Source organism: Psychrobacter sp. Sarcosine-3u-12 (genome assembly GCF_002836005.1).
Taxonomy (GTDB): domain Bacteria; phylum Pseudomonadota; class Gammaproteobacteria; order Pseudomonadales; family Moraxellaceae; genus Psychrobacter; species Psychrobacter okhotskensis.
The window spans coordinates 1-57671 of record NZ_PJBY01000104.1; the positions used below are offsets into that span (position 1 = coordinate 1).

Below are 57671 nucleotides of genomic sequence, written 5' to 3' on the forward strand. Positions count from 1 at the left end.
CAAACGCGTTCAGAGATTACTCAACAGGCATGGTCATCGCTTGTTATTTCTACCGCCTTATAGTCCCGATTTAAACCCTATTGAGAAAAAATGGGCACAGGCGAAGTTTTTGCGACAAGGGTGGATGGAGAATAATTTACCTAAGCTGTTTCATGATATGGGTTGTACCAATTTTATTCTGGATTGACTATATCAACAATCACTGGACGACCCTGATGATTTAGGACAGTGACATCGACGTTATATAAATCTTTCATCGTCTCTTTAGTAATAACATCAGCAGGGCGACCAACAGCGGTCACTTCTCCTGCTTTCATCGTAACCACTGTATCAGCAAACTGTGCTGCTTGGTTGATATCATGCAGGACTATTACCACGGTTTTTTGCTGGCTATGACTCAACTCGCGCAGCTCACGCATCAAGCGACCAGCGTGGTACATATCCAGATTATTCAGCGGCTCATCAAGCAAGAGATATGGCGTATCTTGGCAGACAATCATCGCAATCAGCACGCGTTGCCGTTGCCCACCAGACAATGTTGACAAGAAGCGCTCGGCTAATGGCTCCAGTTCAAAGCGTTCAAGGATTTCCTGTACTTTTTGCTGATCGTCAGCAGTTGGTTGTCCTTGATGATAGGGATAACGACCAAACATCAGTAGCTCATGTACGCGCAGGCGTCCTTGTACATGATTGTCTTGCCCAAGCATCGCGACAGTCTTTGCCAGTGTCCGTGCCTGACAGCTGACAATATCACGCTCTTCATTATCTACAGCGAAGCTCACCTGCCCAGATTGTAGCGGCTGCAAACGGGCCATGACAGAAAACAACGTAGACTTTCCAGCACCGTTAGGCCCAATCAAAGCAATTACCTGCGCCGTTGGTAGGGACAACGTAATGTCATGCAAGATTTGTTGTTTGCCAATATGGTGAGAGATATTATTTAGTTTAATCATAGTCAGTCTTATTTAAAAAAGTCTTAGGGTTTTCTCTATCAACAGCATCAGCTAAATAAACAATGTCGGCTAAGTAGTTATAACGAACGACGTTGAGACATAAATATCAATGCTAAGAACATCAATCCGCCTGCTAGCTCTATCACCACTGACAATACGCCTGCCATATCTAACACTTGCTCAAAGATAGTCTGACCCAGCACTAAGCAAATCATAGCAACCAAGCTGACCAATATCAGCCGCTCAGTGTGATACATATGTCGCGCGATACGATTGGTCAATGCGCAAACCAATAAACCAAAGAAAGTCACTGGACCGACCAGTGCAGTGGCCGTGGCAACCAATACAGCGATGACAGTTAATAGACCAAATGCCAGACGTTGATAGTTGATACCAAGGTTGACGGCCTGTGCTTGTCCGAGCATCAATACATCGCACTGATAACGCCAGCGCCACACAAATATCGCAGTGATGGCACAGATAAATAAGCTGATACCTAGTAGCTGAGGGTTGACCGTATTGAACTGCGCGTAGCTGGCAGACTGTACGACCACAAAATCATCAGGGTTAATCAACCGTGCAATGAGTGCTGATAAGCTGCGAAACAACACGCCAAAGATAACGCCCACCAATATTAGCCGTGTCAGATCCTGACTGCTTTTAGAAAATAATAACTTAAACAATAATAAAGATGCCCCAAACATCAGGACAATCTCTAACGTGAACTTGGCAATAGGATCGAGACTGGTAAAGCTAATCGCACCTAAAAAGAAAACCAGTAAGCTCTGCAACAGAACATAGAGTGAGTCAAACCCAAGTAGGGAGGGCGTTAGAATTGGATTGTGAGTCAACGTCTGAAACAGTAGCGTCGACACGCCAATCGCATAGCCAACCACCATTAGTGCCAACAGTTTTTTGCCGCGTAATGGTAGTGCAAAGTCCCAATAGCCATTGACATTGAGTGTCATAAACAAGGTCATCGAGATAAGTAGAATAATAGCTGCTATGGATTTTGGATGGGCAGCTATCCATGCCCAAAGCTTTGCCAAATGACCTTGTGCAGCGGCTGAATACTGACCATCTGCTGAAGATGAATTATTTACCGCTGTGCTGGTTCTGGTAGCATCAGTCTTGGTGGAAGTAAGCTTAGTTGATGAGAACATACAAAAATCCTATGGTGCCAAGCTTATCTAATAAGGCAAAAAATGAACGACGGTAAGCGAGTGTTGAAAATTAATACATAGTTAGTGAACATGGTGCTACTGCTCAGCTGGCGCACGTAATAACAGCCATAAAAACAGCACCGTACCAACCACACCAAAAATAGTGGCGACCGGTACTTCAAATGGATAGCGAATAGAGCGCCCGATAATATCGCATAGCAGTACGGCTGAAGCACCAAGTAGGGCCACTGCTGGCAAGCTGCGACGCAACTTATCTCCCATTAGACGGCTCACAATGTTTGGTACGACCAGCCCAATAAAAGGAATCATGCCCACAGTCACGACCACGACAGCGCTCATCATGGCTACCATACCCACGCCAATCCAAGTGACTTGACGCTTACTAATACCCAAGTTTAAGGCGATATTGTCACCCAAACCAACGATGGTCAGCTTGTCAGCAATAATATAAGCCAGCACACACAGTCCACCCGTGAGCCACAACAGCTCATAGCGCCCTGCCAATACGCCCGAAAAATCCCCAAACTGCCAAACACTCAGCATCTGTAGTGATTCGGTTTGATAGGCGATAAAGGTAGTGACGGCTTCAATAATGCCGCCAAAGACAATGCCAATCAGTGGAATCATCAAAAAATCAGTGGGCGGAATGCGGTGAATGAGCAGCATAAATAGCATCATGCCAAAAACGGCAGCGATGGTTGCCACGCCCATTTTTACAATGAGCGCACTGGCAGGGAACAGCAGACTGACCACTAGCAAACCAAGTGCAGCACTCTGAGTTGCACCAACCATAGATGGCTCTACAAAGCGGTTTTTTAGTACTACTTGGATAATCATCCCAGCCACTGCCATAGCAATACCAGTCAAGATAATGGCGATGGTACGCGGTATACGGCTAACCAATAACAATGAGCTATCGGAGTTGGCACTCTGAGTCAGCAGGCTCTGCAAGATACCTGACCACGAAAAGTCAGCCACACCAATAGATAAGCTCAATAACACCAAAAGCCCCATAAGAATGAGGCTTGCTGTATTGATGAACCACGGTGGTATGACAGTACGTCGATGTAACGCATTGCCAGTACCGCTTTGCCAGCTTGACGCTGATGGAGCAGTACTGGATTTGAGCCTAGCATGAGTACGGTGTGAAAATAACGACATAATCTCTACTGGCTTAAAAATGAGCAGGGTTAACGGTAATAATTACCTACTTGAGCAATAATATTTTTTATAAGCAACGACGTTATTTAGCGTTAGTAAAAGCATCTTTGATCGTCGTTAGATCCTGCATCCACTGGTAGTAACCGCCAAATGCTAAGTAAGAGTCTGGGCTCAAATAAACCACTTGCTGCTTACTCCATGCATTGCTCTGGGCAACCAGTGGATTGTCTAATACGGCCTTGGCACCAATACCGTCTTCACCAATTGCAGCACTACGGTCGATGACAAATAACCAATCAGGATTGGCTTTTTGGATGTATTCAAACGATATCGGCTGACCATGAGGCGCATCGGCAATTTTGTCATCTGCCATTGGTACACCTAACACAGTATGGATAAAACCATAGCGAGACTTGTCACCATAGGCTGACATTTTGTTGCCATTGACCATGACGACTAGGCCAGTGCCTTTATTTTCTTTTGTTAGATTCTTGGTCTCAGTGATGAGTCCATCGATGTTCTGTTGTAGCTTAGCGGCTTGATCGCTTTTACCGAACAGTGCACCTAGATCATGCAGGCGCTGCTTGCTTGATTCGTAAATGTTAGCTGTATCAATACTCATGTCCAATGTCGGCGCGATACTTGATAGCTCGTCGTATTTTTCTGCCATGCGTGAACCGACCAAAATAGCTTGCGGTTGCATTGCATTCAACGCTTCAAGATCCGGCTCAAACACAGTACCTACCGATTTTGGATCAGGCTGTGTTTCTGAATGTAGATTCTTTAGTAATAGGCCACCAGGCATACCATCGACCGCCACATCTAGCGCGGCCAAGTCTTGCATCAATGTCATGTCATAAACGACAAGTGGCGATGGGTTCATGGCTAGCTCAACATCACCTTTTACAGTATTGACCATGATTTTCTCAGCAGATACAGCGTCGTTATTAGCAACGTTCTGTGATTCATCAGCCGTTGGGTTTTCAGTTTTGGCGTCTGCTGGCTCAGAGTCATTAGATTCAGGCGAGCTACATCCTGCCACTACGGTAGCTAACAATGCTGTCATGGCAGCAGTCAGTAATGGACGTTTGAAAGAAGAGGCGGTAGATCTGCTAGATAATAAGGGTGTCGGCATAATGAACTCGGTCTATAAAAAAATGTTTAAGCAATTGTCTAAAATGATTGCAAATGAATAACGCTAAAAATATTAAGTCTGAAAGATGCTTGAGATAAAAAGCATAAAATAAATAGTCTACTTAGTACCACTCACTAATTTTTTGTACGAATAATTTTTATAAAAATAGTTTGGGTAGACAGTACAGCGGTTATAATAAAGTAGTTGAGACTCATTATCAATATAAATGATAATGGTTTTTATTAACAGCACTTGTTATATTAAACGCAACGTATCATTTGATGTAAAGATAAGATTCATAGTAGTGAGGTATAAAAGTAGGTAACGTTCATAGAAATAAGCGTTCTGATAAGTAAGGCTACTAAGCAATGTCACGTGTCAGAGATGTATTAAATAGCGAAAATATTGTAAATTATTATTGATAATAATTATCGTTTGCATTATTATCTACGCCATTCTACCTCGGTTAATGAATATTAGGGTGTTATGAGTTCAACGGATTTAGACGCGCCACCACTTAAATTGATACTCACGGCTATTATGATAGTTGTGGGTCTGCATGTGTTGACGGTAGTCGCCTTAGCGGCCATCAAAACGCCTGAGTTGAAAATCGATAAAAAAGAAACACCGCCTATCGAAATAGAGCTGGTTACGCCACCACCTGTTGAGGTTGAAGAGATAAAGGTGGAAGAGGAAAAACCTGAACCAGTTAGGAAGCTTGATACTAAGCCTAAAGCGAAGCCAGTTACTGCGCCTAGTACTGTAAAACAGACTAAAACTCCCAAAGATTCAAGTAACAAAAAATCACCAGCGCCATCACCTAGCAATAATAATCCAACTGATGAGCTTCCATCTGAAAGTATAAATAATAAACCTGCTGATAATGAGAAGCCAAATCTGGGAGGAGTGGTAGATAATAGTACGACTACTGTTATCAAAGTAAACAAGCCTACTGCTCAAAAACCTACAATTGATACTAGTACAAACAGTAACCAAGGTGTAAACAAGCCAAGTAGTGTTGGGGATGGCTCAAAGAATACTGGAGGCGGTAATGAAGGTGGTAATCAACAAGAAACACAATCACCTGTGGATACAGGTCCAGTAAGTTTCGGCGCTAGTGAAGCCAGCTGGCGAAGTGGGCCTCAACTTGGTTTCCTCGCGAATGAAAGAAGCCTTAAAAAGAAAGGAAGTATATCAGTAACAGCAGCAATCACAGTGGATGAAAAAGGTAATATTACGAAAGTATCTATCTCTCCAAGTACAGGTATCAGCAGCGTAGATAATAAAATTATAAGAGCTATAAAGAAAGCTAAACTGACCCCATTTATACGCAATGGGGTAGCGGTGAGAGGTAGGGTGTCTGTGCCTGTTAGTTACGTAATATCTTGAATATATTGATTATTTACATCTAACGTTATAAAAATAATGATCGATATCTTAAGCCATAATACAAAAGACGAAGGAGTCTGACATGGACTTTATGCAATACTGGCAAATCAGCGACATGGTGACAAAAACGTTGTTCTTTTTGTTGCTTGCGTTATCTATTCTCTCTTGGGTGACAGGTATCGTCCGCGTATTGCAAAGCCGTAAGCTGGCGACCAATGTAGCAGATGATTTGAGTCAGCAGATGCAAGATAAAGGCTCGGATCTAATAGACTCTGATGCAGCCACGCGCCGTTTGGTCACTGAGCAGACTTTGCTTAAGCACATCGGCCGTTATCGGTTTGCCAGTGAACGTGGGTTGCCTATCCTCGGTACGACAGCGGCAATCGCGCCATTTATCGGTTTATTTGGCACGGTATGGGGTATTTTTCATGCGCTACATAACATTGGCACCAGTGGACAGGCAGGCTTGGGAGAGGTGGCAGGACCAGTCGGCGAGGCACTTATCATGACAGGGCTTGGTATCGCGGTCGCCATTCCAGCTGTCGTTTTTTACAACCTTGCCGTACGTATCAATCGCCGCATAATGTATCAAGCCAACGATAGAGCGCATGATTTATTGGCGCAATCAACGGGTCTTGTGGATACTACCAAGGTAACCGCGAGCCATGCTGCTAGCGCCTCACAAGTGCACGCTGCACCAAGCAGTCGTTCAACGACGAGCGAGACTCAGCATACCAATAACTACAGTAATTCTGTGCCAAAGCAGCTATAGATAGTGTTGATCTTGCAAGCATTAAATCTGCCAGCGCTAGGTCTGTAAAGGCTCAAACGACAGGTCAAAAAACGGCTTGGCTGTGTGAAAATAACCAAAAGCATTGAGAGTAACTATGGCATTTCAATTGGGTGATGATGACGTACGAAGCATGGATGAGATGAACCTCATTCCGCTGATCGATATCATGCTGGTATTGATGATTATATTTTTATTGACAGCGACCGTGCTGAATCCGACGGTGCCTTTAGATTTGCCAGAGACTAGTGCCGCGCTAAATGAAACGCCGCCAGAAGCGATCCAAGTCAGCATTGATAAGGACGCGGGAATATTCTGGGATAGCGACCCAATCAGCATGGAAGAGTTAGAGACACGCTTGCAGCAACAAGGCGCGACTGGTAAGAATCCAGCAGTACAGTTACGTGCAGATAAAGAAGGCAAGTACGATACGGTTGCTCAAGTTTTGGCAGCGGCAAGTAACGCTGGACTGACCAAAATCGCATTTGTGAATGAGTAGCTTAGTAGCTAAATACTGAATAACTTAAGCATTGAATAGTTTAAGCACTGTGAGTTAGTACTAGTAGCTTTAACTTTATATGAGAAAACTGGCTAGATAAATCAATAGCCCAACCAGCAAGACAACCAACACCGCTATAATAAAAACAATTAAAATAATAAAATTTTCTCCAACCTCATTAACTACTTAAACCTCAAATTAAGTCGTTAGTGAGGTTTTCTTTTTTTACCAGCCGTAGCCAAATGGACGATAGCCGTAACCAAAACCTGCATGTCTGTAGCCAAATGGGTAAGGTGAGCGTAAGTAGTCGAGATCGCGTTGACGGATATAGTAGTAGCGCCCTTGAGAGTAAGCTTCTTCTAACTTCTCAATACCTTCTAACGGACAGACAGGTTGCCAGTCATAGCCTTCGCGACCGAGCTTATAAGCGTTAAGCTCGGTACAGTAGTTTTTGAGGCCTTGTTGACGGCCTTGCTCCCATTGGATACGGTTAGGGCTAGCACCGCCGACACTAGCGCAGCTATTGGTATAGTGACCGAAGTAGGCACCTGAACGTCCTTGCGAGCCATCAGCATAGCCGACTTCTTGCCAGTTACTGCTTTGACACTGCTGCGGCGTTAGGCTCTGAGTCGTGGCACAGCCCGATAATGTCAGTACGACCGCGCCAAGTAGGGATAGACTCATGCCTGTTTTGCTCGAGACTTTACTTGTCAGCTTGCGAGCGTGATAAGCGCCCGATGAGTTTGACTCAATAAGATAATTCATAATAAACCTGCGCGCGTTTAAAATTATGGTTTATCATAGCACTTTTTACCGTGTACAACTTTTTGTATCTTGTTATTAAACTTATTTTTTACGTACTAACTGATTGATATGGCAGTATAAATAGTAGGTTTGTCAAATAAGGGGACTTTGCCAAGCAAGTGGCTATCAGCTGATTATCAACGCAGCGCTCTATCAACCCTGCTTGATTTTTTATGGTTCGTGCTCATTATAAGGACTGGTATGACAAACCACTGTCCATCCAGTTACTCGCTAATAGTTTTTTGCTCAATCGCGGCGCTAGTGTCGTCTCAGCCGCATTTTAATTCAGCTAAAAGGTCAGATTGTTATGGGAATATGGATTGCGATCGCCATTGTACTATTCGTATTAGGGAGTATGATGGCGCTCAAACCGAGCGGTATCGATCAGCGCTTGGATCATTTGCGCATGACCGCCCGTCGCTTACAGTTGAATCCAAAACTGGTGGCTTGTCCCGATTGGATCAGGGGCAAGGACAATGAGTATGGTCGCGGGATGCTTGGGCAGTATGGGCTGGTGCTAGACAATGTCAAATTGCCGCTGACGCGCTATCAGGTCCTCGATGGCTACTGGCGACCAGATAGCAATGCAAACAGCAACGTAAATAATGTGCCTCCTCAAGCCAATCCCCAAGCCAATTTTAGCTTGGATAAAGTGCCATTGGCATTGCCCGCCAGTATTGAGCCATTTGTAAAAGCCTTATTAATTAAGTCAAATAGCATTGTTATTTATTGGGAAGATATCGCCTATGTGCGCCCAGTGACCAACCCTCATTATCAACAAAAAATGATTGAGTCAGACTTATTAGTACTGAAGACACAGCTCGAAGCGTGGGCATTACAGATGCAAAAAAAGCGCCAGAGCTAGTAAATCGTTTTTTAGTCTCCATTAATGGGCAATAAGCAAGCAGTTTTGCGGTGCCCCAATTATTTACAGTTGACAGTTCAGCGCCTAGCAGTGTAACGTCTTTGTACCTTTATTGCTGTTTTATGACTCGTATCGGCGTCGTTGCTTGCTTTATACCCTTTTATATCAGCAGCTATTATTACAATAAATCGCTGAGCTATGATGATCAGCTTCCATAAATTGCCGTGCTGCTGAATTTAACCTTACTTTTAAACTACTTATATTATGGTGTCGTCAAATATGGCAAAAACCACAACTAAAAAAAGTCCAGCTGCGGCTGCTGACAAAACTAAAGACAGTCCAAAGGGCAAGTCTTTGGTGATTGTCGAGTCACCAGCCAAGGCAAAAACGATCAATAAATACCTCGGTAATGACTTCGTCGTTCGCTCGAGTATTGGACATATACGCGATTTACCCGTTGGTGCGAGTAAAAGCGCGAAGAAGCCAGCGACCAGTAAAAAAGATGACAGTCTGAGCAAAGAAGAAAAAGCGCAGCAAGCACTAGTCAGACGGATGGGTGTCGACCCTGAGCATGACTGGGCGGCAGTCTATGAAGTATTGCCAAACAAAACCAAGGTCATCAAAGAGCTCAAAGCCTTAGCTAAAGACGCTGACAAAATCTATCTCGCAACGGATATGGATAGAGAAGGGGAAGCCATCGCTTGGCATCTCAAAGAAGTCATCGGTGGCGCAGATAGTAAATATGAGCGCGTGGTCTTTAACGAGATTACCAAAACCGCTATTCAAAACGCCTTTAAGCAACCATCAAAGCTCGATATTGACCGTGTTAACGCCCAACAAGCACGGCGCTTTTTAGACCGTGTCGTTGGCTTTATGGTATCGCCACTACTCTGGCAAAAGGTTGCTCGCGGTCTTTCTGCAGGTCGTGTCCAGTCGGTCGCTATGCGCTTGGTGGTCGAGCGTGAGCATGAAATTCGTGCCTTTATTCCAGAAGAATACTGGCAAATTCATGCTGATACTCACGTTGCTAGCAGTAAAAAAGACGCTGAGCAAATTGCCATTCGTTTAGAAGCAACCAAGCAAGGTGGCAAAACGCTAAAGCTTGTCAATAAAGAGCAGACGGATAAAGTCTTAGAAGTGCTTAACGCCAACGACTTTATCGTCAAAGAGCGTGAAGAGAAACCAACGCAATCACGCCCGAGTGCGCCGTTTATTACGTCAACATTGCAACAAGCAGCCAGCACGCGACTGGGTTTTTCAGTTAAGAAAACCATGATTTTGGCACAGCGTTTATACGAAGCCGGTCATATTACTTATATGCGTACCGACTCGACATTCTTGTCGGGTGATGCATTGGCGGCGGTACGTGGCTATATCGAAGACAGCTATGGCAATAAATACGTGCCAGAAAAGCCAAACTTTTACGGTAATAAACAAGGCGCACAAGAGGCGCATGAAGCGATTCGTCCGTCTAACGTCAATATGAAATCAACCCAGCTAAAAGGGGTTGAGCGTGATGCCATCCGTCTATATGAGCTGATTTGGCGTCAGTTTGTGGCCTGCCAGATGCTCCCTGCAAAATACCTGTCAGTGAATCTATTCGTCGCTGCCAATGATGTTGAGCTAAAAGCCCGCGGTCGTACATTGGTGTTTGATGGCTTTACTAAAGTCATGCCACCAGCGAAAACCGACGATACTTTGCTTCCAGATGTCAAAAAAGGCGACAAATTAACGCTCGATAAGCTTGATCCGAGTCAACACTTTACCAAGCCACCACCGCGTTATACCGAGGCAAGCTTGGTCAAAGAGCTTGAGAAAAAAGGTATCGGTCGTCCATCGACTTATGCATCTATCATCTCGACCATTCAAGATCGCGGTTATGTAAAGCTTGAAAATAAGCGTTTATTTGCCGAAAAAATGGGTGATATCGTCACCGACAGACTGACCGCAAGTTTTCCGGATTTGATGGATTATACTTTTACTGCTGCGCTTGAAGACAAGCTCGATCATGTCGCAGAAGGCGATACAAATTGGAAAGATGTCCTCGATAACTTTTATGGCGACTTCAAAACCACGCTTGATCGCGCCAAAGAAAAAGATGGCATGCGGCCCAATGATCCGACCGATGTGCCAGATGTCCATTGTGATATTTGTGGTCGTCCAATGCAGCTGCGTACTGGCTCAACGGGTGTGTTCTTAGGTTGTACGGGCTATAACTTACCGCCAAAAGAGCGCTGTAAAGGCACCAAGAACTTAATGCCAGTCGAAGCGTTTGCTAATCTTGATGATGCTGAAGGTGATGACGAAGCAGCTGAAGTTAAAGATTTGATGGAAAAGAAACGTTGCCCAAAAGATGGTACCGCGATGAACGGGTATATCGTTGATGGCGGTCTCAAGCTACATATCTGTGGTAACAATCCCGATTGCGACGGTTATATCTTAGAAGAAGGCAAGTTTGAAGTACCGGGTTCAGATGCCCCAACCATTGACTGTAATAAATGTGATGGGCAGATGGAGCTAAAAACCGGACGTTTTGGTCCTTACTTTGCTTGTCAGAAATGTGACAATACTCGTAAAGTGCTCAAAACTGGCGAAGCTGCACCGCCGCGTATGGATCCTATTCATCTACCAGAGCTAAAATCAACCAAGCACGATGATTACTTTATCTTGCGTGAAGGGGCGGCTGGGATGTTCTTAGCAGCCTCTAAGTTCCCGAAAGTACGCGAAACACGTCCGCCAAAGCTTGCGGAGCTACGCGAAATCAAAGATAAGATGGAAGATAAGTTCCAGTATCTGTTTGCAGGTCCAGACGAAGACCCTGATGGCAATCCAACCATTTTGCGCTGGTCACGTAAGAAAAAAGAGCAGTATATCGGCTCTGAGAAAAACGGTAAGGCCACGCGTTGGGGTGTGTACTGGCGCAAAGGTGAATGGGTAGAAGAGTAAATTTCTTTAACCACTTTATCTCGAAGCCATATCTTTAAACCATAAAAAAACCTCTTAGATTATCTAAGAGGTTTTTTTACTATCAGTTTTTATGCTATTAAACGTATTAAACTTTAAAGGTTAATAGTTTAGTTAAAAACTATTAGATCTTTTCAATGATACCGCAAGCAACGCGATCGCCTGCATTACCAGCTGGTTGGCTAGTATAGTCATCTACGCCGCCATGAACGATAAAGGCTAGGCGGTTGACACTATATTTACCGGCATCAGCAGCAGATATTTTCTTGTTTACAAAGTTGATAGTAGCAACACCATCTGCGTTAGCGGTTAAGTTCGGCAAGTCGCCCGCATGACCATTCATATCATCAGGGTTAGAGTGCGGTTTGTTATCTGGGTTGAAGTGACCACCTGCCGCTTTACCCATATTACCGCAGCTACCTGTTTCATGAATATGCAATGATACCGTCTTACCTGGCTGCAAGTTCATCAGTTTACCGTAGACTTGTACGCCACCATCTACTGGGCGTAGGAATACTTGACCCACTTCACTATTGTTACCAGCGACTGCATTGATCGTCGATTTTAGCGCAGGTTGGTTAAGTGGATTACCGGTTTGCATCTGACCTTCTACCGTTTGGCAACCAGTCATCGCTAAAGCTGAACCACATAATAGCGCGCTTGCAAGAATTACTTTTTTCATCGTTTTCTCCGTTTATCTAAATAGTTGTTTCAAGTCTTTATATTTATAATCGTTACTGGCTTCGTTGCAACATTCGTTTATGTCGCAATCAGTATAACCAACGACTCGGCATAGATATTCATTAAAAGCGCAACAATCGGTTAATAAATGTAAGTATCGTATGGATTTGAAAAGGGTTTACGGTGTCTTCTTTACTTCGTTTTGCCATACTAAGGTTTCGCCTGATTCTAACTTTTGAGTAAGGAGATAGCTGGATTCAGAGTTATTAGAAGGATTAGATACTCTCTGCTTATCAAGATTGATCAGTGTTAACTGACTAGAGCTATAAAGCATTAGGCGGCTAAGGCTTGATTCAATATCATCAATGTCATCACCACACCCTACCATCGTTGAAGGGTTGCCACCAATTAGCAACGTTTGATTAGTAGATAAAGCATAAGACCCACCAGCCCCATTGCATCCGACAGAAAACCCAACACCTTGGCTAAAACTACTTTGCTGAGGATGGCTATAATCATGTGAACCAAGTCTGTAGTTTGCAGTAATAGGTACATCTGGACGATTAAATTTATTAATAGTTTTATTGGTATCGTCAGTTGCACTAATAAGACGCCATTGGTATCGCTCTAATAATTCATTGGTAAGCGGTATGCCCGCCACACGATATTCAGGCTTGGGCGTACCCGAAAAAATCAGTGTTTTTCCTTTATTGGTTTTTAGAGCCAGCTGTTTTAATGTCTTGTTAGAATTCTGTGTAGAATTTGGTAGTACTGGATCAAATCTGAAAGCTGTATCTGAATAGGGTATAAAAACACCATTTACGACATCTCCTGTTTTGTTTTTGATTGTGTTTTTATTACTCAAATTTTCGATAATTGAATGGTTTACTGTGGTGCAGTTATCAGATGGTTCTCTGACATCGATTTGCCCGTAAAGGTACGGTAATGGTAACCACATATCAAAAGAAACTTGGTAACGCTGACAGCCTTTTGTGAAAGTTAAAAGGCTTGGATGTACCTCCATTATCAAAGGCAGCTTTTGGTTAAAAGGCTTGATTCGACCCTTATCATTGCTGACATGGGTTAGTTGCCACTCATATTTTGTGGTGGTTTGAAACAGTCTGGATTCAAGGGTGGTCGCTGACCAGTTTTTATCGTCGATAACGGTACTGGTTTGTGCTGAATGATTGAGGCTGTTGGTTTGGCAGCCTAATAAAGCGAGGGGTAGTAATGTGCTTATTACAACTAGAGGCACCCTTAAATGATTTAACATTGTACTTTCCTAATTAATAAACATTTGTCTAAAATATAGCACAGGGTCTTAACCAAATTGTTTTTTATTATTACCAAAAAAAGCCGCCCATCATGACGATGAGCGGCTCTTTAATTTGTAAGACTGGATTAGTAACGAATCAGATTAGTTATGCAGCGCTTTGCTTGAGGTTTTATCAACCGTCACCTTAGCAGGTTTAAGCGGTACTGGCATACTCACCAACGCAACTTTTAATATCTCATCAATCGTCGCGACTGGCTGAATAGTCAGACCAGCTTTGACGTTATCAGGGATATCGGCCAAGTCACGCTCGTTGCTCGCTGGAATCAACACATGCTTGATACCACCGCGATGTGCAGCAAGTAGCTTCTCTTTTAGACCACCGATGCGTAGGATTTTACCGCGTAAGGTAATCTCGCCTGTCATTGCAATATCTGGACGAATGGCAATACCAGTCAAGGCAGAGACCAGCGCTGTGGTAAGCGCACCACCAGCCGATGGACCGTCTTTGGGCGTCGCGCCTTCTGGCATATGTACGTGGACGTCAGTGGTTTTAAAGGTCTCATAATCGATACCTAAGCTGTCACCGCGGGCACGCACCACACTCATCGCTGCACGAATCGACTCTTTCATGACGTCGCCGAGTGAACCGGTAAAGCTCAGCTCGCCTTTACCTTTCATCGCTACCGCTTCGATGGTTAATAGCTCACCACCGACTTGTGTCCAAGCAAGACCCGTAATACGACCAATCTCAGGCTCTTCTTCTGCCAGACCATAGTCATACTGATGCACACCTAAATAGTCATCGATGTTTTTGTCATCGACTACGACCAGCTCACGTTCTGCTTTTTTCGGAGCGCGTGCACCATGAGTTTCGACTGAACCGCGAACCACTTTACGGCAGATTTTATTGACTTCGCGCTCAAGGTTGCGCACACCGGCTTCACGCGTATAGCTACGCACGATGCTATGCAATGCCGCTTCTACAATCTCAATTTCACCTTCTTTGAGGCCATTATTTTTAATCGCTTTTGGCACGAGATATTTCTGCGCAATATTGACCTTTTCTTCTTCGGTATAACCCGGTAGACGAATCACTTCCATACGGTCAAGTAGGGCAGGCGGAATATCCATGCTGTTGGCGGTACAGATAAACATCACTTGTGATAAATCTAAATCCATATCGAGATAATGGTCGTTAAAGGTATCATTCTGTGAAGGGTCTAATACTTCAAGCAACGCTGATGCTGGATCACCGCGGAAGTCTTGCGCCATTTTATCGATTTCATCTAATAAGAATAGCGGGTTTTTAACTTCGACTTTTGCCAGTGATTGGACGATTTTACCCGGCATCGCACCGATATAAGTACGGCGATGACCACGGATTTCCGCTTCATCACGTACGCCGCCGAGCGCCATACGGACAAACTTACGACCCGTTGCACGCGCAATCGATTCACCCAATGAGGTTTTACCAACACCCGGAGGACCGACTAAGCAAAGAATCGGACCGCGCAGTTTTTTCACCCGTGATTGTACGGCGAGGTATTCTAAGATGCGATCTTTCACATCTTGCAAGCCGTAATGATCTTCATCCAGTACCGTTTTGGCTTTTTCTAAATTAATCGAAACCTTGGTTGTGGCATTCCACGGCGTATCCAAGATCCATTCAATATAGTTGCGTACGACTGATGATTCACTCGAGGCAGGCGGCATCATTTTTAGCTTTTTAAACTCTTGCTCGGCTTTTTTGCGCACATCTTCTGGCAAGTCAGCATCTTCTAGGCGCTGCTCAAGCTCAGCCACATCATCTTCACCATCGAACGCGCCGTCATTCATATCTGACAGCTCATTTTTAATGGCTTTCATTTTCTCATTTAAGAAGTACTCGCGCTGATTGTCTTCCATCTGCTGACGAACGGCATCTTGGATATCTTGTTCGATATTTTGCTCAGCGCTTTGTTTGACTAAGTACTCAGTTAACGTATTGATATGGGTTTTGATATCGTCATGTTCTAAGAACGATTGCTTGACCTCAAGATCCATCGACACGCGGGTTGAGATGAAGTAAACCAGTTCAAGCAAATCATCGATGCGTTTTGCCACGCGAGTTAGCTCACGCGCATTACGCAAACGAGCATCCGCATAGCTTTCAAACAGTGTAGTTAAAGCTTGAATGGTATTTTTTTGCTGGCTCTCATCCATGTCGACATCAAGGTCAGCACGCTCAAAGCTCGCCATTAATAATTTGTCGTGATTTTCGATGTTATCGACGCGCGCACGGTACTGACCTTCGATCAATACTTTGATACAATTCTCATCGCTGTCATGAGGCATGGTGCTGACGATGCGGCACACGGTTCCGTACTGATACAAGTTATCTTGATCAATGTCTTCGGTCAGCGAGTCTTTTTGCGCCACGACCAATACTTTATTGCCATACTCAGCTTGTGCCAGTTCAACGGCTTTGACCGATGGCGCACGCCCTACGAACAAGGCAATTTGCATATGTGGATACACGACCACATCGCGCAATGCCAGTAGCGGTAGATAGTTCTGTTCACCTTTGTCTTTAGCATTCATGTTTTCAGCATCGTCTTGAGTAGATTCAGGCGTCGACTCTGACTCATTTTCCAACGTATCGTCAGCTGAGATATTTAGCGCATTATCATCAGAAACGTTAGATGATACGTCGACATCGATGTCGATATTGTCTTGGGCAATTTTATGTTCACTCATATATTCTTCCTCGTTCACCAGACTTGTAAAGTCAAGTTAGTGGTTCATGTTTAGATAAATGGTGCTCACAGATAAAATTGCAAGGCTTGGTGACCAAGTCATGCGCTTATCTTTGTTAAATAGTTATATCTTCTTTAATACAGCGATTCATCGCTGTGTTAATTTTATGAGTAATCATTGAAAGTCAGCATAGACAAAGTACTTATCGTTAGTAGGCAGCCAATATCTATTGGGTTCTATGCGTAGGTTTTATGAGCAAAATGAGGTAAACTGACGCGCGTCTGAAACCTCGCTTTTTAGAGTAAAGCATTTTAGGCGTTAGAGCGATATTGATAGGCCTTAAAATACTAATAAGTCCTAACCAGACCGGATTATAAAGAGCAAGGGGCAACATATGACCATCAACGCAGTATTATTGGCAGTCGTCATCATGTTAGGGCTGTCACTAGCGCGAGTACACGTGGTGCTCAGTTTATTGATCGGTGCGCTGGCGGGCGGGCTGCTAGCGGGTCTCGGTATCACTGATACGCTAGAGGCCTTTCAAGAAGGCATCCGCAATGGCGCGCAAATCGCTCTATCTTACGCGCTACTGGGCGCTTTTGCGGTAGCGATAGCTCATTCTGGTTTGCCGCAATCATTGGCAGGGGCGGTCATCAAGCGCATTGATGCCGGTGGCACCAGTGGCATGATTAAGTATATGCTGTTTGCAGGCTTAATCACCATGAGTTGCTTTAGCCAAAACCTAATCCCCATTCATATTGCCTTTATTCCACTGCTCGTGCCGCCATTATTGCTCGCCTTTAATCGCATGCAGATTGATAGACGCTTAATTGCTTGTCTGTTGACCTTTGGTTTGGTCACTACCTATATGTTTATCCCATATGGTTTCGGTGATATTTATCTCAATCAAATCATGCTAAAAAACGTCGGTGAAGCGGGCATTGATATTAGTAATATCTCAGTGACTAAGGCGATGGCGATTCCGGCACTCGGTATGTTGGTTGGTTTGCTGACGGCGGTATTTATCAGTTACCGTAAACCGCGCCACTATCAGCAAATGGCGATAGATAAAGAAGCGCACGATGTGGTAAAAAGTGCAGTGGTAGCAGGCGATTCTTTAAGTAAAACCGCCACTGAAGCGCAAACACAAAGTAAGATGAAAACGCTGGTTGCTCTAGCCGCTATTATCACTGCCTTTGTCGTACAGCTCTATACAGATTCGCTCTTGCTCGGCTCGATGTTTGGATTTGCGGTCTTTATGGCGACGGGCGTGGTCAAGTGGCGTGAAGCTGATACGGTCTTTAATGATGGTATCAAATTGATGGCGATGATTGGCTTTATTATGATTACCGCGCAGGGCTTTGCAGAAGTCATGAAAGCGACGGGTGAGATTGCCCCACTGATCGATGGCGCGACTAACCTTTTTGCGGGTAATAAAGCCATTGCTGCGTTGGTTATGCTTGGAATTGGTTTGGTGGTCACGATGGGTATCGGCTCGTCATTCTCGACTATTCCGATTATTGCCGCGATTTATGTGCCGCTATGTATATCTTTAGGGTTTTCGCCATTGGCAACGGTTGCCATTATCGGTACGGCTGGGGCGTTGGGTGATGCGGGCTCTCCAGCATCAGACTCGACCCTTGGTCCAACCTCTGGTCTGAATATCGATGGCCAACACGACCATATCAAGGACAGCGTGGTGCCGACATTCTTGCATTATAATATTCCATTGTTGGTATTTGGTTGGATTGCAGCGATGGTGTTGTAGGTTGTATTTTATAGAACTATGTTCCATAAAAAAGCTACCGAATAGGTAGCTTTTTTATTTCAAATCGATAATTTCATACTAAAGTTTTTTGTACTGCTTTTGCTAAAAACCCAGAGCGAGTTTCGTGGTTTTTTTCAGCATAACTGTCAACACGCTGTAATAAATATTCAGGCCAACTAACATTAAAGCGTACTTGCTTAGTTGAAAACTTGTTTTCATCAATATTTACAATAGCCCAAGCCAAAGCATCTTGAAAATCTGCATTCATTCTTAATGTTTCTATATCACTAGTATGAAAGTCAAAACTCATTCCTTTATCTACCATATATTCGATATGATCGTAAATTAAGGACTGCGCTTCTTGCACTGTGTCATCGATGGTATCTCCTAAAGGGAAACAGCCGTCAATATCAGGAACAATAGCTGCATAGTTGTCCATGCCTTCGTCTTTGAATATAGCGATGGGATAATTTAACATATAACCCCCTATGAATATTATCTTATTAATAAAGTTAAATAGGATAGAGAAAGTTTTTATGAAGAGTAAAAACCAACCTTTATTAAAAGCTTGGAGTTGCTTAAAGTTTCAAACCAGAAATACGTCTTGCTTGAGCCAATTGATGCCGAGACACATCTTTTTCAGGATGACTGATTGAAATAATGCTATCAACGCCTTCCTTTCTCAAAATATGATGACTTCCTTTAACTCTATCAACTATCCAACCATCCTCTTTAAGCAACTTGATTAGTTCACCACTTTTCATGGATTCTCCTCAAGGATACTAATTGGATGTGTGTATTATTACACATAATTTATAATTAATGCTATATTTTGTGTGTAGAAGTGTGTATTGAATGGTAAAGAAAATCGTTAATCCTCAAAATTCCCAATCTCACCGCTTAAACTACTCAAAAACTCATCACTTTGCGCCAGCAGTTGTAGGGTAACTTGTATTTTTAATTAGGTATGAAATTTCCTATCTTCATTACTAGGTTCTACGGAATACACAACGTAAAAAGAATGAGCAAGTCTGACAAAAGCAAATAACTAAAAACAGTAAAAATGATAAGAAAGTCCAAAAAATCATACAGCCTAGTGACGGCGGTGCATGCATTGCCACCATACCGAAGCAAAGTAAAAATAATGTGGTAATAATCAGCATGGTAAAAAACTTCCACCGGCTACGCATGTATACATCGATAGTAACGAGAAAGCTTAAATGGAAAAGCATCGCAACCACCAATATGACGACGAGCTCTATATCATATGAATGCGGCTCAGGAGCATCAATCATCTCTAGCGCATAAGGATTTGGCTCAAAGCCCGACATAATAATCTGGTAGACAAATACAACCCACAAAATAGCGAAAAAGAATCGTGGTGGTTTGTTTCGGAAGTAGCTAGCGACTGTCCTCATAGAAATTTTTTTTGTGCTCATGTGTCATACCTAATCATCAAAACCTCTCAACTCACCGCTTAAACTACTCAAAAACTCATCGCTTTGCGCCAGCAGTTTATTTAGACGATCTTCATTGACTAGCCTTGTCATCTCATCAGAATTAAAGGGCTGTTCTTGACTGTAGTAGAGCATCTCCCTAGCGTCATCATTTCCCAATGCTCGTAAGTACGTATCAACACTATCAGCGCTAGATGCTTTGTCATGGCGGCTTGTAATCTGATTTCGTTTAAACCACCTTAAGCCACTTGGCGTAATTATGCCATCTAATGGTACATCCCATGGTTGACGCTGGAGTTGTTCTACCACTTGAAAATCATAGCACCAACCAATTTTCAATGGTTTTTTTAACCCTGCTTGATGGCTTTTACCAAGGGTTGTATCATAAAATCCGCCACCCATGCCCATACGATTGCCATTTTTATCAACCGCCACGAGCGGACAGATAATCACATCTAACTCACGCGCCCAAAGTAACCTGCGATGATGGTTTTGTTTCATCCCTAAGCTATGAATGCGCGTCGGTATATTCAGCAGTTTCGACTGATAAATAGGTACAAAGCGCAGACGTTTATCATCATTACCATTTCTAGTACGACCGAGCGAACCAACCACTGGCAGATACGGCTGATAATTCGAACGTATAATCCAGTCCAACAGTGGTTGAGTGGGTAGCTCACTAAAGCCATCATAATATAAGCCAATCTTTGCATGCGGCGGTAAGCGCTGTTGCAACTTGGTTAAATGCAAACTTGCCATGCGCGCGTACTTTTTACGTTCGCCAGCCGTTAATTGCCGACGCTGGCGGGTAAACTGCTTTCTTGGCGGATTACTTAAGCTATCAGCGGTTTTGATATCGTTTTTTGAGTGAGCGTCATCATTCGCTAACTCAGGTAACGAGTCAGATAAGGCAGTAGCAGAATGTTGTTGGCTGGTGTTTTTAGACATCAGTTAGCCTCACGGACTTGGAGAAATTTGTGATAAGTCATGCTATCATAACGCCACTTTACATCGTATTTTCCTTTATGTGCAGCGTGTGTTGCACTTTTTTCAAAGCAGCTATACAACAAACCATCAAAGAGGGTAGTTATGTCGACACAGAATCAGGCAACTCGTACCGAAAAAGATACCATGAGCAACGTGGAAGTCCCAGCTGACGCTTATTGGGGCGCGCAAACTCAGCGTAGCCGTGAAAACTTTAAAATCGGTGGCGAGACTTTGCCACGTCCAATGATTGAAGCGATGGCACTGGTCAAAAAAGCCGCTGCGATTACCAATGCTAGCCTTGAGCGTATCGAAGGTGATAAGCGCGATTTAATCGTGCAAGCTGCTGACGAAGTCATCAACGGCGGTTTAACGGATCAGTTCCCATTGGTTGTATGGCAAACGGGTTCTGGTACGCAGTCAAACATGAACATGAACGAAGTATTGGCCAACCGTGCCAACGAAATCGCAGGCAATGAGCGTGGCAGCTACACGCCGATTCACCCGAATGACCATGTTAACCATGCGCAATCTACCAATGACAGCTTCCCAACGGCGATTCGTGTGGCTGCTGCTCGTCAAATCAACAGCTTGCTTATCCCAGCGGTAAAAGCACTACGCGACACGCTAGATGCCAAAGCCAAAGAGTTCGATAGCATTGTTAAAATTGGCCGTACCCACTTACAAGACGCCACGCCTTTGACCTTAGGCCAAGAGTTTAGCGGTTATGTCAGCCAACTTGACCATTCATTAACTCGTATCGATAACGCGCTACAAGGTCTATATGAATTGCCACTAGGCGGCACAGCGGTTGGTACGGGTCTAAACGCTCACCCTGATTATGCGGTAAAAGCTGCTGAGCAATTGGCTGAATTAACAGGCTTACCGTTTGTCACTTCACCAAATAAATTTGAAGCACTAGCCGCTCGTGATGCTGAAGTATTTGCGTCAGGCGCACTAAAAACGCTAGCAGGCAGCTTAAATAAAATCGCTAACGACGTCCGTTGGTTAGCCTCAGGTCCGCGCTGTGGTCTAGGCGAGTTGACGATTCCTGAAAATGAGCCAGGCTCATCTATCATGCCGGGTAAAGTAAACCCAACCCAATCAGAAGCAATGACCATGGTTGTCGCGCAAGTGATGGGTAACGACGTTACGATCAGCATGGCTGGCGCGTCAGGTAACTTTGAGCTTAACGTTTATAAGCCAGTGATTGCCTTTAACTTATTGCAATCTATCAAGCTATTGGGTGATGCGTGCAACAGCTTTAATGAAAACTGTGCCGTTGGTATCGAGCCAGTCAAAGACAAAATCGATGACTTCTTACATAACTCGTTAATGCTAGTCACCGCATTGAACCGTCATGTTGGTTATGAAAACGCAGCAAAAATCGCCAAGACTGCTTATAAAGAAAACAAAACTTTGAAGCAAGTTGCCGTTGAGTTAGAACTGTTAACTGAAGCGCAGTTTGATGAGTGGGTAACACCTGCTGATATGGTACATCCTTCTTAATTCGTAAAATAAATAACGACCTGCTACGGTGTCAGACTCGCTTAATGTACGACAGGTACCATTTGCGCCTGTCTTCCTTGTAGCAGTGTCATATTTGTTCCACTAAGAAGTAAGTTGTAAAAAAGACTTTGCCATCCTTTATAAACGGATGTGCAGGGTCTTTTTTTTATCTATCAATTGAAGCACATACATCGAGAGAAACAATGTCTTACGCTCAGACAACAAGCAAACCAATAGTTATAACAGCATCAACAAAAATTTTGCTTATAATGAGCGCATAGATAAGAACTCGTGAATAACCGTTCTAAATCACGACAAAGACAATAAGAGCGAACAATCAGACCAACTAAAAATAGTTCGCCGCTAACGTCCATATTTTTCTTATCTATTACCATTCTACTTATATCATTGAGGTAATTTATGAAAAAATTAACTGCCGCTTTATCATCAGCTGGTATTTTGATGGCAATGTTGGGTTCTGGTTCTGCCATGGCCTACTCGGACCAAGTGATGGAGCCAAGCGAGAGTTATGATAGTGCTGTGAAACACAGACAGGTCAACTATACTTGCCAAAACAACAAGAAAGTTAGCGTCACTTATGGTTTTAATAAGCAAAACCTACCGACTTTTGCAGAAGCCAATTTGAATGGCAAAAAAAGATTTTTACCCATTAACTTAGGTCGTTCTGACATGGTTGATACCGTGTTTGGTGATGAAGAAAACTTTAGTATTATGACTGGCGCACTGCGTTTAAATAATTATCATAAATCATCGGCTAATATCCAAGATGCCAGCAGTGAAATCCTTTATAAAGGCTGTAATGTTAAATCTATCAAAAAGCTTAAAGGCTAGTTTTTAGCAGGCTGACAGAATTAGATAAAAAAAGACCTTGTCACGTAATGTGGTAGGGTCTTTTTTTGTGGTATTTAGGTTTGGTTTTGGAGCCAGTACCGCTTTTCGCTACAATTAGGGCTAAATCTCGCGTCAATGAAAAACACATAATTGGTGCGAAAGGCGATACTCTGTGTGTTTACATATCATTATTGATGTTTATCGATTATCGATATACTATAAGTAGTAGCACTACAACTTATTTTAAAAGCATAAATAAAGGGTATTGAGACTTGTATGATTGTTAATTTCAAATGTAGTGATACTCAAACTCTTTTTTCTGCTGGAAAAACAAAGCGCTGGTCAGCCATTAAAAATGTTGCAGAACGTAAATTACTACTACTAGATAATGCAACTATGCTAGAAGACTTGAAAGCTCCACCTGGCAACCGATTAGAAGCTTTACGTGGTGATAGAGAAGGTCAGCACAGTATTCGCATCAATGTGCAATGGCGACTTTGTTTCACTTGGACAGATCAAGGCGCTATAGATGTAGAAATTGTGGACTATCATTAATTTTATAAGAGATGTTATCAAAGATATAGAATATAGAATATAGAAGAGAGAAACACTATGACTAAAAACGGTATGCGTCCCATTCACCCGGGCGAAGTATTACGAGAGGATTTTGTTGAGCCACTGGGTATGAGTGCCAATGCATTGGCGCTGAAGCTTGGTGTCACACCTGCACGTATTAATGAAATCATACGTGAGAGGCGTGGCATTACAGCAGACACTGCCCTGCGTTTAGCCAAGTATTTTGGTGGTAGCGCTCAGTTTTGGTTAAATCTGCAGTCTACTTATGAGCTGCGTTTGGTTGAGACTGATGATTTACATTTTTTAGATGATATTGAACCTATTGAATATGCTTAACTGCGCTATCGAGCAATACTACCTTTATCTTTTTTCCTAGAATATATATTTAACGAGTTACCCGTTACTATCAGCAGCATACCAATGATTAAAGCTGCACTAAAGCTTTCAGAATACAAAAGCACACCGATGATTGAGATGAGCGGTAATCTGAACATATCCATAGTGACCACGAATGTGACCTCTGCATGTTGCATGGCTTTGGTCATACAATAATGCGCCGATAGTGCCGTTATGCCTATGATGACGAGCCATAGCCACTGAATACCTAGTGGCGTTGTCCACCCTTCTATAAATAAGAGTAACCCCAGAGGTGCTTGTATCAAACACATCATAAAAATAATGGTGATTGGGCTTTCAGTATTAGAGAGTGATTTTGTGGCCACATGGGAAAAGGCATAACAAATAGCAGCGCCCAACACGATAAGTGACGCATAATGAGCGACATCTAAGCTGGGTTGTACGATGACGATTACCCCAAGAATTCCTAAAAATACGGCAATAACCTTTTTTACAGTTATAGATTCTTTTAGGAAGAGATACGAGATGATTATTGTCCAAAAAGGGACAGTAAATTCGATAGCGAAAACGGTCGCCAAGGGCAGGAGTCCTATGCCCAAGAACCAGCCATATTGCCCCGCGAAATGAAATAGATTTCTGACTACGTGTAATTTAATACGCTTGGGGAATGAAAAACGACCTTTTTTCGATGAAGCGTTTGATGCAAAGCTTGATAACGATAGTATGGGCAATAATACCAATAGTCCGACGATACTTCGAAAGAATAAGATCTGAAAAACACCAATCTCACCGTTTAGCTCACGAGCACCAATGGCCATTAAACAAAATGAAGTGAGTGCTCCAATCATCCAAAGGGTAGCGTGGAACATAATGGTGCAATCCTGTATATAAAATCAAATCTGGAATTTATCTTATAGTTAATTTACTCTAAGAATGTTATGGCGAGGTTGATAGAAACTTTCGCAGCCTCTGTCTGCGTAGGCACAGCAAGCAAGAAAATTTCTATCAACCTCGCATCCAGATAAAGTAAATGACACTTTTATTTTGTACGAACTATATAGGCTAGTGTCTCATATCAACGAATTAACTCAATAAAAAAGCCAAGCAAAATGCTCAGCTTTTTTATCAAACTTCTTAAACTTATTAAACCTTAAATTTCAAATCTTAAAACTTATAAAGTAGACCAAGCGTTGTCGTGGCTTCAGTACGCGAGTCAACCATAGGGCTATCGTGTTGCTCATTTGGTAGATAGCTCAAGCTTTGGTTGGCAAATCCTGCCCAGCGCTCATTGAAATCATAGTTGGCACTGACATTGATGTACGGGTTCAAGCTCGAATTAGATTTATAAGCTGCAACGCCCGTTTCAGCAGATTCTTTTTCGCTCACGCCATAGTAGTATTCGTTATAATCTGCATTATGAAATTCAAAGCCAATGCTTGGATAGACCGTCAGCTTGTCTTTGGTGATTCGGGCCAGATAAGTCAAGCGCCCCGTATTGCCGCCACTACGATCCAAAATATCGGTCGCTACTTGCGCACGAAAGCCGCCGACAGGAGTATTGCGCTGATAAGTCAGACCAGCAGCAGCTGAGGATTTACGCTCGTCCAGACCAGCAAGCGCGCCTCTGGCATCATCAGGATCGAACTCATTACCATCGAATTGCGCATAAGCAGACAGCTGGTTGGTACCATCATTAATGATATAAGCGCCCGCTTGCGCCCCGCGTGCATAGAATTTATTGTTATCATAAAACACACCCGGCAATACGCGTATATCGGTGCTGTCTTCCAAGTCATAGGCTGAGTTGACTGCCATGACGTTAACGCCAACGCTGAGCTCAGCATCTGGATCAGCCGGCAAGTTTTTATTAAAAAAAGCGGCATTGGATATGCTAGCGACACTGAATAGTGCAGTGACGGTCAAAGTGCTAAGCAAGACGCGCGTAGCGGATAGCGCTGAAAGTGTAAACATAATTAAGTCTCGTCAGTAGGTAAAAATAGCTGGGTAACCATAGAAGAATAAGGAAAGCTAAAATCAGCTGTCTGTTTCTGTGTGCCAATTAATGATAAAGGATAAGGGTCAGCGTTTATTCAACAGCGTTTAGCACTTGTAGTATTTGATGATGAATATCCTGCCACCACCAAACAAAGCCAATGCTGATGAGCAACATTACCAGCCATGGTAGCAGCTGCCACATAAGGGCAGGTTTGGCCGCTGTCTTTTGCTCGATGATGTCGGCACGATTATCGTTCATATTTATAGGTAAGTTTACACGAGTGTCATCAAAATGAGCATTATTATCCAAATTAATATTGCTCATCGTTGGCTGCTCGATATAGCTGGTTTGCTCATTGTTTTGGATTGTGCTTTGGATATTATCTTGATAACGGCTCTGTTCGAAAGCGCCCGTCTGTATGACGGCTGCCATACGCTGGCGATGAACGATACCGATGGCGAGTGCAATGACCAATCCTGTTACCGCGCCACCGATATGTCCTGCGTTGTCGATGCCCGGCACCGCAAAGCCGTACACTAAATTGATGCCCATGATCAATATTAGGCTTTTTAAATTGAGCACTAAGCCATTGACCGATATTTTAAACAGGGCAGCTATCAAAAGGGCGGCACCGATACCCATGATACCACCAGAGGCACCGGCCGACAGCCCCGGTTGCCCAGTGCCATCCAAGATACTCTGCCACGTCACATAACTATTAAGTAAGTTACCACCGATGGCCGCGAGTAAAAACAATGCCAAAAATTTAGCGGAGCCAAACATCGGCTCGGCGATTTGCCCAAAGAAATACATGGCAAAACCATTAAACAATAAATGCATCAAGCCAATATGCAAAAACGCGCTGCTGACCAAGCGCCATGGATCATCGCCCATGGTAAAAGGCAGCGCATTGGCACCCCATTTTAGCAGCGCTTCAGTTGAGGGGTTATTGGCATCGACACCTGTCAGCACCTGCATGATAAAAAGTCCGATAAAGCTGACTAATAGCAGGGTGGTCACGGGTGCCGTTTTTAAAAGCTGTTGGATGGTCATAAAAGCCGAGTATCAATTAAAAAGATTAAGGCGATTATAAAGGGTAAGGCCACTATAAAGAAAGCCACTCCTAAAAAGCCACTCCTAAAAAGCCACTCCTAAAAAGCCATCGGCAAAAAAGCCATCGGCAAAAAAGCAAAAAGCAATCAGCGTCTAGGGGTGGCATTATCAGTGATATAAGGCGGTGCCAATTTTAGCTGCTCATACGTTCCTTTGACCAATATATTATCTGTGACTTGATTGATATCGGTATGACCACAAAACGCCATGCTAATATCGCACTCGTTATAGATAAGCTCAAGCGCGCGGCGTACCCCATCCTCACCATAAGCACCAAGCCCATACAAGAATGCTCGTCCAATCATGGTGCCTTTCGCGCCAAGCGCGATTGCTTTGAGCACGTCTTGACCGGAGCGAATACCGCTGTCGAGCCACACCTCGATATCACTGTTTTCGGCATGGACCGCCTGCACAATGTCAGAAAGCGCAGAGATAGAAGACAGCGCTCCATCCAATTGACGGCCGCCATGGTTGGAGACCACTAGCGCGTCCGCACCGCTACGCGCGGCTAAAATAGCATCTTCCGGCTCCATAATGCCTTTGATAATGAGCTTGCCGCCCCATGCGTCTTTGATACGTGCCACATCATCCCAACTTAGGCGAGGGTCAAACTGTTCTGCAGTCCACGCTGACAGCGATGAGATATCTTCAACATTTTTGGCATGACCGACGATATTGCCAAAGGTACGGCGCTTGGTGCCGAGCATATTAAGACACCATTCTGGCTTGGTCATTAAATTTAAAATATTAGCCAATGTGGGTTTTGGCGGTGCGGATAGACCGTTTTTGATGTCTTTATGACGTTGTCCCAGCACCTGTAAGTCCGCAGTCAAAATCAACGCAGAACAGTTTGCTGCTTTGGCACGGCGAATCAAATTGGCCATAAAGTCCTGATCACGCATGACATAAAGCTGAAACCAAAACGGCGCACTGGTATTTTCAGCGACGTCTTCGATAGAGCAGATACTCATGGTCGATAATGAAAAGGGCACACCGAACTTTTCAGCTGCCCGCGCGGCATGAATCTCACCATCTGCCCACATCATGCCTGTGAATCCCGTTGGCGCAATGGCGACAGGCATCTTGGCTGATTCGCCAATCATCGTTGTCGCTAGACTGCGGTTGTCCATATCGACCAAGACGCGCTGGCGCAATTTGATACGATCGAAGTCAGTCTCGTTGCTGCGATAAGTGGTCTCAGTCCATGAGCCTGAATCGACATAATCATAAAACATGCGCGGTACTTTGCGCGCGGCGACTCGGCGCAGATCTTCAATTTCGGTGACTTTTTTTAAAGTTGGGCTCAAGTTTTTCATTATCTCTCTCGCTTATCTATTCCATAACTGCTGTAAATCCATGACTGAAAATGGATAATTTAGACGCTGCGTCTTTGTCAGGAGCACCGGAATGCTGGTAGCAAATTCCATCATCAATGACTCATCGAAGTCAGCGATATCGACATATTGGTAGGTAAGTGGCTGTACCGCCCGAAACTGTGCTAATAGTTGCTCAGCGACATCACATAGATGACAGCCAGAAGTACCAAGCAACCACCATTCATCGAGGTTTTTAGAGTCATTAAGCTCAGGGCACGCTGCCATAACGCGGTTCCGTAATAGGGTTATATTATTATCATTATGCATGTTTCTACTCTTATGTTAAGCCTTGTCGCAAAATACTTGTGTGCTGTTTTTAAGCCGACATACCAATGTGGCTTAGCCGTTATGACATGATAAAGAAATGGGGTAAATAATGACAGCGATTGTGAGATTAGGTAAGATGAGCTGCAGTTTATGATTCTCAATTTTATCTTATTATCTTTTTATCCACTCAGGTAGCGCACGCATGGCAAGTTTTGGCAAATTTATGAAACGAGTGTTATTGGCATTCATGTTATTGGTCGTGGCATTTCATGTGCTGGTGGCAGGACTGCTATTAATTTGGAAAACGCAGCCAATTAACAACAGCATGTTTATGCTTACCCATCGCTTGAGCGGCGGTACGGTCACGCAGACGTGGGCTGAGTACGATGCCATCGCCAAATCAGCCAAGCAAGCGGCAATAGTGAGCGAAGACTCGACGTTTAGCCAACACAATGGCTTTGACATGAAGGGCATCGAGCTGGCGATGAAAAAAAATGAGGAGTCTGGCACCACCTCGGCTGGCGGCTCGACCATTACTCAGCAGCTGGCCAAAAATCTATTTTTGACGTCGCATCGCTCGTATATTCGTAAAGGCGAGGAAGCGGTAATCACCGTGATGATCGAAACCTTTTGGGACAAGCAGCGTATCTTGACCGCCTATCTAAATGTCGCCGAGTTTGGCAATGGCATCTATGGTATCGATGCGGCGGCGCACCATTATTTTGATAAATCTGCTGCCAATCTCAATCGTGATGAATCCGCGCTACTCATTAGTATGCTGACCAATCCTAAATACTATGAAGACAATCGCAGTGATAGACGCCTACGTAATAAACAGCGTATTATTAAAAAACGTATGAAGAATGCGGTCTTGCCACAAGCGGCTTAATGAGTATTTACTAACAGTAGTTTTTTGAATGATAAATAGCAGGGTAAGTAGTACGATAAACTCATGACATGATTGATAGTCATATGGTTGCAATAATAGAACGTCACTATATTATGAACGCCACTATATATAGGGTCTGTTGAACATTCAAATATTAGGACTGCTGATTGCTAAAATCGTCCCAAACCTTTTATCAAATCAGGCGTAAACCGACGATAATGTCGAGATCTTAGCTAGGTTTACAACAACGTTTGAGGTGATTTTAGTATCAGCCTTTCAGGGCAGGACTGTTTTTTGCCAATACATGGCGAAATTGTCTAACCTAGAACGACTAGGCGTCAAAAATTTCACTGCGTATTGTCTAAAAAATAGCCACTGCCAGTGCCACATTTGAATGTTCAACAGACCCTAGGTATCAAAATAAATTTGTTTAAAATAAGTGATTAAATAAAGTTACGGATACAGTGAAGTTAGCCATAAAAAAAGATAGGTAATGGCAGTAAAAATAAATTACATCAGTGATGATATATCGATAATGACAGGGGATGGCAGTATGGTGGATATTAATAATCAGAATAAAAGTGTCATGACTAACGATAATGCCACTGTTAACGAGCTGAATATACAGCAACTGAGCCAGCAGCTGACCGATATTGCATGGCAGCGCTCTGAAGATGGTAGCTATTCACCCAGCAGTTATATCAATCGTGACCTGTCCTTATTACAGTTTCATTTGCGGGTCTTAGCACAAGCCGCCAGTTCTCGTCATCCGTTACTTGAGCGCCTATTTTTCTTGATTATTTTTTCATCAAATATAGACGAGTTCTTTGAGATTCGTGTCGCTGGCATTATGCAAAAGTTAAACCTCGGTGATGTGGTCAGTAGTCCGCATGGCATGCGCCCAAGTGAAGTGTTGGCAGAGTTATCCGCCGTCACCCATGAGGCGATTGATAAGCAATATCGTATTTTGAACGAAGACATCTTGCCAGCGCTTGCCAAGGAAGACATTCGTTATCTAAAACGTGACGAGCTGAATGCTGAGCAATCGGCATGGATGAAACGCTATTTTACTGAGCAAGTCTCACCAGTGCTGACCCCTATAAGTATCGATCCGGCGCATCCGTTTCCAAGATTGGTTAATAAGAGCCTCAATTTTATCGCCACTTTAGAAGGCAAAGATGCCTTTGGTCGCGATATTAATCTGGCGATTGTCCCAGCGCCGCGCAGTCTGCCGCGCGTGATTCGTCTGCCAGACGAGCTGACCGGTGGCAAAGAGCACCATGTCATGCTATCGGCTGTCATTCATGAGCATATCGGCGAGCTGTTCCCCGGTATGAATGTCACGGGTTGCCATCAGTTCCGACTCACGCGCAACGCAGACTTGGACTTGGCCGATGATGTCGATGATATTGCCAAGGCGCTAGAAGGCGAGCTTGAAAATCGCCGCTTTGGTGACAAAGTGCGGCTCGAGGTAACGACTGATTGCCCAACACCGATTAGTGATTACCTGCTTAATGAGTTTGAGCTACATGACAATCAGCTGTACCGCGTCAATGGCCCTGTGAACCTGACGCGCTTGCTGTTCGACTTTAACATACCCAAGCTGCGTTATCAGCCTTTTACCCATATCGTGCCAAAACCCTTTCGCCGCGAGCTGGACAAGCTTGATAAGAGTACCAGTATATTTTCTGCCATGCGCAAAGGTGATGTCTTGGTGCATCATCCTTTTCATGCGTTTTCACCGATTATCAATCTGCTTTGGGAAGCGGCGAGCGATCCCAAAGTATTGGCGATTAAGCAGACATTGTACCGCTCAGGCACCAATTCAGAGATCGTCAAGGCACTGGCTGCTGCGGCTCGTAATGGCAAAGAAGTCACGGCTGTCATCGAACTACGCGCCCGTTTTGATGAAGCGTCCAATATCGCCGTCGCCAATTTTTTACAAGAGGCTGGGGCAGTAGTGGTCTACGGGATTGTCGGCTACAAGACCCATGCCAAGCTTATGCTTATCGTGCGCCGCGAAGACGATCGCATTCGCCGTTATGTGCATTTAGGCACCGGCAATTATCATGCGGCCAATGCCAAAGTCTATACCGACTACGGCTTGTTCAGCGCTGACCCTGACATCTCAGAAGACGTGCACAAAATTTTCCAAGAACTGACGGGTATGGGCAAGCCTGCCAATCTAAAAAAACTGTTGCACGCGCCATTTACCTTGCACGAAAAGTTAATGAGCTTTATCGATGATGAAATTGCCCATGCCAAGGCTGGCAAGCGCGCGCATATTATTATCAAAGTTAATGCGTTGACGGAACGTCGCCTGATCGATAAGCTATACGATGCCTCGCAGGCAGGTGTCAAAATAGAATTAATTTTGCGCTCCATGTGTTGTCTGCGCCCCCAAGTCAAAGGCTTGTCTGAAAACATCACTGTACGCTCGGTTATTGGGCGCTTTTTAGAGCACACACGCATTTATTACTTTTATAATGATGGTGACGAGCGCTTGTATTGCGGCAGTGCTGACTGGATGGATCGTAACCTCTTCCATCGCGTCGAAGTCGCCTTTCCGATCGAAGATAAAAAACTGTTTAAACAGATATATCAAGATGGGCTACTTAACTATCTGCAAGACAATGTCCAAGCTTGGGCGCTTAATGGCGATGGTATTTGGCAGCAAATCCAACCAGCTGCTGACGAAGCGCCGCATATTGCTCAAGACCATTTATTACGGGTAATCAATCACGTTGGCGAGCCAGTATAGGCAAGACCTTTAATCATAAACGGCTTGGATGCTGTAGTTCGTGGTTGGTTATTCAATGTAACCATATTGATGGCCTTTCAGCGATGGGGTTTGCTTTACGACAATCTTAACTATCCACTGAACCAAGCGTTGGTAATCACCGATGCTTGGTTTTTTTGTGGCGAAAATAAGTTACAAACTGTCTGGTAATCTCACATTTATTCACATATTGATACGGCAGTACACTGGTGTGCTATTGCTTGACTTACTTATAATTAATGTCAGTCCTATGCTATGGCAAAAATAAGTTCAATTGAAAATTAAACCAGTCGATTTACTCTTCTAGGATAGTATCCAAGTTTATAAATCTGTGTCATAGAGGACTATTGGTTCACTAAACAATAATAATAGGAATTGCACCATGAGTAATACTAACAACGATACTTCAGACATCAAAAAAGCAGCAGAGCAGGCCGATAATCAACAAATCGAAAAAAATCTAAACGATGACAAAAATGTTGATACTCCCGAAAAACTGAGTGAAGAAGAGCAAACCTCTTTTATTGATGAAGAGTTACGGACAGATAAGTAATGAGCCGTTTGAACAATATCGATAGTAAAAATATCAATAACAACAACAATACTAACGATCAGGTCAAATGAACAATTAACATCATAAACGCGAGGGACACGCTATGCCAGATAATACCAAGCCAAATCATGAAGAAGCGGTAGCTGTTCGTGATCCAGCAGCCTTACACCCGGACAATGCGCCAGACAGCTATGAAGGCCGTAAACACGAACCTGATATCGATGGACCAGAGCAGGACTCACAGGAAACAGACGAGATATATTCCGACCCACGTAAAGAAGAGAACTTACCAGCAGGTGGGAAAAACGTGGCAGATCTCAATGCTCATGATTTGAGTAAAAATAATAATATTTAATAATTGTGTACCTACTTATGTAGTCTGGGTATATCATCAAAAATAAAGTGCTGACAATAGATACTGGTTAGCCAATTAAAACAACAATTAAGGACATAACCATGGAACCTCAAGATCCCGCGTTAAGCAGAACCCCTATTGACGGTGCTAATCCTCAAGAAGTGAGTAAAAATTTAGCCAATCAGCACACTGATATTGAAAACCATACCAATCATAATAAAGGTACTGACACTTTCGAAGAAGAGGTAGTGGACTCAGAGCACGTGAATGACGATGACAATCCTGCACGTCAGCCTGATCGCCGTGATCAACAGGGCAGCAGTCCGTTTGATGACAATATTAACGAAGATACCGTGGGCAGTGAAGCGCCAAAAAGTGAAGGTATTACGGATATGAATCGATATGCCAACGTTGATAACGCTCAAACTCGTGTCTTAAATCCAGATGAAAAAGACTGATTTCTTAGCAAGATATTTCTGAATATTGCTAATCTGAGCATTATTAATATGAGTATCGTCAAGTTATCGAATGCTCGATGTGTAAGACAGTTATTATAATAAGGATCGGTTATGAACAAGTCTAATGATACAGTTAACCATGATAACCATCAGCTCAAAGATGCAGATGATAATAATGGTATCGTCCCTGATGATGCATTACAAAAGGCAAATCCAGCCGCTGCAGAGCAAGCGACTGATGATCATGATCCGCATAATGTCGCAAAAAATACCAAGCAGTATGACAGTCCACTTATGGAAGATAAGAAACAGTCATAACTGAGCATTATATTCTGTACAGACAAATAAAAAAGCTAACGCTAGGCATGGTTTAAGACGCTAGTGTTGGCTTTTTTATGGATACGATATGAGTATCTTTGCATAGCGCTTATTTGACACAAGCTATCAGCTGAAGCGCTCAGCAGGTGTACCACTGTGAAAGCGTAATTCAGTGTCAGGACTGGATATCAACTCTGCTTCTACTTCTTTAAAGAATGCGACACGCTCATCGATATTGTCGTCAGATAGCGATTGTGCCAGTGCCAAATAATCCTCAAAATGGCGACTCTCTGATTTTAATAGATAACGGTAGTACTTGGCTAAGCGTTCATCATCGATGACTTCAGCAAGCGCGGCAAAGCGCTCACAAGAGCGCGCTTCGATAAACGCCCCGATGATTAATACATCAACCATTGCTGCTGGCTCATGCGTACGTTTATGCTTGAGCAACCCTTTGGCATAACGCCCCGCACTCAGATATCCCCACTCTTGCTCGCGCTCATTCATAATGCCTAGGACTTGCTCATAGTGCAGCATCTCCTCACGTATTAACTGCGCCAATTTTCGCTGTAAGTCGTAAGAAAACTCATAGCGGAATAGTAGATTCATCGCTGTACCGGCTGCTTTCTTTTCGCAATTGGCATGATCTTGGATGATTAAAGGCACATCAGCGCTGGCAGCCTCCACCCAAGCCTGTGTGGTTCGCGCTCCCAGAAAATCATAGACAGCAGATAAGTCGACCTTAATAGGGGTGCGCAGCTGTGCGATATCGATACTGTCTGGTTCCATACTTTCCTCTGTTAGACCGTCTTTTTCTATCTTATATTCTTCTGTATGGCTGTCGCTCACAGCCTTGTCATTACTGTTATTGATTTTCATATCTTCATTATTCATAGTCTTTGCCATAGTCGAGGGTTCAACATCTCTTAATCAAATATTAAAAGTTAAATAGATAACCGTTAAGCATAAATGAATGCTGTAATGATTACTTACAGTTTATACTGAACGTATAATGGTCTAACTCTAAAGTATTGATTAAAGCCTCTAGAGTAGGTGGCTTATAGAGTATCATTATTATACAGCCTAAGTATTTACTTGGTGAATGACGTTTCCTTGTTTATTTTATTATTTGATAGTAGGATGAGATTTTGCTTTTCAGGCATTTTGTCTTACTATTGATCATTACTTAGTAGCGGGCGATAGGCATTATATCAAGTGCCAATCCTGTATTAAAACCTAAGAATTATAGACAGCTCTGCTTACAGACACTCCCAAAATCACAGACGCTGCATCAGACAAATTCAGTCTTAAACAGTTATTACATTAATAGATGCTCAATCACCACCAACAGTTCGCATTGTCATGTTTGCTATTTATTCACCGCAAAGCAAACTAGGGATAAATGCTCCAAGAGCACATATTTTCACACCGTTATTGTAGCAACTTAGCATTAACACACCTCACGAACAGATAAGGATAACAATATGAGCCAGTCTTCTAACGCCAATCGTATTCAAAAAGGCATTCTTGCCATCGACCAGCAATTGTATGACTTTATTGAAAACGAAGTGCTGCCGAAAGTCGGTGTTGATTCAGACAGCTATTGGTCAGGTTTTGAAAAGGTCATCAAAGAGTTTACCCCGCGTAACAAAGCGCTGCTAGAAACTCGTGACAAGATTCAAGCGCAGATTGACCAATGGCATCTGGACAACCCTGCCAAAGATGGCGAAATTGATTACCCCGCGTATAAAACATTCTTGCAAGAAATTGGCTATCTGTTACCAGAAGGTGATGATTTCAAAGTCAGTACTCAAAACGTCGATGACGAGATTGCCCATATTGCAGGTCCACAGCTGGTCGTACCAGTCCGTAATGCTCGCTACGCATTGAACGCCACCAACGCGCGTTGGGGCAGTTTATATGATGCATTATATGGTACTGACGTCATCAGTGACGAAAATGGCCAACAAGCAACAGGTGGTTATAACCCAACGCGCGGTGCTGCTGTTGTTGCTTATGCCAAAGCATTTCTAAACGAACATTTTGCCTTAGCATCAGGGTCATATAACGATGTGACCGGCTTTAAAGTGGTCGATGGCAAACTTGAAATTGTTCAAGGTGATAATAGCACTGAGCTAAAAGACGCCGCGAAATTTGTTGGTTTCGTTGGTGAAGCAGAGCAGCCTACTGGTATTTTGCTCAAGAATAACGGCCTGCATGCTGAGATTCAAATCGATGGCAATCATCCAGTGGGCAAAGATGATCCAGCAAGTATTAAAGATGTACTATTAGAATCAGCGATTACGGCAATTCAAGATTGCGAAGATTCAATCGCTGCTGTCGATGCAGAAGAAAAAGTAGAAGTGTATCGTAACTGGCTTGGTCTAATGAATGGTGACTTGCAAGAAACCTTTGAAAAAGGTGGCAAGACCCGTACGCGTAAACAAAACCCAGACCGTGAATATATCAGACCAGATGGCAGCACGCTTATCCTGCCAGGCCGTTCACTACTATTGATTCGTAACGTTGGTCACTTGATGCAAAACCCAGCCATCTTGGTCGACTTGGGTAATGGGCAAGAGCAAATCTTTGAAGGTCTGATGGATGGCTTAATCACGCCGCTATTGTCTTTAAATGATTTGAAAGGTAAAACTGCGCTATCGAACTCACGCAAAGGTTCGATGTATATCGTTAAGCCAAAAATGCATGGCCCTGAAGAGGTCAAAATGGCCAATGATTTGTTCAACGCTTCAGAAGATCTATTGGGTCTAGAGCGCAATACTCTAAAAATCGGCATCATGGACGAAGAACGTCGCATGACGGTCAACTTAAAAGAAGCCATTCGCCAAGCAAAAGAGCGCGTCATCTTTATCAATACCGGCTTCTTAGATCGCACGGGTGATGAGATGCATACCAGTATGAACGCTGGGCCTTTTGTCCCTAAAGGTGATATGAAGTCACAAGCATGGCAGCCAGCCTACGAGCAGTGGAACGTTGATATCGGTCTGGAGACTGGCCTACAGGGTGTGGCTCAGATTGGTAAAGGTATGTGGGCGAAGCCTGATGAGATGAAAGAGATGATGGATACTAAAGCAGCCCATCCTAAGTCTGGTGCGAGTACTGCCTGGGTTCCATCACCAACTGGCGCAACCTTGCACAGCATGCACTATCATCAAGTCAACGTCGCTGATGTACAGGACAGCCTAAAATCACGCGAGCGTGCCAGCTTAGACGATATCTTGACCATTCCATTGGCAAAAAACACCAACTGGACAGACGAAGAGAAGCAGCAAGAGCTCGACAATAACGCTCAGGGCATCTTGGGTTACGTCGTACGTTGGGTAAACCAAGGCGTTGGTTGTTCTAAAGTACCAGATATCAATGATGTAGGTCTAATGGAAGACCGTGCAACCTTGCGTATCTCAAGTCAGCATATCGCTAACTGGTTGCATCACGGCGTGGTCAGCGAGCAGCAAGTCATGGATACCATGAAGCGTATGGCGAAGATCGTCGATGAGCAAAATGCGGGCGATAATGGCTATCAGCCAATGGCCAATAACTTCGATAATTCTTACGCCTTTAAAGCTGCCTGCGATTTGGTCTTTAAAGGTCGTGAGCAGCCAAGTGGTTACACTGAGCCATTATTGCATCAAGCGCGTTTAGACTTAAAAGCCAATACGCATTGCTAATTCCTTATTTATAAAAGCCATTTTAGGGCTACTTATCCATGGTTAAGTAGTCCTTCAATACTTAGTATTACTCAAGCATATTTAAAGCAATGTATTTCTACTTTATTTATAAAAGTTACCCCTATTTGCCAATGGCGAGTAGGGGTATTTTTTTGTTTTTATCTAAATAATCGTTAAACCTTAGATTAAATATGGGTTTAAGGATTTTTCGTCATCAAAGACTTAAAAATATGTTGCAAATTATGTCAAAGTTGTTATGCTTATACTCGAAGTATGAGTTTGGTAACGGATGTTACGCAGTAGGACGCATAAGACTTAAGTTTACATGGCAGTTACGTTGTTTAATCCCAGTCATGTGAGTCATGGTTTTTTATCTTACTGTAATAGAAATTCGCCACACTTGTTTCTGACTAATCTCGGTAGCCAGTTACACATTATATCTTTGAGGATTTGTGACGATACCAATATGGGCGCCAGCTAATAATAGCTTGCTCATTACTAAAATTGTAAAGTGGAGATACCCCCATGAAAAAACTACTTTTAGCGACAGCAATCGCCGCCCTATCTGTATCTGCAGCACAGGCAGCACCTACCGTTTATGGTAAAGTATTCGTTACTACTGATTACGTTAATGCTGAAATTGATGGTCAGAATATGGATAATAATAACAGAATTAATGAAGACAACGGTTCATTACAAGTTAATTCTAAGCTTTCACGTTTAGGCTTCAGAGGCTCTGAAGCGATAACGGCCAACACTGACGTAATTTACCAATTAGAGTACGGCGTTCAAGTTGATGATAGTGGTAGCGATAACATTGGCTTCAAAAGTCGTGATACTTATTTAGGTTTAAAAAATAAAGACTTCGGTGAATTCCGCTTTGGTCGTAACTACACAGTCATTGACTATATCAATAACGTATCAGTTAATGAAGGTTATTGGGATAATCTTGGCTCTAGTACTCTGAACAACAACGACAGCTTTGCTAATATTTTGACCCCGACCGTTGGTAACCGTATCAATAATTCAATCGTTTGGAAAGCGCCTAAATACAATGACCTACCATTAGCGCTTGCGCTGATGTATGGTGCTGATGAAGACTTTATATCTGAGAGTGATCGTGACGCAGGCTATGGTGCCTCATTGATGTTTGATCCAGGTACAGGCATTACCGCTGGTATTGCTTATGAGCAAGACATGAGTGTTAGTGGTGATATTATCCGTGGCAGTGCTAGCGTCGATTTAGGTAAATATATCGCAGCTCCTGTAAAGTTAGGCGTTCTATATCAAGAAGCTGACTATGCCGGTACTACTACTGCAACAGAGGACGGTTTAGTGGTGAGTGCTGAAATGGGTCTTTCGAATTTTGCCCGTCCAGCCTCTGTTTATATTCAGTATGACAAAACCGACAATATCAGTGGTCTTGAGAATAATGACTCAAATCAAGTCGTTGTAGGTGGCAAATATGCGTTTAAAAATAATATGATCGCTCATGCCTATGCTGGTCTAAATTCAGCGGAATTAAACAATGGTCGTTTTGGTTCGAGAGACGAAGACGGCAATGTTAATGAAATCGACTTACGTGGTGATATTGATGTACTCGCTATCGGTGGCGGTCTAGAATACTTATTCTAATCTAAACATTAGAAACGTATTATAAAAAACTCATCCTTCGGGGTGAGTTTTTTTGTTTTGTAATCAATACTGTGTCTTGAACAACAGCGTGTCTTAAATAACAGAATCCGTAAAATTAATAATAACATTTGTGTAAATTTTGGTTTTTTCACCTTACTGTAATATTTGGTTGGTAAAGTTGTGTCTAAGTAATGCTTCTAGCTCATATATATAAATGTTCTATAGGGTAGTCACCCTGCCATTATATATATCGGCCAATCTTAGCCAATTTATCACTCAAATCGTAAAGTGGAGATACCCCATGAAAAAACTACTTTTAGCGACAGCAATCGCCGCCCTATCTGTATCTGCAGCCAACGCCGCCCCAACTGTTTATGGTAAAGCATTCTTAGCAGCTGACTATGTTAATGCTGAATTTGATGGTCCTGCTGGCAACATGTATGATGAAGACACAATAGAAATCAATTCTCATTCTTCACGTATCGGTTTTAAAGGCTCTGAAGCCATGACGGCTAACACTGATGTTATCTATCAGCTAGAGTATGGCACAAGCATTGATGGTGATAGCAATGGCTTTAAAAACCGCGATACATTCCTAGGTGTAAACAACAAGCAATTTGGTGAGTTCCGTGTTGGTAAAAACCAATCATCATTAGATCGTATCAATAACGTTGCTACTGCTGATGGCGGCTACTGGAATTACCTAGGTAGTAAAGCTAGTAAAGATAATATGGTAGAAAGTGGTCGTATTGATAACTCAATGATCTGGACTGCTCCTAAGTATCAAGGTCTTCCATTACAGTTGTCAGCAATGTATGCTGCTGATGAAGATGACAATAGTGGTGATGGTTTTGGTGTTGCTGCTATGTTTGACCAAGGTACTGGCTTCACCGCTGGTGTTGCTTATGATAAAGACTTAAACCTTGGTAATGGTGGCTATAATCAAACTGGTGATATTATCCGTGGTACTGCTACTGTAGATTTGTCTAAGTTTGCTGCTGTTCCAGTAACATTAGGTGCTTTATACCAAGTAGCTGACTTTGATTTTGCTGATAGCGAAAAAGAGAAAGGTTTTGTTCTAAGCGCGGCTATGGGTTTACAGAATTTTGCTAAACCAGCTACTGTTTACGCTCAGTATAACAACACTTCAAACCTACGTGGTTTTGATGGTATAGATTCTGATCAAATCGTTGTTGGTGGCAAATACTTCTACCAACCAAATATGATCGTGCATGCATATGCGGGTCAAAATGATAGTGATCGTGATGTTAGATTTGACGGCGTTCGTGGCGATACTAAAACACTAGCTATCGGTACTGGTCTAGAATACAAATTCTAATCTAAACATTAGAAAACGTATTATAAAAAACTCATCCTTCGGGGTGAGTTTTTTTGTTGTGACCTTTTTAAAGCCGCAGTGGGTTATAATAGCTACGTATTTACGATGATTACGCACTTATGACAATTAAGCGTTAAAAACTGAGTGTTTTAAAGAGTTTGCGCTTTTGCCCTATATTTTGTAGCGTATTTTTAGTAAAATCCTTCTTTACCAATTACCGACAGAGTACTATGACCAAGTTTATATTTGTGACCGGTGGGGTAGTGTCCTCACTAGGAAAAGGTATTACCGCAGCCTCTCTTGCCGCAGTCCTTGAAGCACGTGGCGTGAGCGTGACGATGACCAAAATGGATCCGTATATCAACGTCGATCCAGGTACGATGAGTCCGTTCCAGCATGGCGAAGTGTTCGTCACCGAAGATGGCGCTGAGACCGATTTGGACTTGGGCTATTATGAGCGCTTCTTACGCCACTCTAAGATGAGTAAGAGCAACAACTTCACCAGTGGTCGTATCTATCAAAACGTTTTGAATAAAGAGCGCCGCGGTGAATATTTGGGTGGTACGGTACAGGTGATTCCGCATATCACTGATGAAATCAAAAGTAAAATTCTTGCCAGTGGCGAAGGCTATGATATCGCCATTATCGAGATTGGCGGTACGGTCGGTGATATCGAGTCACTTCCTTTTATGGAAGCGGTACGCCAAATGCAAGTAGAGCTTGGACGCAATCGCGCTATGCTCATGCATCTAACGCTGGTGCCTTATATCGCTAGTGCAGGTGAAACCAAAACCAAACCTACCCAGCATTCGGTAAAAGAGTTACGTTCTATCGGTCTGCAGCCAGATATCTTGATCTGCCGCTCTGACCACCATATCTCGCAAGACAACCGCCGCAAGATTGCGCTGTTTACCAATGTCGAAGAGCGCGCAGTCATCATGTGTGAAGATGCCCAAAGCATCTATCAAATCCCGCGCACCCTACATGAGCAAGATCTTGACGATCTCATCTGTGAGCGTTTTGGTCTTGACGTCCCTGAAGCGGATTTGAGCGATTGGGACAAAGTGGTCGAAGCCCAGCTCAACCCTCAAGCGGTAGTGACGGTTGCGATGGTCGGCAAATATGTCGAGTTACCAGACGCTTATAAGTCGATCAACGAAGCGTTGCTACATGCCGGTATCGTGCATCAGTCAGATGTCAAAATTGACTATATCGATGCTGAGCTACTAGAGACGGACGATGAGCTGTATGCGCGTCTAAACGACGCCGATGCGATTTTGGTCCCAGGTGGTTTTGGTGAGCGCGGTACCACTGGTAAAATGAGAGCCATCACTTACGCCCGCGAAAATAAAGTGCCGTATCTGGGTATCTGTCTGGGTATGCAGTTGGCGGTGATTGAATATGCCCGTAATGTGCTGCATATCGATGCCAATTCCTCTGAGTTCCATCGTACCGCGGCCGAGCCTATCATCGGTTTGATTACCGAGTGGTTGGATGAGCGCGGCGAATTGCAGATTCGTAGCGATGATTCAGACCTCGGTGGCACCATGCGTTTAGGCGCGCAGCAAGCGGAACTGGTGGCTGGTAGTAAGCTTGCGCAAATCTATGGTTCAACCAATATCACTGAGCGTCATCGTCATCGTTATGAGATGAACAATCGTTATATCGAGCCATTAGAGCAAGCAGGTATGACGATATCAGGCTATTCTGCCAAGCAGCATTTGGTTGAGTCGGTTGAGATTCCTAACCATCCTTGGTTTATCGCCGTACAGTTCCATCCTGAATTTACCAGCTCGCCACGCGGTGGTCATCCATTGTTTAATAGTTTTGTAAAAGCGGCGAAGAACCATAGCGAAGCAAAATAACTCTCAGAATGTAATGTATATTGAAAGCGTTTATTATAAAAAAGACTGATCTTCGGATTGGTCTTTTTTTTGCTTAACTCAGGCCGTTTGTTGTTATTACCGAGTCAACATCCTCATTAATGACGTCTAATTACGCTTGCATACTTTTTTTAATCAGCCTATCGGTTACAATATGGGACAGACATATTAATAACAAAATAAGAGGTAATGGCTTCATGGAAAACTTATTGACCGCACAATCACATATCACGCTCAACACTCCTAACAACGATACGATTAACATTGGTAACGACCAGCCGTTTGTATTGTTCGGTGGTATGAATGTTTTAGAGTCCAAAGAATTGGCGTTTGAGATTGCCGAGCAGTATGTCGAGATCTGTCAGCGTTTGGGCATCGGCTATGTGTTTAAAGCCAGCTTTGATAAAGCCAACCGTTCAAGCTTACATTCTTATCGCGGGCCGGGTTTAGAGCAAGGTATCGATTGGCTAGGGCAAATCAAAGAAAAATTCCAAGTACCGATTATCACGGATGTGCATGAACCACATCAAGCAGCACCAGTCGCTGAAGTGGCTGATATTATTCAGCTACCTGCATTTTTGTCGCGTCAGACAGATCTAGTGCATGCGATGGCAAAAACAGATGCCATTATTAATATCAAAAAGGCGCAGTTTTTGGCCCCTCACGAGATGCGTCATATCGTTAATAAGTGCCTAGAAGGTGGTAATGATAAATTGATACTTTGTGAGCGTGGTAGTGCCTTTGGCTATAATAATTTGGTCGTGGATATGCTTGGTTTTGATACCATGAAGCAGATGGATATACCGGTATTCTTTGACGTGACGCATAGCTTACAACAGCCAGGTGCACGTAGTGATAGTGCTGGTGGACGTCGTGAGCAGATTACAACACTTGCCCGTGCAGGTATGGCTACAGGGTTGGCAGGGTTGTTTTTAGAAGCGCATCCAAACCCAGAAACTGCAAAATGTGATGGTCCATGTGCGCTGCGTATGAATCAACTAGAGCCTTTCTTACGTCAGCTTAAGCAAATTGATGATTTGGTCAAAGGTTTTGAAGTATTGGATACTCATTGATACGGTACGTTATAAGAGGGCTATATAATGGCAATTCAAATGGCGCAAGTAAGCATCGAAAATATCGATGATGCAGAGGGCTTAGATAGCGTAATGACTGTGCTTAAGAATATCACAGGAGTGACGGCTATTAATTTGGATCCCAAGCATAATGTCGCAACGGTAAGCTATGATGATACAGATACTAGTATCCATGCCTTGACGGCGGCGATTAGTATGGTGGACTATGTGACTCAGCCATTTCCGATTGATTCACCGCAGAACCCGCACCATAACGATTTATAATCACAAATAGCTATTGCTATAAATTTGTCGATGCGCTCTTTTACGTTTTTATTAATAAGTTGCTGCCTCGTTAATAGCATCTCGTTAATAAAGCAACAACCAAACGGCCTTGTTGTCGAGGATAATAGGGCTTATGCTTATTTAATGTAGCTTTGATAGTTGCTCTTACTTTGATAACTTAAAAGGTGTCAAAGTAAGTATTAACAGAATCACTATTAGAGTTGCTCATTACTAATAAAAATAAGGAGCCCAATATGGCAGATCAAACACGTATTATTAAAATTGACGGTATGACTTGTGGCGGATGCGTAGCAAGCGTACATACGGCAACAGCCGATATTGATGGATTAGAGACTATTACTGTTGACCTCGCTGATAACCTAGCGACGATAACCTTTGATGATAGCAAAACCAGTGCAGAGGCTATTGCTTCAGCTATTGATGATGCCGGATTTGAGGCGACAGTTGCTAACTCATAAATCTCATCTTCTATGTAAAAAACCAGCTAACATGTTATTACACGCATGATAGCTGGTTTTTTTAATGATTAACGATTATGAGCATTCAGTCTCAATACTTTGATACATTGCTACTTTGTCTAAAATACTCATACTGAATACGATATAACCTAATTGCTTTATTTGAATTTTTTGTCAATCCACTGATATTTTATTATGGCTTCTATGAGTATATAGACGCTATAAAGAGTTATTTTTATGAATGATACTACCCGTACCACTAGTGATGAATCCTACGATGTCGAGACTGACATTCAATCAAATACGCCACTTGCACCGCAACGTGCGCATCTGCAGTTGGCGATTGATGGCATGACGTGTCAGGCCTGTGCTTCACGAATCGAAAAGGTGCTTAACAAAAAGCCTTCGGTGTACGAGGTAAGTGTAAGTTTTGCTGGCGAGACTGCCAATGTTGATTATGATCCGACCCAGACGACGCCCGAACAGGTGACAGAGTGGGTAAATAAAACAGGCTTTGTCGCTAATGTGCAGGCAGCCGATAGCTTATTTGCTCAGACTGACGAAGATACTGCCACTCAATACCCATGGCGTTTGATCGGATTATGGGTTTGTTTGGTGCCATTTTTAGTGGGTATGGCAGGTATGTTGACGGGTTTTGGCATGGCGTGGATGCCGCCAGTCTGGGTTCAATTTATTTTAGCGACTGTAGTACAGTTTGGTTTAGCGTTACCATTTTATAAGAGCGCATGGGCATCTATAAAGGGCGGCCTTGCCAATATGGATGTGTTGGTGGTCATTGGTACAGTGACGATATGGGCGTATTCGACTTATCTTTGGCTCACGCATGGCGATGGTACTTTAAACAGTCTATTGCAAAGTGGGCATTTGGGCGAACACGGTGCGAGTAATAGCCCAGCCGTATATTTTGAAGCAGGGGTGATGGTCATTGCCTTTGTACGTACAGGTAAATATCTTGAGGAACGTACCAAGAAGCACAGCCTAAACAGTATTGATTTATTATTGTCATTGACACCTGATGAAGTAGAGCAGCAGCAGCCAAATGGTGAATTTCATAATATTGCGTTATCTGATGTACAAGTAGGTGACGTCTTACGTGCAAAACAAGGTAGCCGCGTCGCTACAGATGGTACCGTCATAGAAGGCAGCGGTTGGTGCGTGGAGAGTCATTTAACTGGCGAGTCGGTAGCCCTCAAAAAAGAGCAAGGCGATGGATTACTGGCAGGCGCTTTGGTAGAGAATGGCAGTCTGCTATACCGTGTCAGTGCGAAGGGCAGCGACACGAAACTCGGCGATATGGTACAAGCGTTGAGTGATGCACAAGGCTCAAAAGCCAATCTAGCGCGTCTCGCGGATCGAGTAACGGCTATTTTTGTCCCCGTAGTAGTAACGATTGCGTTGGTTACTTTTGGGGTCACATGGTGGCTAACAGGTATGGTTGATACTGCCCTAATGCATGCCGTATCAGTATTGGTCATTGCTTGTCCTTGTGCGCTTGGTTTGGCCACGCCAGCGGCGATCATGGCTGGTATGGGCGTTGCCGCGCGTCATGGTGTTTGGTTCAAGGATGCACAAAGTCTTGAAGCAGCAGGCAATATTGATACGGTAGTGCTCGATAAAACGGGCACATTGACTATTGGTAAACCTACTATCGTCGATCATGTCATGGTGGATAAATCGCTTGCCGTCGATGATGTGCTACAAATTGCTGCAAGCGTTGAGGCGCACGCTAGCCATCCTTTAGCGACGGCATTGATTAACGCGGCTAGTGAACGCAACTTACCGTTAATGACTGTCACTGATATTAGCGTCATCAAAGGTGCAGGCATACAGGCAAACATCGAAGGGTTGGGACTGGTAAAAGTTGGTAGCGCAGAGTTTGCTAATTTGACGTTGCCGAAGCTGATGCCAAAGGTATGGCAAATTGCCAGTACCGTAGCGATTAGTATTAATGATGAGCCGCTTGGTGCTTTTGCCCTAGCGGACGATTTAAAAGCGGATACACCGCAAGCAATTAAGGCGCTGCAAGATGCTGGCATCGATGTCATTTTGATGAGTGGTGATAAGCAGTCGGTCGTCGACCATGTGGCAGGGCAGCTGGGTATCGAGCAGGCTTATGGCAAGATGAGCCCACGTGACAAAGCAAGCCAAATTGCCCTGTTGCAAACAGCGGGTCATAAAGTAGCGATGGCAGGCGACGGCGTCAATGATGCGCCAGCGATGGCAACAGCGGATGCCAGCTTTGCTATGTTTGAAGGTACAGATGTCGCCCAACATAGTGCCTCTGCGCGTTTGATGGGCGAATCGCTCATGCATATTGATGCCGCGCAAAAAATTGCCCAAGCCACACTACGTAATATTAAGCAAAATCTGTTTTTTGCCTTCATCTATAATTGCCTTGGCATTCCGCTTGCCGCTTTTGGTTTTTTAAACCCTATGATTGCCGCTGCGGCTATGGCGCTCAGCTCTATTTCAGTATTAATGAATGCGCTGCGTTTAACGCGATTCAAAACAAAGGTTGAGCTCAGTAATACGGTATCTGGCTCACACACTGATAGCGAACATTTAACAAAAGCATAGGTGTTGCCTGACTGCCAATAATGGCGCTTATAATGAGATATGATAACGGCCGATTATTGCTGACCATATCTGGTTTTATGCGCGCAAGTTGGTGTAAGATAAGGGAAGTTTGGCAAAATTTATGCTATGATGCCAAGCACTATAGCTGAGGGTTAAAGTATTAAAAATACCTTTAATCCTGCTCAAAACTTACTGATCATATAGCTAAGTAAAGCTGGTTTGAGCATATGTGCTATACGATATTTTACTTTATCTTTTTTGTATTCTAGTTGCCGTTATTTATCCCACAAACTTGGCATGACCAAAGGAATTAACAGATATTATGTACGCTGAAGAAACCACCAACGTCGCCGCAATTAAAGACATTCGCGCCCGTGAGATTTTAGATTCGCGCGGTAACCCAACGATTGAAGCCGATGTCATCTTAGCTGATGGCACGATCGGTCGTGCTGCTGCCCCAAGTGGCGCCTCAACTGGCTCACGTGAGGCATTAGAGCTACGTGATGGCGACCAAAGTCGCTATGGGGGTAAAGGCGTCAAAAAAGCTGTTGCCAACGTTAATAGCCAGATCCGCAGTGCATTGATGGACAAAGATGTCACCGAGCAGCAAGGCATTGATGATGCTATGATTGCGCTCGATGGTACAGAAAACAAAGACAGCCTTGGCGCTAATGCCATGCTAGCAGTCTCTCTTGCAACTGCCAAAGCAGCTGCCAAGTCACAAAATCTGCCACTACATCAGTATATCGCTAACTTGCGCAATCAGACGTCATTGACGATGCCGGTACCGATGATGAACATCTTAAACGGTGGCGAGCACGCGGATAACACCGTTGATATTCAAGAGTTTATGATTGAGCCTGTTGGTTTTACTAGCTTCTCAGAAGCGCTGCGTGCCGGTACAGAGATTTTCCATAGCTTAAAATCTGTCCTCAAAGCACAAGGCTTGAATACGGCGGTTGGCGATGAAGGCGGCTTTGCCCCAAACTTGCGTAGCAATGAAGAAGCCATCACCGTTATCATGCAAGCGATTGAGCAAGTCGGCTATAAAGCAGGCGAAGACATTCATTTGGCGTTAGATTGCGCGGCCAGCGAATTCTACAAAGACGGTCAATATATCTTGGCAGGCGAGGGTAATAAATCCTTTGATAGCCAAGGCTTTTCAGACTATCTAGTAGGCTTGGCACGTCAATATCCTATTATCTCTATCGAAGACGGTCTTGACGAGTCTGATTGGGATGGTTGGAAGTATTTGACCGAGCAGATTGGTGATAAAGTCCAATTGGTTGGCGATGATTTGTTTGTGACCAATCCTGCTATCTTGCAAGAAGGGATTGATAAGCATATTGCCAATGCAATTTTGATCAAATTTAACCAAATCGGCACCTTGTCAGAAACGCTAGATGCGATTTATCTGGCGAAGAAAAACGGCTATGCAACGATTATCTCGCATCGTTCAGGTGAAACTGAAGATAGCACCATTGCAGATTTAGCCGTTGGTACAGCTGCTGGTCAGATTAAAACGGGATCATTATGCCGTTCAGACCGCGTTGCGAAATACAATCAGCTGCTACGTATTGAGCAGCAAGTACGAGCAAGCTACCGTGGCCGTGAAGAGTTTATCGGTCTACGTGGCCAATAAGCTTAAATTAATGGCTGATGCTAGGCGATATTCATCATTACTATGGTGATATATCGTCTGGCTGACGTCATCAACTTTCATTTTACTATTTCTCTATCGTTTGGCGTTATCACATGAAATACTTTAGCCAATTTATCTTACTTGCTTTAGCGGTCGCTGTGCTGTTAGGGCTGCAATATCAGTATTGGTTGGGTGAAAATGGTCGCTTTGAGCGTAATAAACTACAGACTCAGATTGAAGATCAGCAGCGTCTGAACGACAACCAAGTGGCTGCAAATAATTTATTGCGTACTGATGTTTATGACCTAAAGAATGGTCTTGAGGCAGTAGAAGAGCACGCGCGTTTAGATTTGGGCTTAATCAAGCCAAATGAGACTTTTGTACAAGTATCAACAGCGCCGACGACGCACAGCCGTTATTAATCGCTCTTAATTTTACAAAATGAGTGTTTTCTACTATTTACAGTAGTCACATTATTGGTCTTAAAATATTTATGGTCAAAATCTAAACCTCTTTTTCACTTCCTCCCCGTCCTATCATCATGGAATCCAACCATGAGTATCAATCAAAACCACCTTATGAATACCACACCTAATATACACGCCATGATTGTCGCCGCTGGTCGCGGTAGTCGCTTCGGTGCGTCTATTGCTAAGCAATATACAATCTTGCAAGGGCAAACCTTGCTACAGCATAGCGTGGCACGGCTTGCGTCAAGTGCTTATATTGACAAGTGCTTATTGGTCATCGCAGCAGATGACAGCACAGCGCAGACGCTTGATTTTGCACTTCCTATATATTATGCCATTGGCGGCACTGAACGTTGGCAATCAGTACAGGCAGGGGTAGAGGCAATCAGTCATTCAGGTGCTGACGATTCAGATTTAGTGCTGATTCATGATGCCGCGCGCCCTGCCGTTCCCAGTAATGATATTAATCAAGTTATCGAGGCAGCGATGTCAGAGCCTTATGGTGCTATCTTAGCGACGCCAGTGGCTGATACGCTAAAAGAGTCATATGTCTATTCTACTGCTCAATCTGAGCTTGTTAATACATCGATAAATAGCAGCAGCTCACACTCTTATGCTAAACGCACTATCGACCGCAGTAATATGTGGCAAGCACAAACCCCACAAGTATTTCGCCTAGGTGAGTTGCAGCAAGTACTCGCACATGTCGCTAAGCATCAGCTAGATATTACCGATGAAGCAAGCGCGTTTGAACATCTAAATCTCCCTATACGTTTAGTGACTGGCAGTCGTCAAAACATAAAACTCACTTATCCAGACGACGCTACATTGCTAGCAGCGATTCTCAACGCTCAGTCCTAATCATTTCTCAAAGATATTTAAACAATCACTTAAAATTTTTGAGTGATTGCTTTACTGTACCTATTCATTTTAACGCGTAAGCCGTTAGCTATGGTCAGTGAAAAGTAATATCAATACATTAGGCACCGCTGATATCCATTTTTGTTCTTAAAAAGTAGCGTACTAGACAGCAAAAATATATCGTTATATGTCACATACTCAATATATATAATGCTAAATGATCGTTTAGTATACATAAGTAGTGTTATAAGATAATCATAGGTTGCTTTGATGACCAAACTAAACTATGATGTAACCAACTTAATACAATTAATATAAATACTTATAAAATCAATAATGTATCAAGCCAATTTGACATCCTAATTGTCTTGTCTCTATGTGTTTTTCAAAAGTTAGTATGGTTGTCTTAGCTAAATTTACCTGATAATAGGGAGAAGCTGATTGTCAACAGTCAATAGTTCAACAAATCCAGTCACGACAGACCTCTGCCAACTTGTGTATTTGAGCCGCATTACGTCGACTGGTCTATCAAATGCCAGTACACTGAACGATATCGCAGAAGTCGCCAGCAAGCGTAACAAAACTGATAATATTACGGGTATTCTTTGCTACGGCAATGGTTATTTTTTACAGTGCGTAGAAGGTAGCGAACAAGCATTAACCAATCTCAAAAATCGCTTAGTAATGGACGATAGACATAAAGATCTAAACATTTTAGATTTTTCTGCGCTAGCAGAACGTCGTTTCGCTGGTTGGTCATTGCGCTCTATCACTCTTGAACGTTGGATGATTAAAGAGCCTAAGCTTAAAAGGTTTATGCCATTCAAGCCCTATGAGTGGAACACTGACGAATGGACGGAGTTTTTAGATATCTTGCAAGGTTACTATGAACAGCAGGTCAGAACAGGCGAGATCGACAGTCAGCCGATCCAATACAGCACCTTAGGTTTAACGCTAGGTAAAGTCGTTGGTCAGCACCAAGCCTTTTTCTTAATTCAGACGGTATTGGGTGCACTCATTATATTGGCACTTCTTTGGTTTGTGTTATCAGACAAGATTTTTTAGCTTGCCATAATTTTTAAGATATTATGGATAGACAGCTTATAAAAAAAGCCAGCTAAGATTGCTGGCTTTTTTGCGATAAAAATTTGATAAGGCACTTTTTTATCAGAAGATCAGCGCTCAAAATAGATAATCAAACAATTAATAAGTGGCTAGTCGGTGATACCGTATCCATGCCCGTCTATATTTGAGAGTGGAGTGGGTTGTAAGCTGGCAGCGTTAGTAGTGTAGTCATCTGAAATATTAAGAGAATATACAGAGATAAAAAAAGTCCAGTCACAATAGAATGTGACCGGACTTTTTGATGGTACGCTTATTAGTCTTATCTTATGCTTTACAGCAAAAGTGCTAATCAGTGACGCCAAATAGTGGCGTCCCCAGGGGGATTCGAACCCCCGTTACCGCCGTGAAAGGGCGGTGTCCTAGGCCTCTAGACGATGGGGACTAGTAACAACGCTTCAGCTGCTTTCACCATTTATGCTGAAGTGGTGCGTATTTTAATGGCGTCTGCGTTTGCTGTCAAGCCTTTTTCTTCGTCTTTTTAATATTAAGTATCTTTTTTTGAGTGCACGACTTGGATGTAGGTCATTACTCTTTAAATGGTGGCGAATCCATAAAGATGTGCAGCCACTAATGGTTAAGGCGAGGAGCATATAACCGATGATGGTGCCCCATAATTTAAGCTGTGGATCCATAATAAAGTCCCTCTTATTAAGCCTTAACAGCAGGGGCATTATCGATATCAATAACCTCAGCTATCAGGGCAGTGTGAGCGACTTAAACCATCTATAGGATATAACGGTGTTGTTTGAGAGCAAAATAGTGGCAAGTAAGTGAGCTATTAATTCCTTTTAACAGCGCTACATGACATTGGCCCAAGTAGCCACCTTACTTATCGTGGTATCAATCATATCCTTATTGATTGTGAAATCAAGATGTCAAAGTCATCAAGGTATTGCAAAATTACGATCGTCAACTTTGGCAAACGATCAGTTATTACTGTAAAAATAACCGTTTATTGCGTGTCGTTATCTGTTAACTCTACTTTGCTTTGTTCGGTATGTAAAGCATTAGACAACATAGGATAGTGGTTAAGGATATGACAAAACAGCTCGGCTGTTTTTTGGGTATCATATAAGGCTGAATGGGCGTCTTTACCATCGAAGTCAAGACCTGCAGCTTTACAGGCGCGTGCCAATACTGTCTGACCGAAAGCAAGCGCGGCGAGGGTTACGGTATCAAAGACGGAAAAGTTATGGAAAGGGTTGTGGCTTTTACTGTTAGTACGTAGCACCGCTGCATTTAAAAACCCCAAGTCAAAGTGGGCGTTATGACCGACCAACACGCATTGACGGCAGTCTTCAGCGCGGCGCACTTCTTTTAAACCCTTAAAAATGCGGCGTAGTGCCGTTTTCTCATCTTCTGCAATGGCTTTCCGCATTGGGTTATTGGGGTCAATACCCGTAAAGGCGAGGGCACTTGGTTCTAAATTGGCACCTTCAAAAGGCTCAATATGGGCATTAAAAGCGTCACCGGGATAAAATACACCGTGCTCATTCAGCAAAATCGGAATACAAGCTATCTCTAATAAAGCATCGGTCTGCGAGTTAAAACCCGCGGTTTCGACATCGACCACGACAGGCATAAACTTACGAAAACGGTCTCTTAGACTCATCGGTGTTTGGGTGTCATTATCTGGCACCACTTTACTGTCGGTGTTGTTAGCGTCGACGCTACTAGTATCAATGTTATTAACGTTATCAGTGTTATCAGTCGCTAAGTCACTATTTGGATGACTATTAGCGACGTTATTTGATGGGTCGTCTGCAGGCAAGGTCGCATCGGTTTGAGTGGTCATATTAAGTTAAATCGCTTTTATCAGTCGTGCAGTGGTATTGAATTAAAAAATGAAATCAAGAACAAACTAAAATATCAGCCACACCGCTTGCCACAAGGGTATCACTGATACTTTAGAATAAACTAGGGTCTGTTAGCATTGAGCAAGCGTTACACTTTAAGAGACCAAGGCAACGTCTCACCAGCCATAAGCGGTGTCAGTGAGCTACCGTCAAAGTATGGGTAGTCTGCGGGTACTTGCATAGGTGTTTTGATGAGGGTAATTGTGCTGTCATTAACAGGCAGCCCATAGAACTGGGCACCGAAACGACTGGCAAAGCCTTCAAGTTTGTCTATTTTGCCCACACTATCAAAAGCGGTCGCATATAACGGTAGCGCAGTCGCCGCACTATAACAACCAGCACAGCCACACGCAGCCTCTTTTTTATCTGTGGCATGCGGAGCAGAATCAGTGCCTAAGAAAAATTTTGGATTGCCACTGGTAGCAACATCCAACAATACTCTTTGATGGCTTTCACGCTTTAAGATAGGCAAGCAATAAAAGTGCGGTTTGATGCCACCGACCAATAGATGGTTGCGGTTAAACATCAAATGCTGCGGCGTAATGGTAGCAGCGATATGGTTGCCTTGCGCCAAGACAAAGTCAGCGGCATCACTGGTGGTAATATGCTCTACCACAATCTTTAGTGTTGGGAATTTAACGATAATTTGTGCCAGTACCTCATCTAAAAAACGTTTTTCGCGATCAAAAATATCCACATGGTCTTGCGTCACTTCACCATGTAATAGCAGTGGTAGGTTGTGTTTTTCTAACGCTTCAAAGACATCTACGCAGGCGTTGATATCAGTGACACCATCCGCAGAGTTGGTGGTAGCACCAGCAGGGTAGAGCTTGACTGCTTGAACGATACCCGACTGTGCTGCCATTTCGATATCTTGTGCTGTCGTTCTGTCCGTTAAGTATAACGTCATACGCGGGTCAAATGCGGCTTGGCGCTCAGCAGATAAGTCACTGGCTTGTAGCTGCTGCATAATCCGTGCGCGATAGGCACGCGCATCGTCAACATTTTTGACAGGCGGCACTAGATTTGGCATACAAATAACACGGTTAAAGCTACTGGCTGCATGCGGTACAGTAGTGGCTAAGGCGCTGTCATCACGAAGGTGAATATGCCAATCATCTGGCTGAAGGATGGTCAATTCTGTAATCGAATCAGTCATAGTGTCGTCGCGCTCTATATCGTCGTATTGGGGAATAATAGGGAATGATACTGTGTGGCTATAATAACAGATTTGTCAGTGCGACTAAATACGTGACTAGATAAGCGGCAAAATGTCTTTGCAGCATTCATGGGTTATTGTTCTTATCATCATGAGTGTGTATTTTTGGACAAATAATGCAGAGGGATGACAGAGGCATTGACAGCAAAAGCTAGTACCCTGTGGCAGTTACACTTTTGCCAATAGTAAATATGATGTACACTGAGCAAGCAATATATCTTTTATTGATTTTATCCCATCATTCGCATTTTTACGTCTTATTAAATGTATTCGACAATAAATTCTCATAATAGGAGTTATTCATGGCTCAGCTTGATCCAAAAAATATTAATAAAATCGTACTGGCCTATTCAGGTGGTCTTGACACCTCAATCATCGCGAAGTGGCTACAAGTAACCTATGATGCCGAAGTGATTACCTTTACCGCTGATATCGGTCAGGGCGAAGAGGTGGAGCCGGCGCGTGCCAAAGCTAAAGCCATGGGTATCAAACATATCCATATCGAAGACTTGCGTGAAGAGTTCGCTCGTGATTACGTATTCCCAATGTTCCGTGCCAATGCCATTTATGAAGGCGAGTATCTGCTAGGTACTTCTATTGCGCGTCCACTCATTGCCAAGCGCTTGGTTGAAATCGCTAAAGAACATAACGCTGATGCCATCAGTCATGGCGCGACTGGTAAAGGTAACGACCAAGTACGTTTTGAGCTAGGTGCTGTTGCCTTGTCACCAGATGTGGTGACAATCGCACCTTGGCGTGAATGGGATTTATCGAGTCGTGAGAGCTTGATGGAATATGCCAAAGAGCATGATATTGCGATTGATTATGCGGGCAATAAGAAAAAATCTCCGTACTCAATGGATGCCAACTTGCTGCATATCTCTTATGAGGGCGGTATCCTAGAAGATCCGTATGCCGAAGCAGAAGACGACATGTGGCGCTGGTCAGTTAGCCCAGAACAAGCCCCTGACGAAGCACAGTATTTAGAGCTAGAATATGAGAAAGGCGACATCGTTGCGATTGATGGCGAAGCGCTCAAGCCTTATGAGGTGATGATTAAGCTCAACGAGATTGGTGGTAAGCATGGTATCGGTCGTTTAGATATCGTCGAAAACCGTTATGTCGGTATGAAATCACGCGGCTGCTATGAAACCCCAGCCGGTACGATTATGCTAAAAGCCCACCGCGGTATCGAATCTTTGACGCTTGACCGTGAAGCGGCGCATCTAAAAGATGAGCTAATGCCTCGTTATGCCAAGACTATTTACAATGGTTACTGGTTTAGCCCTGAGCGTATGATGCTACAGGCATTAATTGACAAGTCACAAGAATATGTCAACGGCACCGTACGTGTGAAGCTGTATAAAGGCGCTGTGAGCGTCGTCGGTCGTAAGTCTGATGATTCATTGTTCGATGAAAAAATTGCCACTTTTGAAGATGATGCTGGTGCTTATGATCAAAAAGACGCAGAAGGTTTCATTCGTTTGAATGGCTTACGTCTAGCGATTGAAGCCAGCCGTGGTCGTGATTTATCAAAATAATACCAAACGCCAAAAAGACGATTAGCTGTGTCAAAATCGCTTAACCTACAATGCGTAGTATTTGCACTCTTTTTCCTTACTACTCTAATTTTTGTGCATGGTATAAGCTTTCTAGCTATTTATCGTTAGATAATAGTTAATTGAGCTGATAAATCACAAAAAAAGCAGAGACCTATATTGATAGTGTCTCTGCTTTTTTATGGATGATAGTGATTGGTGAAACTGTATCGCCAAAATACTCTGAAAACGCGATGGTATTGCTGATATCTATTCAGTTTTCGCTTTTTCTGTGCCACCAGCTGCTTCATCATCTACCATGACAATGGCCACATCTTGCTGCTGACGTTCCTCGCTGCGTTCTTGCGCTAAGACCTCTTCGGTTGCTGGAACGGCACCGTTAGATTTTTGCGTTTGGTATTTTAAAGTAGCCAGCGCCCCAAGCACACCAATGACCACAATAATGATAAGAATCACTGGGTTTTTCCAAAGTGGTGTGGCCGCATCATATTCAATCGGTTTTTCACTGGTAGTGGCCGGTGTATTGTCATTGTTCCCACCGATCAACCCTAAGCTAACCAGCGGCGGTTTTGGCGGGGTAGCAGGTTCTGAGGTAATACGTAGCCGATTACGTTGTAAATATATTTCTGAAATCTTGGCCAACTGCAATAGCCAGCGCTGATGCGGTAAGGTAACGGCAGTCATTTCTGCAAACATCAATAAATCATTGTGTCCACCTTGCTGAATGTTTTCAGTAGAGCGGCCAATCGCCTTTAAGTAATTGCCAGTAGCCAGCTGCATATCTTGTGCCGGCTCATAATTATCAGCTTTAAAATTATTCAGTTTGTACCAATAAGGATCGAAAGGTGGTGGCGTACTTAAGAGTTGCTCTGCATCTAACAACTCACATTCTGCACCATCTTCCGATACTATTTCTGTAGCGTCTGAAGACAAAGTGCTGCTTTTGTTATTATCAGTGTCGGCTAAGGTCGTAGGCATTATCTGGGTCTGGTCGGCGGCGAATCGATCTATCGACAAAAACTGTGGCTGCAATGCAAACCATTTATTAATTTCATCATTATCAAGCTGACTGTATTCCGCTAAAATAGCCAGCTCGCGCAGCACAATCACGCATAGCGATGTCAGTAAAATCTGCACTTGTGGCGTCGTAGCATCAATGCGGTTTGCAATGTACTCACTGGCCTTTATCACGCGAGCACTATCGTTAAATATGGCGTCTGCAGCATCGTGGCGATGGTATAACGTCGCACTGATGGTCGCAAAATTCATCGAGTTGTATTGCCTAAGCTCTTTGACAGCACTGCGTCCAAACAGCTTTTTGCTAACGACTTGACCTTGATAGCGCTGCTGATAAGCGAGAAGGGCACTAATAATGGCCTGCAAACTGCAATCAATTGCCAAGCGCGCTTGCGGCAAAGAAAGCTTGGCGGCATCAGCCAATAATGACACCATCGGCTGGGTATCTTGATATAGAAAATCATACATCGACACACGTGTCGGTGAAATAGTCGTCATAATCTGCTAGCATCAAAAAGTGTGCCCCTATATTACGGTGCCAAAAGCCTTGATACAATCCCTTAATAATAGAAAATCTCAATCATTTTGCTAATAATACTCCAAATGACAGCCGGAAGACCGCTATGACCAATAACGCAGACCTTGCTCCAAATACAGATATCGCTACGACGTTACTGATTAATATCGCTCAGCAGACCTTGACGGTATATCAGCAGAATAAAGAGCTCGCTCAATACTTAGTTTCTACCGCCAAAAATGGCATTGGCAGCCAGCAAGACAGTGGCTGTACGCCGCTCGGCCAGCATGTTATCGCAGAAAAAATAGGCAGTAGCGCACCTCGTAATGCTGTGTTTGTCGGTCGTGTGCCTACAGGGGAAGTATATAGTGCCGACTTTA

52 protein-coding genes and 1 tRNA gene (1 of these 53 running past the window's edge) are annotated in these 57671 nt (G+C 43.5%); 31 read left to right on the forward strand and 22 right to left on the reverse strand.

The genetic code is table 11. The features are described from left to right. On the forward strand, nucleotides 1-187 hold a 187-nt coding region (locus CXF65_RS10240), incomplete at its 5' end, for a transposase (RefSeq protein WP_198551997.1). Here the strand turns inward: CXF65_RS10240 and CXF65_RS10245 are convergent. From CXF65_RS10245 to CXF65_RS10260, 4 genes are all read right to left on the reverse strand, one after another. Beyond that, nucleotides 174-953 (reverse strand): ABC transporter ATP-binding protein, encoded by a 780-nt coding sequence (locus tag CXF65_RS10245; protein WP_101211978.1) that lies wholly within the window; start codon nucleotides 951-953, stop codon nucleotides 174-176. The genes CXF65_RS10240 and CXF65_RS10245 overlap by 14 nt on opposite strands. A gap of 77 nt (nucleotides 954-1030) precedes the next feature. After that, nucleotides 1031-2116, reverse strand: coding sequence for an iron chelate uptake ABC transporter family permease subunit (locus tag CXF65_RS10250; RefSeq protein WP_101211979.1), 1086 nt, complete (start codon nucleotides 2114-2116; stop codon nucleotides 1031-1033). A gap of 96 nt (nucleotides 2117-2212) precedes the next feature. Beyond that, nucleotides 2213-3298: an ABC transporter permease gene (locus CXF65_RS10255; RefSeq protein ID WP_413772503.1), complete on the reverse strand. Its 1086-nt coding sequence runs from the start codon at nucleotides 3296-3298 to the stop codon at nucleotides 2213-2215. 82 nt (nucleotides 3299-3380) lie between these two features. Then, the gene (locus CXF65_RS10260; RefSeq protein ID WP_101211981.1) at nucleotides 3381-4433 is read right to left on the reverse strand and encodes a siderophore ABC transporter substrate-binding protein; all 1053 of its coding nucleotides are present in this window, start codon (nucleotides 4431-4433) and stop codon (nucleotides 3381-3383) included. Between the two features lie 486 nt (nucleotides 4434-4919). Here CXF65_RS10260 and CXF65_RS10265 point away from each other — a divergent pair, with 486 nt between their 5' ends. The 3 genes from CXF65_RS10265 to CXF65_RS10275 all read left to right on the forward strand — a co-directional run bounded on the left by CXF65_RS10265 (nucleotide 4920) and on the right by CXF65_RS10275 (nucleotide 7111). Further along, complete coding sequence (locus CXF65_RS10265) at nucleotides 4920-5822, forward strand: TonB family protein (protein WP_101211982.1); 903 nt, start codon at nucleotides 4920-4922, stop codon at nucleotides 5820-5822. A gap of 82 nt (nucleotides 5823-5904) precedes the next feature. Continuing rightward, the gene (locus CXF65_RS10270) at nucleotides 5905-6594 is read left to right on the forward strand and encodes a MotA/TolQ/ExbB proton channel family protein (RefSeq protein WP_101211983.1); all 690 of its coding nucleotides are present in this window, start codon (nucleotides 5905-5907) and stop codon (nucleotides 6592-6594) included. A 115-nt stretch (nucleotides 6595-6709) separates the two neighbouring features. After that, nucleotides 6710-7111: an ExbD/TolR family protein gene (locus CXF65_RS10275; RefSeq protein ID WP_025651314.1), complete on the forward strand. Its 402-nt coding sequence runs from the start codon at nucleotides 6710-6712 to the stop codon at nucleotides 7109-7111. Between the two features lie 225 nt (nucleotides 7112-7336). Here CXF65_RS10275 and CXF65_RS10280 read toward each other — a convergent pair whose 3' ends face one another. Then, nucleotides 7337-7876 (reverse strand): DUF2799 domain-containing protein, encoded by a 540-nt coding sequence (locus CXF65_RS10280; RefSeq protein ID WP_227523251.1) that lies wholly within the window; start codon nucleotides 7874-7876, stop codon nucleotides 7337-7339. 346 nt (nucleotides 7877-8222) lie between these two features. Here CXF65_RS10280 and CXF65_RS10285 point away from each other — a divergent pair, with 346 nt between their 5' ends. Continuing rightward, entirely contained in the window at nucleotides 8223-8780 is a 558-nt protein-coding gene (locus CXF65_RS10285; RefSeq protein ID WP_101211984.1) for a hypothetical protein, read from the forward strand. 279 nt (nucleotides 8781-9059) lie between these two features. Next, on the forward strand, nucleotides 9060-11726 hold the full coding sequence (gene topA, locus CXF65_RS10290; protein ID WP_025651317.1) for a type I DNA topoisomerase: 2667 nt from the start codon (nucleotides 9060-9062) through the stop codon (nucleotides 11724-11726). Nucleotides 11727-11868: 142 nt separating this feature from the next. On the opposite strand, the gene CXF65_RS10295 is transcribed toward topA, so the two are convergent. The 3 genes from CXF65_RS10295 to lon form a co-directional block, all read right to left on the reverse strand. Continuing rightward, nucleotides 11869-12426: a superoxide dismutase family protein gene (locus CXF65_RS10295; RefSeq protein ID WP_025651318.1), complete on the reverse strand. Its 558-nt coding sequence runs from the start codon at nucleotides 12424-12426 to the stop codon at nucleotides 11869-11871. A 177-nt stretch (nucleotides 12427-12603) separates the two neighbouring features. After that, on the reverse strand, nucleotides 12604-13698 hold the full coding sequence (locus CXF65_RS10300) for a hypothetical protein (RefSeq protein WP_101211985.1): 1095 nt from the start codon (nucleotides 13696-13698) through the stop codon (nucleotides 12604-12606). Between the two features lie 144 nt (nucleotides 13699-13842). Continuing rightward, nucleotides 13843-16437 (reverse strand): endopeptidase La, encoded by a 2595-nt coding sequence (gene lon / locus CXF65_RS10305; RefSeq protein ID WP_413772504.1) that lies wholly within the window; start codon nucleotides 16435-16437, stop codon nucleotides 13843-13845. A 394-nt stretch (nucleotides 16438-16831) separates the two neighbouring features. Here lon and CXF65_RS10310 point away from each other — a divergent pair, with 394 nt between their 5' ends. Further along, the gene (locus CXF65_RS10310; protein WP_101211986.1) at nucleotides 16832-18205 is read left to right on the forward strand and encodes a Na+/H+ antiporter family protein; all 1374 of its coding nucleotides are present in this window, start codon (nucleotides 16832-16834) and stop codon (nucleotides 18203-18205) included. 73 nt (nucleotides 18206-18278) lie between these two features. Here CXF65_RS10310 and CXF65_RS10315 read toward each other — a convergent pair whose 3' ends face one another. From CXF65_RS10315 to CXF65_RS10330, 4 genes are all read right to left on the reverse strand, one after another. After that, complete coding sequence (locus CXF65_RS10315) at nucleotides 18279-18683, reverse strand: type II toxin-antitoxin system HicB family antitoxin (protein ID WP_101211987.1); 405 nt, start codon at nucleotides 18681-18683, stop codon at nucleotides 18279-18281. Between the two features lie 100 nt (nucleotides 18684-18783). Then, nucleotides 18784-18969: a type II toxin-antitoxin system HicA family toxin gene (locus tag CXF65_RS10320; protein ID WP_101211988.1), complete on the reverse strand. Its 186-nt coding sequence runs from the start codon at nucleotides 18967-18969 to the stop codon at nucleotides 18784-18786. Nucleotides 18970-19194: 225 nt separating this feature from the next. Beyond that, entirely contained in the window at nucleotides 19195-19644 is a 450-nt protein-coding gene (locus CXF65_RS10325; protein ID WP_025651324.1) for a hypothetical protein, read from the reverse strand. A 9-nt stretch (nucleotides 19645-19653) separates the two neighbouring features. Next, a complete protein-coding gene (locus CXF65_RS10330) occupies nucleotides 19654-20610 on the reverse strand; it encodes a 5-formyltetrahydrofolate cyclo-ligase (protein ID WP_101211989.1) in 957 nt (318 codons plus the stop codon). Between the two features lie 141 nt (nucleotides 20611-20751). On the opposite strand from CXF65_RS10330, the gene fumC reads away from it, so the two are divergent. The 4 genes from fumC to CXF65_RS10350 all read left to right on the forward strand — a co-directional run bounded on the left by fumC (nucleotide 20752) and on the right by CXF65_RS10350 (nucleotide 23919). Next, a complete protein-coding gene (gene fumC, locus CXF65_RS10335; RefSeq protein WP_101211990.1) occupies nucleotides 20752-22155 on the forward strand; it encodes a class II fumarate hydratase in 1404 nt (467 codons plus the stop codon). 420 nt (nucleotides 22156-22575) lie between these two features. Continuing rightward, nucleotides 22576-23007, forward strand: coding sequence for an adhesin (locus CXF65_RS10340; protein ID WP_101211991.1), 432 nt, complete (start codon nucleotides 22576-22578; stop codon nucleotides 23005-23007). Between the two features lie 276 nt (nucleotides 23008-23283). Further along, nucleotides 23284-23562 (forward strand): type II toxin-antitoxin system RelE/ParE family toxin, encoded by a 279-nt coding sequence (locus tag CXF65_RS10345; RefSeq protein ID WP_025651331.1) that lies wholly within the window; start codon nucleotides 23284-23286, stop codon nucleotides 23560-23562. A gap of 57 nt (nucleotides 23563-23619) precedes the next feature. Continuing rightward, nucleotides 23620-23919, forward strand: a complete 300-nt coding sequence (locus CXF65_RS10350; RefSeq protein ID WP_101211992.1) for a HigA family addiction module antitoxin — start codon at nucleotides 23620-23622, stop codon at nucleotides 23917-23919. A gap of 5 nt (nucleotides 23920-23924) precedes the next feature. Here the strand turns inward: CXF65_RS10350 and CXF65_RS10355 are convergent, their stop codons facing one another. From CXF65_RS10355 to CXF65_RS10375, 5 genes are all read right to left on the reverse strand, one after another. After that, nucleotides 23925-24809: a DMT family transporter gene (locus CXF65_RS10355; protein ID WP_198551998.1), complete on the reverse strand. Its 885-nt coding sequence runs from the start codon at nucleotides 24807-24809 to the stop codon at nucleotides 23925-23927. A gap of 295 nt (nucleotides 24810-25104) precedes the next feature. Beyond that, on the reverse strand, nucleotides 25105-25911 hold the full coding sequence (locus tag CXF65_RS10360; protein ID WP_101211993.1) for a MipA/OmpV family protein: 807 nt from the start codon (nucleotides 25909-25911) through the stop codon (nucleotides 25105-25107). Between the two features lie 115 nt (nucleotides 25912-26026). After that, nucleotides 26027-26989, reverse strand: coding sequence for a rhomboid family intramembrane serine protease (locus CXF65_RS10365; protein ID WP_101211994.1), 963 nt, complete (start codon nucleotides 26987-26989; stop codon nucleotides 26027-26029). A 146-nt stretch (nucleotides 26990-27135) separates the two neighbouring features. Beyond that, nucleotides 27136-28365, reverse strand: coding sequence for an alpha-hydroxy acid oxidase (locus CXF65_RS10370; protein WP_037025673.1), 1230 nt, complete (start codon nucleotides 28363-28365; stop codon nucleotides 27136-27138). A gap of 12 nt (nucleotides 28366-28377) precedes the next feature. After that, nucleotides 28378-28650, reverse strand: a complete 273-nt coding sequence (locus tag CXF65_RS10375) for a glutaredoxin family protein (RefSeq protein WP_227523252.1) — start codon at nucleotides 28648-28650, stop codon at nucleotides 28378-28380. 244 nt (nucleotides 28651-28894) lie between these two features. On the opposite strand from CXF65_RS10375, the gene mtgA reads away from it, so the two are divergent. The 6 genes from mtgA (at nucleotide 28895) to CXF65_RS10400 (ending at nucleotide 34044) form a co-directional block, all read left to right on the forward strand. Then, complete coding sequence (gene mtgA, locus CXF65_RS10380; RefSeq protein ID WP_101211996.1) at nucleotides 28895-29581, forward strand: monofunctional biosynthetic peptidoglycan transglycosylase; 687 nt, start codon at nucleotides 28895-28897, stop codon at nucleotides 29579-29581. A gap of 586 nt (nucleotides 29582-30167) precedes the next feature. Next, nucleotides 30168-32342: a polyphosphate kinase 1 gene (gene ppk1, locus CXF65_RS10385; RefSeq protein ID WP_025651339.1), complete on the forward strand. Its 2175-nt coding sequence runs from the start codon at nucleotides 30168-30170 to the stop codon at nucleotides 32340-32342. 400 nt (nucleotides 32343-32742) lie between these two features. Next, the gene (locus CXF65_RS15055) at nucleotides 32743-32913 is read left to right on the forward strand and encodes a hypothetical protein (protein WP_167514313.1); all 171 of its coding nucleotides are present in this window, start codon (nucleotides 32743-32745) and stop codon (nucleotides 32911-32913) included. Nucleotides 32914-33016: 103 nt separating this feature from the next. Then, a complete protein-coding gene (locus tag CXF65_RS10390; RefSeq protein WP_025651340.1) occupies nucleotides 33017-33268 on the forward strand; it encodes a hypothetical protein in 252 nt (83 codons plus the stop codon). Between the two features lie 101 nt (nucleotides 33269-33369). Then, entirely contained in the window at nucleotides 33370-33726 is a 357-nt protein-coding gene (locus CXF65_RS10395; protein ID WP_025651341.1) for a hypothetical protein, read from the forward strand. A gap of 111 nt (nucleotides 33727-33837) precedes the next feature. Continuing rightward, entirely contained in the window at nucleotides 33838-34044 is a 207-nt protein-coding gene (locus CXF65_RS10400) for a hypothetical protein (RefSeq protein ID WP_025651342.1), read from the forward strand. Between the two features lie 126 nt (nucleotides 34045-34170). On the opposite strand, the gene CXF65_RS10405 is transcribed toward CXF65_RS10400, so the two are convergent. Further along, complete coding sequence (locus tag CXF65_RS10405) at nucleotides 34171-34833, reverse strand: tRNA-(ms[2]io[6]A)-hydroxylase (RefSeq protein ID WP_051395120.1); 663 nt, start codon at nucleotides 34831-34833, stop codon at nucleotides 34171-34173. 695 nt (nucleotides 34834-35528) lie between these two features. Here CXF65_RS10405 and CXF65_RS10410 point away from each other — a divergent pair. The 12 genes from CXF65_RS10410 to CXF65_RS10465 all read left to right on the forward strand — a co-directional run bounded on the left by CXF65_RS10410 (nucleotide 35529) and on the right by CXF65_RS10465 (nucleotide 51063). Then, nucleotides 35529-37733 (forward strand): malate synthase G, encoded by a 2205-nt coding sequence (locus CXF65_RS10410; RefSeq protein WP_101211998.1) that lies wholly within the window; start codon nucleotides 35529-35531, stop codon nucleotides 37731-37733. 525 nt (nucleotides 37734-38258) lie between these two features. Next, nucleotides 38259-39368, forward strand: coding sequence for a porin (locus CXF65_RS10415; RefSeq protein ID WP_025651345.1), 1110 nt, complete (start codon nucleotides 38259-38261; stop codon nucleotides 39366-39368). Between the two features lie 301 nt (nucleotides 39369-39669). Then, a complete protein-coding gene (locus CXF65_RS10420) occupies nucleotides 39670-40707 on the forward strand; it encodes a porin (protein WP_101211999.1) in 1038 nt (345 codons plus the stop codon). Between the two features lie 230 nt (nucleotides 40708-40937). Next, nucleotides 40938-42572, forward strand: coding sequence for a CTP synthase (locus CXF65_RS10425; RefSeq protein WP_101212000.1), 1635 nt, complete (start codon nucleotides 40938-40940; stop codon nucleotides 42570-42572). A 215-nt stretch (nucleotides 42573-42787) separates the two neighbouring features. Beyond that, complete coding sequence (gene kdsA, locus CXF65_RS10430) at nucleotides 42788-43663, forward strand: 3-deoxy-8-phosphooctulonate synthase (protein WP_101212001.1); 876 nt, start codon at nucleotides 42788-42790, stop codon at nucleotides 43661-43663. A gap of 27 nt (nucleotides 43664-43690) precedes the next feature. Beyond that, the gene (locus CXF65_RS10435; protein ID WP_101212002.1) at nucleotides 43691-43948 is read left to right on the forward strand and encodes a heavy-metal-associated domain-containing protein; all 258 of its coding nucleotides are present in this window, start codon (nucleotides 43691-43693) and stop codon (nucleotides 43946-43948) included. A gap of 254 nt (nucleotides 43949-44202) precedes the next feature. Then, on the forward strand, nucleotides 44203-44427 hold the full coding sequence (locus CXF65_RS10440; protein WP_057761178.1) for a heavy-metal-associated domain-containing protein: 225 nt from the start codon (nucleotides 44203-44205) through the stop codon (nucleotides 44425-44427). Nucleotides 44428-44664: 237 nt separating this feature from the next. After that, on the forward strand, nucleotides 44665-47025 hold the full coding sequence (locus CXF65_RS10445) for a heavy metal translocating P-type ATPase (protein WP_101212003.1): 2361 nt from the start codon (nucleotides 44665-44667) through the stop codon (nucleotides 47023-47025). A 322-nt stretch (nucleotides 47026-47347) separates the two neighbouring features. Further along, on the forward strand, nucleotides 47348-48667 hold the full coding sequence (gene eno, locus CXF65_RS10450; protein WP_101212004.1) for a phosphopyruvate hydratase: 1320 nt from the start codon (nucleotides 47348-47350) through the stop codon (nucleotides 48665-48667). A gap of 113 nt (nucleotides 48668-48780) precedes the next feature. Further along, on the forward strand, nucleotides 48781-49089 hold the full coding sequence (locus CXF65_RS10455; protein ID WP_101212005.1) for an FtsB family cell division protein: 309 nt from the start codon (nucleotides 48781-48783) through the stop codon (nucleotides 49087-49089). 132 nt (nucleotides 49090-49221) lie between these two features. Continuing rightward, nucleotides 49222-49998, forward strand: a complete 777-nt coding sequence (gene ispD, locus CXF65_RS10460; protein WP_051395118.1) for a 2-C-methyl-D-erythritol 4-phosphate cytidylyltransferase — start codon at nucleotides 49222-49224, stop codon at nucleotides 49996-49998. Nucleotides 49999-50493: 495 nt separating this feature from the next. After that, complete coding sequence (locus CXF65_RS10465; protein ID WP_227502375.1) at nucleotides 50494-51063, forward strand: BLUF domain-containing protein; 570 nt, start codon at nucleotides 50494-50496, stop codon at nucleotides 51061-51063. A gap of 366 nt (nucleotides 51064-51429) precedes the next feature. Here CXF65_RS10465 and CXF65_RS10470 read toward each other — a convergent pair. From CXF65_RS10470 to pyrC, 3 genes are all read right to left on the reverse strand, one after another. Further along, nucleotides 51430-51505, reverse strand: a tRNA-Glu gene (locus tag CXF65_RS10470). Nucleotides 51506-52075: 570 nt separating this feature from the next. Continuing rightward, nucleotides 52076-52735 (reverse strand): ribonuclease T, encoded by a 660-nt coding sequence (gene rnt, locus CXF65_RS10475; protein ID WP_101212025.1) that lies wholly within the window; start codon nucleotides 52733-52735, stop codon nucleotides 52076-52078. A 332-nt stretch (nucleotides 52736-53067) separates the two neighbouring features. Continuing rightward, entirely contained in the window at nucleotides 53068-54138 is a 1071-nt protein-coding gene (gene pyrC, locus CXF65_RS10480) for a dihydroorotase (RefSeq protein WP_101212006.1), read from the reverse strand. Between the two features lie 362 nt (nucleotides 54139-54500). Between pyrC and CXF65_RS10485 the strand changes: the two genes are divergently transcribed. Continuing rightward, nucleotides 54501-55739, forward strand: coding sequence for an argininosuccinate synthase (locus CXF65_RS10485; protein WP_025651358.1), 1239 nt, complete (start codon nucleotides 54501-54503; stop codon nucleotides 55737-55739). Nucleotides 55740-56006: 267 nt separating this feature from the next. On the opposite strand, the gene CXF65_RS10490 is transcribed toward CXF65_RS10485, so the two are convergent. After that, the gene (locus tag CXF65_RS10490; RefSeq protein WP_101212007.1) at nucleotides 56007-57272 is read right to left on the reverse strand and encodes a hypothetical protein; all 1266 of its coding nucleotides are present in this window, start codon (nucleotides 57270-57272) and stop codon (nucleotides 56007-56009) included. Between the two features lie 125 nt (nucleotides 57273-57397). Here CXF65_RS10490 and CXF65_RS10495 point away from each other — a divergent pair, with 125 nt between their 5' ends. After that, nucleotides 57398-57671, forward strand: partial view of a L,D-transpeptidase gene (locus CXF65_RS10495; protein WP_101212008.1) — the 5' portion only. Its footprint extends 275 nt past the window's final position; only the first 274 of its 549 coding nucleotides appear in the window; the start codon lies at nucleotides 57398-57400; its stop codon lies off the right edge, out of view.

Bases quoted from the DNA above. Each gene is read 5' to 3' on its own strand.
- CXF65_RS10315 (WP_101211987.1), bottom strand. From the start codon at position 18,683: ATGTTAAATTATCCCATCGCTATATTCAAAGACGAAGGCATGGACAAC.
- rnt (WP_101212025.1), bottom strand. From the start codon at position 52,735: ATGAGTCTAAGAGACCGTTTTCGTAAGTTTATGCCTGTCGTGGTCGAT.
- fumC (WP_101211990.1), top strand. From the start codon at position 20,752: ATGTCGACACAGAATCAGGCAACTCGTACCGAAAAAGATACCATGAGC.
- CXF65_RS10270 (WP_101211983.1), top strand. From the start codon at position 5,905: ATGGACTTTATGCAATACTGGCAAATCAGCGACATGGTGACAAAAACG.
- CXF65_RS10255 (WP_413772503.1), bottom strand. From the start codon at position 3,298: ATGTCGTTATTTTCACACCGTACTCATGCTAGGCTCAAATCCAGTACT.
- CXF65_RS15055 (WP_167514313.1), top strand. From the start codon at position 32,743: ATGAGTAATACTAACAACGATACTTCAGACATCAAAAAAGCAGCAGAG.
- CXF65_RS10260 (WP_101211981.1), bottom strand. From the start codon at position 4,433: ATGCCGACACCCTTATTATCTAGCAGATCTACCGCCTCTTCTTTCAAA.
- CXF65_RS10265 (WP_101211982.1), top strand. From the start codon at position 4,920: ATGAGTTCAACGGATTTAGACGCGCCACCACTTAAATTGATACTCACG.
- CXF65_RS10355 (WP_198551998.1), bottom strand. From the start codon at position 24,809: ATGTTCCACGCTACCCTTTGGATGATTGGAGCACTCACTTCATTTTGT.
- CXF65_RS10435 (WP_101212002.1), top strand. From the start codon at position 43,691: ATGGCAATTCAAATGGCGCAAGTAAGCATCGAAAATATCGATGATGCA.
- CXF65_RS10295 (WP_025651318.1), bottom strand. From the start codon at position 12,426: ATGAAAAAAGTAATTCTTGCAAGCGCGCTATTATGTGGTTCAGCTTTA.
- CXF65_RS10405 (WP_051395120.1), bottom strand. From the start codon at position 34,833: ATGGAACCAGACAGTATCGATATCGCACAGCTGCGCACCCCTATTAAG.
- CXF65_RS10370 (WP_037025673.1), bottom strand. From the start codon at position 28,365: ATGAAAAACTTGAGCCCAACTTTAAAAAAAGTCACCGAAATTGAAGAT.
- ispD (WP_051395118.1), top strand. From the start codon at position 49,222: ATGAGTATCAATCAAAACCACCTTATGAATACCACACCTAATATACAC.
- CXF65_RS10390 (WP_025651340.1), top strand. From the start codon at position 33,017: ATGCCAGATAATACCAAGCCAAATCATGAAGAAGCGGTAGCTGTTCGT.
- CXF65_RS10280 (WP_227523251.1), bottom strand. From the start codon at position 7,876: ATGAATTATCTTATTGAGTCAAACTCATCGGGCGCTTATCACGCTCGC.
- CXF65_RS10285 (WP_101211984.1), top strand. From the start codon at position 8,223: ATGGGAATATGGATTGCGATCGCCATTGTACTATTCGTATTAGGGAGT.
- CXF65_RS10350 (WP_101211992.1), top strand. From the start codon at position 23,620: ATGACTAAAAACGGTATGCGTCCCATTCACCCGGGCGAAGTATTACGA.
- CXF65_RS10415 (WP_025651345.1), top strand. From the start codon at position 38,259: ATGAAAAAACTACTTTTAGCGACAGCAATCGCCGCCCTATCTGTATCT.
- CXF65_RS10425 (WP_101212000.1), top strand. From the start codon at position 40,938: ATGACCAAGTTTATATTTGTGACCGGTGGGGTAGTGTCCTCACTAGGA.
- CXF65_RS10325 (WP_025651324.1), bottom strand. From the start codon at position 19,644: ATGAGCACAAAAAAAATTTCTATGAGGACAGTCGCTAGCTACTTCCGA.
- CXF65_RS10365 (WP_101211994.1), bottom strand. From the start codon at position 26,989: ATGACCATCCAACAGCTTTTAAAAACGGCACCCGTGACCACCCTGCTA.
- ppk1 (WP_025651339.1), top strand. From the start codon at position 30,168: ATGACTAACGATAATGCCACTGTTAACGAGCTGAATATACAGCAACTG.
- CXF65_RS10345 (WP_025651331.1), top strand. From the start codon at position 23,284: ATGATTGTTAATTTCAAATGTAGTGATACTCAAACTCTTTTTTCTGCT.
- kdsA (WP_101212001.1), top strand. From the start codon at position 42,788: ATGGAAAACTTATTGACCGCACAATCACATATCACGCTCAACACTCCT.
- CXF65_RS10245 (WP_101211978.1), bottom strand. From the start codon at position 953: ATGATTAAACTAAATAATATCTCTCACCATATTGGCAAACAACAAATC.
- mtgA (WP_101211996.1), top strand. From the start codon at position 28,895: ATGGCAAGTTTTGGCAAATTTATGAAACGAGTGTTATTGGCATTCATG.
- CXF65_RS10420 (WP_101211999.1), top strand. From the start codon at position 39,670: ATGAAAAAACTACTTTTAGCGACAGCAATCGCCGCCCTATCTGTATCT.
- CXF65_RS10250 (WP_101211979.1), bottom strand. From the start codon at position 2,116: ATGTTCTCATCAACTAAGCTTACTTCCACCAAGACTGATGCTACCAGA.
- CXF65_RS10300 (WP_101211985.1), bottom strand. From the start codon at position 13,698: ATGTTAAATCATTTAAGGGTGCCTCTAGTTGTAATAAGCACATTACTA.
- CXF65_RS10330 (WP_101211989.1), bottom strand. From the start codon at position 20,610: ATGTCTAAAAACACCAGCCAACAACATTCTGCTACTGCCTTATCTGAC.
- CXF65_RS10490 (WP_101212007.1), bottom strand. From the start codon at position 57,272: ATGACGACTATTTCACCGACACGTGTGTCGATGTATGATTTTCTATAT.
- CXF65_RS10455 (WP_101212005.1), top strand. From the start codon at position 48,781: ATGAAATACTTTAGCCAATTTATCTTACTTGCTTTAGCGGTCGCTGTG.
- CXF65_RS10375 (WP_227523252.1), bottom strand. From the start codon at position 28,650: ATGGCAGCGTGCCCTGAGCTTAATGACTCTAAAAACCTCGATGAATGG.
- lon (WP_413772504.1), bottom strand. From the start codon at position 16,437: ATGAGTGAACATAAAATTGCCCAAGACAATATCGACATCGATGTCGAC.
- eno (WP_101212004.1), top strand. From the start codon at position 47,348: ATGTACGCTGAAGAAACCACCAACGTCGCCGCAATTAAAGACATTCGC.
- CXF65_RS10320 (WP_101211988.1), bottom strand. From the start codon at position 18,969: ATGAAAAGTGGTGAACTAATCAAGTTGCTTAAAGAGGATGGTTGGATA.
- pyrC (WP_101212006.1), bottom strand. From the start codon at position 54,138: ATGACTGATTCGATTACAGAATTGACCATCCTTCAGCCAGATGATTGG.
- CXF65_RS10400 (WP_025651342.1), top strand. From the start codon at position 33,838: ATGAACAAGTCTAATGATACAGTTAACCATGATAACCATCAGCTCAAA.
- CXF65_RS10410 (WP_101211998.1), top strand. From the start codon at position 35,529: ATGAGCCAGTCTTCTAACGCCAATCGTATTCAAAAAGGCATTCTTGCC.
- CXF65_RS10395 (WP_025651341.1), top strand. From the start codon at position 33,370: ATGGAACCTCAAGATCCCGCGTTAAGCAGAACCCCTATTGACGGTGCT.
- CXF65_RS10360 (WP_101211993.1), bottom strand. From the start codon at position 25,911: ATGTTTACACTTTCAGCGCTATCCGCTACGCGCGTCTTGCTTAGCACT.
- CXF65_RS10445 (WP_101212003.1), top strand. From the start codon at position 44,665: ATGAATGATACTACCCGTACCACTAGTGATGAATCCTACGATGTCGAG.
- CXF65_RS10340 (WP_101211991.1), top strand. From the start codon at position 22,576: ATGAAAAAATTAACTGCCGCTTTATCATCAGCTGGTATTTTGATGGCA.
- CXF65_RS10275 (WP_025651314.1), top strand. From the start codon at position 6,710: ATGGCATTTCAATTGGGTGATGATGACGTACGAAGCATGGATGAGATG.
- CXF65_RS10310 (WP_101211986.1), top strand. From the start codon at position 16,832: ATGACCATCAACGCAGTATTATTGGCAGTCGTCATCATGTTAGGGCTG.
- CXF65_RS10485 (WP_025651358.1), top strand. From the start codon at position 54,501: ATGGCTCAGCTTGATCCAAAAAATATTAATAAAATCGTACTGGCCTAT.
- topA (WP_025651317.1), top strand. From the start codon at position 9,060: ATGGCAAAAACCACAACTAAAAAAAGTCCAGCTGCGGCTGCTGACAAA.
- CXF65_RS10440 (WP_057761178.1), top strand. From the start codon at position 44,203: ATGGCAGATCAAACACGTATTATTAAAATTGACGGTATGACTTGTGGC.